The 56187-nt window shown below is 69.3% G+C and carries 53 protein-coding genes, 1 other RNA gene and 1 pseudogene (1 of these 55 only partly in view); 30 read left to right on the top strand and 25 right to left on the bottom strand.

What is annotated here, in order from left to right:
• From tnpB to CKO28_RS06805, 3 genes are all read left to right on the top strand, one after another.
• Positions 1-224, top strand: a 224-nt coding sequence (tnpB, locus tag CKO28_RS06795) for an IS66 family insertion sequence element accessory protein TnpB (protein WP_200339876.1), incomplete at its 5' end; no start/stop codon positions are given.
• 61 nt (positions 225-285) lie between these two features.
• Entirely contained in the window at positions 286-1926 is a 1641-nt protein-coding gene (gene tnpC, locus CKO28_RS06800) for an IS66 family transposase (RefSeq protein ID WP_200339877.1), read from the top strand.
• Positions 1927-1988: 62 nt separating this feature from the next.
• Positions 1989-2162: a hypothetical protein gene (locus CKO28_RS06805; RefSeq protein ID WP_200339878.1), complete on the top strand. Its 174-nt coding sequence runs from the start codon at positions 1989-1991 to the stop codon at positions 2160-2162.
• A gap of 70 nt (positions 2163-2232) precedes the next feature.
• Here CKO28_RS06805 and CKO28_RS29085 read toward each other — a convergent pair whose 3' ends face one another.
• Complete coding sequence (locus CKO28_RS29085; protein ID WP_200339879.1) at positions 2233-2709, bottom strand: hypothetical protein; 477 nt, start codon at positions 2707-2709, stop codon at positions 2233-2235.
• A 65-nt stretch (positions 2710-2774) separates the two neighbouring features.
• Here CKO28_RS29085 and CKO28_RS29090 point away from each other — a divergent pair, with 65 nt between their 5' ends.
• On the top strand, positions 2775-3191 hold the full coding sequence (locus CKO28_RS29090) for a Fic family protein (RefSeq protein ID WP_200339941.1): 417 nt from the start codon (positions 2775-2777) through the stop codon (positions 3189-3191).
• A 230-nt stretch (positions 3192-3421) separates the two neighbouring features.
• On the opposite strand, the gene CKO28_RS06820 is transcribed toward CKO28_RS29090, so the two are convergent.
• The 7 genes from CKO28_RS06820 to CKO28_RS06850 form a co-directional block, all read right to left on the bottom strand.
• Positions 3422-4273, bottom strand: a complete 852-nt coding sequence (locus CKO28_RS06820; RefSeq protein ID WP_200339880.1) for a universal stress protein — start codon at positions 4271-4273, stop codon at positions 3422-3424.
• Positions 4274-4286: 13 nt separating this feature from the next.
• Positions 4287-5771 carry a SulP family inorganic anion transporter gene (locus CKO28_RS06825; RefSeq protein ID WP_200339881.1) on the bottom strand — a complete coding sequence of 495 codons (1485 nt, stop codon included), beginning with the start codon at positions 5769-5771 and terminating at the stop codon, positions 4287-4289.
• A 254-nt stretch (positions 5772-6025) separates the two neighbouring features.
• Positions 6026-6823 (bottom strand): class I SAM-dependent methyltransferase, encoded by a 798-nt coding sequence (locus CKO28_RS06830; RefSeq protein WP_200339882.1) that lies wholly within the window; start codon positions 6821-6823, stop codon positions 6026-6028.
• 146 nt (positions 6824-6969) lie between these two features.
• Positions 6970-7938 carry a 1,4-dihydroxy-2-naphthoate polyprenyltransferase gene (locus CKO28_RS06835; RefSeq protein WP_200339883.1) on the bottom strand — a complete coding sequence of 323 codons (969 nt, stop codon included), beginning with the start codon at positions 7936-7938 and terminating at the stop codon, positions 6970-6972.
• Between the two features lie 40 nt (positions 7939-7978).
• A complete protein-coding gene (rarD, locus tag CKO28_RS06840) occupies positions 7979-8890 on the bottom strand; it encodes an EamA family transporter RarD (protein ID WP_200339884.1) in 912 nt (303 codons plus the stop codon).
• A 30-nt stretch (positions 8891-8920) separates the two neighbouring features.
• Positions 8921-10132: an MFS transporter gene (locus CKO28_RS06845; protein WP_338050065.1), complete on the bottom strand. Its 1212-nt coding sequence runs from the start codon at positions 10130-10132 to the stop codon at positions 8921-8923.
• A gap of 191 nt (positions 10133-10323) precedes the next feature.
• On the bottom strand, positions 10324-12096 hold the full coding sequence (locus CKO28_RS06850) for a chloride channel protein (protein ID WP_200339885.1): 1773 nt from the start codon (positions 12094-12096) through the stop codon (positions 10324-10326).
• 107 nt (positions 12097-12203) lie between these two features.
• Here CKO28_RS06850 and CKO28_RS06855 point away from each other — a divergent pair, with 107 nt between their 5' ends.
• Positions 12204-12752: a hypothetical protein gene (locus CKO28_RS06855; protein WP_200339886.1), complete on the top strand. Its 549-nt coding sequence runs from the start codon at positions 12204-12206 to the stop codon at positions 12750-12752.
• Positions 12753-12887: 135 nt separating this feature from the next.
• Here the strand turns inward: CKO28_RS06855 and pyk are convergent, their stop codons facing one another.
• The 4 genes from pyk to CKO28_RS06875 form a co-directional block, all read right to left on the bottom strand.
• Complete coding sequence (gene pyk / locus CKO28_RS06860; RefSeq protein ID WP_200339887.1) at positions 12888-14306, bottom strand: pyruvate kinase; 1419 nt, start codon at positions 14304-14306, stop codon at positions 12888-12890.
• A 203-nt stretch (positions 14307-14509) separates the two neighbouring features.
• On the bottom strand, positions 14510-15793 hold the full coding sequence (locus CKO28_RS06865; RefSeq protein WP_200339888.1) for a glycerate kinase type-2 family protein: 1284 nt from the start codon (positions 15791-15793) through the stop codon (positions 14510-14512).
• Between the two features lie 18 nt (positions 15794-15811).
• Complete coding sequence (locus tag CKO28_RS06870) at positions 15812-16573, bottom strand: FadR/GntR family transcriptional regulator (protein ID WP_200339889.1); 762 nt, start codon at positions 16571-16573, stop codon at positions 15812-15814.
• A 344-nt stretch (positions 16574-16917) separates the two neighbouring features.
• Positions 16918-17784 carry a tetratricopeptide repeat protein gene (locus CKO28_RS06875; RefSeq protein ID WP_200339890.1) on the bottom strand — a complete coding sequence of 289 codons (867 nt, stop codon included), beginning with the start codon at positions 17782-17784 and terminating at the stop codon, positions 16918-16920.
• Positions 17785-17925: 141 nt separating this feature from the next.
• Here CKO28_RS06875 and CKO28_RS06880 point away from each other — a divergent pair, with 141 nt between their 5' ends.
• The 5 genes from CKO28_RS06880 (at position 17926) to CKO28_RS06900 (ending at position 23081) form a co-directional block, all read left to right on the top strand.
• Positions 17926-18825 carry an SDR family oxidoreductase gene (locus CKO28_RS06880; protein ID WP_200339891.1) on the top strand — a complete coding sequence of 300 codons (900 nt, stop codon included), beginning with the start codon at positions 17926-17928 and terminating at the stop codon, positions 18823-18825.
• 396 nt (positions 18826-19221) lie between these two features.
• The gene (locus CKO28_RS06885; RefSeq protein WP_200339892.1) at positions 19222-20307 is read left to right on the top strand and encodes a TRAP transporter substrate-binding protein; all 1086 of its coding nucleotides are present in this window, start codon (positions 19222-19224) and stop codon (positions 20305-20307) included.
• Between the two features lie 13 nt (positions 20308-20320).
• Positions 20321-20884, top strand: coding sequence for a TRAP transporter small permease subunit (locus CKO28_RS06890; RefSeq protein ID WP_242480388.1), 564 nt, complete (start codon positions 20321-20323; stop codon positions 20882-20884).
• Positions 20885-20912: 28 nt separating this feature from the next.
• Entirely contained in the window at positions 20913-22238 is a 1326-nt protein-coding gene (locus CKO28_RS06895) for a TRAP transporter large permease (RefSeq protein ID WP_200339893.1), read from the top strand.
• A 24-nt stretch (positions 22239-22262) separates the two neighbouring features.
• Complete coding sequence (locus tag CKO28_RS06900; RefSeq protein WP_200339894.1) at positions 22263-23081, top strand: sulfite exporter TauE/SafE family protein; 819 nt, start codon at positions 22263-22265, stop codon at positions 23079-23081.
• 70 nt (positions 23082-23151) lie between these two features.
• On the opposite strand, the gene CKO28_RS06905 is transcribed toward CKO28_RS06900, so the two are convergent.
• The 11 genes from CKO28_RS06905 to tkt form a co-directional block, all read right to left on the bottom strand.
• Positions 23152-24726, bottom strand: coding sequence for a gamma-glutamyltransferase family protein (locus tag CKO28_RS06905; protein ID WP_200339895.1), 1575 nt, complete (start codon positions 24724-24726; stop codon positions 23152-23154).
• 118 nt (positions 24727-24844) lie between these two features.
• Positions 24845-26275 carry a peptidoglycan -binding protein gene (locus CKO28_RS06910; RefSeq protein WP_242480389.1) on the bottom strand — a complete coding sequence of 477 codons (1431 nt, stop codon included), beginning with the start codon at positions 26273-26275 and terminating at the stop codon, positions 24845-24847.
• A gap of 3 nt (positions 26276-26278) precedes the next feature.
• Complete coding sequence (locus CKO28_RS06915) at positions 26279-27532, bottom strand: flagellar motor protein MotA (protein WP_242480390.1); 1254 nt, start codon at positions 27530-27532, stop codon at positions 26279-26281.
• A gap of 189 nt (positions 27533-27721) precedes the next feature.
• Complete coding sequence (locus CKO28_RS06920) at positions 27722-29116, bottom strand: OmpA family protein (RefSeq protein ID WP_200339896.1); 1395 nt, start codon at positions 29114-29116, stop codon at positions 27722-27724.
• Positions 29117-29265: 149 nt separating this feature from the next.
• Positions 29266-30114, bottom strand: coding sequence for an inositol monophosphatase family protein (locus CKO28_RS06925; protein WP_200339897.1), 849 nt, complete (start codon positions 30112-30114; stop codon positions 29266-29268).
• Between the two features lie 244 nt (positions 30115-30358).
• On the bottom strand, positions 30359-30928 hold the full coding sequence (gene efp, locus CKO28_RS06930) for an elongation factor P (RefSeq protein ID WP_200339898.1): 570 nt from the start codon (positions 30926-30928) through the stop codon (positions 30359-30361).
• Between the two features lie 178 nt (positions 30929-31106).
• Positions 31107-31736 carry a thiamine phosphate synthase gene (locus CKO28_RS06935; RefSeq protein ID WP_200339899.1) on the bottom strand — a complete coding sequence of 210 codons (630 nt, stop codon included), beginning with the start codon at positions 31734-31736 and terminating at the stop codon, positions 31107-31109.
• A 36-nt stretch (positions 31737-31772) separates the two neighbouring features.
• Entirely contained in the window at positions 31773-32195 is a 423-nt protein-coding gene (locus tag CKO28_RS06940) for a hypothetical protein (RefSeq protein WP_200339900.1), read from the bottom strand.
• Positions 32196-32427: 232 nt separating this feature from the next.
• Positions 32428-33441 carry a type I glyceraldehyde-3-phosphate dehydrogenase gene (gene gap / locus CKO28_RS06945; protein ID WP_200339901.1) on the bottom strand — a complete coding sequence of 338 codons (1014 nt, stop codon included), beginning with the start codon at positions 33439-33441 and terminating at the stop codon, positions 32428-32430.
• Positions 33442-33621: 180 nt separating this feature from the next.
• The gene (locus CKO28_RS06950; RefSeq protein WP_200339902.1) at positions 33622-34632 is read right to left on the bottom strand and encodes a class I fructose-bisphosphate aldolase; all 1011 of its coding nucleotides are present in this window, start codon (positions 34630-34632) and stop codon (positions 33622-33624) included.
• A gap of 203 nt (positions 34633-34835) precedes the next feature.
• The gene (gene tkt, locus CKO28_RS06955) at positions 34836-36854 is read right to left on the bottom strand and encodes a transketolase (protein ID WP_200339903.1); all 2019 of its coding nucleotides are present in this window, start codon (positions 36852-36854) and stop codon (positions 34836-34838) included.
• 533 nt (positions 36855-37387) lie between these two features.
• On the opposite strand from tkt, the gene CKO28_RS06960 reads away from it, so the two are divergent.
• From CKO28_RS06960 to CKO28_RS06980, 5 genes are all read left to right on the top strand, one after another.
• Positions 37388-37618: a hypothetical protein gene (locus CKO28_RS06960; RefSeq protein ID WP_200339904.1), complete on the top strand. Its 231-nt coding sequence runs from the start codon at positions 37388-37390 to the stop codon at positions 37616-37618.
• A gap of 77 nt (positions 37619-37695) precedes the next feature.
• Complete coding sequence (locus tag CKO28_RS06965) at positions 37696-38037, top strand: cell division protein ZapA (RefSeq protein ID WP_200339905.1); 342 nt, start codon at positions 37696-37698, stop codon at positions 38035-38037.
• Positions 38038-38049: 12 nt separating this feature from the next.
• Positions 38050-38211, top strand: a non-coding RNA gene (gene ssrS / locus CKO28_RS06970) — 6S RNA.
• Between the two features lie 146 nt (positions 38212-38357).
• Positions 38358-38996, top strand: a complete 639-nt coding sequence (locus CKO28_RS06975; RefSeq protein ID WP_200339906.1) for a 5-formyltetrahydrofolate cyclo-ligase — start codon at positions 38358-38360, stop codon at positions 38994-38996.
• Between the two features lie 42 nt (positions 38997-39038).
• Positions 39039-39854 carry a TIGR00282 family metallophosphoesterase gene (locus tag CKO28_RS06980; protein WP_200339907.1) on the top strand — a complete coding sequence of 272 codons (816 nt, stop codon included), beginning with the start codon at positions 39039-39041 and terminating at the stop codon, positions 39852-39854.
• Positions 39855-39912: 58 nt separating this feature from the next.
• Here CKO28_RS06980 and CKO28_RS06985 read toward each other — a convergent pair whose 3' ends face one another.
• Positions 39913-40245, bottom strand: a complete 333-nt coding sequence (locus tag CKO28_RS06985; RefSeq protein WP_200339908.1) for a hypothetical protein — start codon at positions 40243-40245, stop codon at positions 39913-39915.
• Positions 40246-40627: 382 nt separating this feature from the next.
• Between CKO28_RS06985 and CKO28_RS06990 the strand changes: the two genes are divergently transcribed.
• The 12 genes from CKO28_RS06990 (at position 40628) to CKO28_RS07045 (ending at position 53068) form a co-directional block, all read left to right on the top strand.
• On the top strand, positions 40628-42148 hold the full coding sequence (locus tag CKO28_RS06990) for an SLC13 family permease (protein ID WP_200339909.1): 1521 nt from the start codon (positions 40628-40630) through the stop codon (positions 42146-42148).
• 63 nt (positions 42149-42211) lie between these two features.
• Positions 42212-42856 carry a hypothetical protein gene (locus CKO28_RS06995; protein WP_200339910.1) on the top strand — a complete coding sequence of 215 codons (645 nt, stop codon included), beginning with the start codon at positions 42212-42214 and terminating at the stop codon, positions 42854-42856.
• 120 nt (positions 42857-42976) lie between these two features.
• Positions 42977-43186: a hypothetical protein gene (locus tag CKO28_RS07000; protein WP_200339911.1), complete on the top strand. Its 210-nt coding sequence runs from the start codon at positions 42977-42979 to the stop codon at positions 43184-43186.
• 92 nt (positions 43187-43278) lie between these two features.
• A complete protein-coding gene (locus tag CKO28_RS07005; protein WP_200339912.1) occupies positions 43279-44577 on the top strand; it encodes an FIMAH domain-containing protein in 1299 nt (432 codons plus the stop codon).
• 145 nt (positions 44578-44722) lie between these two features.
• A complete protein-coding gene (locus CKO28_RS07010; protein WP_200339913.1) occupies positions 44723-46048 on the top strand; it encodes an FIMAH domain-containing protein in 1326 nt (441 codons plus the stop codon).
• A gap of 125 nt (positions 46049-46173) precedes the next feature.
• The gene (locus CKO28_RS07015; protein ID WP_200339914.1) at positions 46174-47715 is read left to right on the top strand and encodes an FIMAH domain-containing protein; all 1542 of its coding nucleotides are present in this window, start codon (positions 46174-46176) and stop codon (positions 47713-47715) included.
• Complete coding sequence (locus CKO28_RS07020; RefSeq protein WP_207168758.1) at positions 47712-49130, top strand: hypothetical protein; 1419 nt, start codon at positions 47712-47714, stop codon at positions 49128-49130. The genes CKO28_RS07015 and CKO28_RS07020 overlap by 4 nt, the downstream gene beginning before the upstream one ends.
• Positions 49131-49149: 19 nt before the next feature.
• Positions 49150-50508 (top strand): hypothetical protein, encoded by a 1359-nt coding sequence (locus CKO28_RS07025; protein WP_200339916.1) that lies wholly within the window; start codon positions 49150-49152, stop codon positions 50506-50508.
• 106 nt (positions 50509-50614) lie between these two features.
• Positions 50615-50827: a hypothetical protein gene (locus tag CKO28_RS07030; protein ID WP_200339917.1), complete on the top strand. Its 213-nt coding sequence runs from the start codon at positions 50615-50617 to the stop codon at positions 50825-50827.
• Positions 50828-50904: 77 nt separating this feature from the next.
• A complete protein-coding gene (locus tag CKO28_RS07035; RefSeq protein ID WP_200339918.1) occupies positions 50905-51117 on the top strand; it encodes a hypothetical protein in 213 nt (70 codons plus the stop codon).
• Positions 51118-51204: 87 nt separating this feature from the next.
• Positions 51205-52455, top strand: a complete 1251-nt coding sequence (locus CKO28_RS07040; RefSeq protein WP_200339919.1) for an SET domain-containing protein — start codon at positions 51205-51207, stop codon at positions 52453-52455.
• Positions 52456-52582: 127 nt separating this feature from the next.
• Positions 52583-53068 (top strand): RT0821/Lpp0805 family surface protein, encoded by a 486-nt coding sequence (locus CKO28_RS07045; RefSeq protein WP_200339920.1) that lies wholly within the window; start codon positions 52583-52585, stop codon positions 53066-53068.
• A gap of 104 nt (positions 53069-53172) precedes the next feature.
• On the opposite strand, the gene CKO28_RS29095 is transcribed toward CKO28_RS07045, so the two are convergent.
• A complete protein-coding gene (locus CKO28_RS29095) occupies positions 53173-53853 on the bottom strand; it encodes a LuxR C-terminal-related transcriptional regulator (RefSeq protein WP_200339921.1) in 681 nt (226 codons plus the stop codon).
• A 461-nt stretch (positions 53854-54314) separates the two neighbouring features.
• On the opposite strand from CKO28_RS29095, the gene CKO28_RS07055 reads away from it, so the two are divergent.
• The 3 genes and pseudogenes from CKO28_RS07055 to ruvA all read left to right on the top strand — a co-directional run.
• Complete coding sequence (locus tag CKO28_RS07055) at positions 54315-55088, top strand: YebC/PmpR family DNA-binding transcriptional regulator (protein WP_200339922.1); 774 nt, start codon at positions 54315-54317, stop codon at positions 55086-55088.
• Between the two features lie 34 nt (positions 55089-55122).
• Positions 55123-55626, top strand: a pseudogene (ruvC, locus tag CKO28_RS07060) (crossover junction endodeoxyribonuclease RuvC); the annotation flags it as partial.
• Between the two features lie 119 nt (positions 55627-55745).
• Positions 55746-56187: the 5' portion of a Holliday junction branch migration protein RuvA gene (gene ruvA / locus CKO28_RS07065; RefSeq protein WP_200339924.1), read on the top strand. 194 nt of this gene lie beyond the right edge of the window; the window shows 442 of its 636 coding nt (coding positions 1-442); the start codon lies at positions 55746-55748; the stop codon falls past the right edge of the window.

Genomic DNA, 56187 nt, shown 5'->3' on the forward strand with positions numbered 1-56187 from the left:
ACGTTTTCTGCTTTCGGGGCCGCAAGGGCGATTTGATCAAGCTGTTGCGATACGACGGCGACGGGTTCTGCCTGTACGCCAAGCGCCTGGAGCGGGGGCGTTTCGTCTGGCCGGGCGCGCGCGAGGGGGTCGTTCACCTCACGCCCGCCCAGCTGGCGATGCTACTGGAGGGGATCGACTGGCGGTCGCCGCAGCGCACCTGGCAGCCCCAGCGCGTCGGCTGATTTTTGGCAGTTTCCGGCGCTTTTTGATGGTGTTTCGGCGGGGTTTGCGGTACTCTAAATCATGCCGCTGACCCCCGCCGATCTGCCCACCAACGTCGCCGAGTTGCACGCGCTGATCGTCGCGAACGAGGCGGCGTTGGCGGCGAAGGACGCCGAGCTGACGGCCGCCAAGGAGGGTCTCAAGGTCAAGGTCCTGGAGCTGGAGAAGCTCAAGATCGAGCTCGCCCGGCTGAAGCGTATGAAGTTCGGCCGGTCCTCCGAGCGCCTGGAGCGCGAGATCAAGCAGATGGAACTGCTGATCGAGGACCTGGAAGCGGAGACCGCCGGCGATCAGAGCGTCGACGAGGTGGCGCCCGGCGAGACGGCCCCCAAAGCAGGAGACGACACGGAAACCGACAAGCCGCGCGACGCGAAGCCGGCCAAGCCGGCCTCACGCGGCCCCCGTCGGTTCCCCGAGCATCTGCCGCGCAAGCCCGTCGTGCACGATCCCGGCGACACCTGCGGCGAATGCGGCGGCGACCTGCGCAAGGTCGGTGAGACGGAGACCGAGGTGCTGACCTACGTGCCGGGCCGGTTCGAGGTCATCCAGAACATCCGGCCGGCGAAGTCCTGCCGCTGCTGCGAGACGATGGTGCAGGCGCCCATGCCCTCGCTGCCGATCGTGCGCGGGATGCCCTCGCCGGAACTGCTGGCCCAGATCATCGTCAGCAAGTTTTGCGACCATTTGCCCTTGTACCGGCAGGAGCAGATCTACGCCCGCGCCGGCGTCACCCTGACGCGGGCGTTGATGGCCGGCTGGCTGGGCAAGATCGCCGAACTGATCGACGCGCTGGTCGAGGCGGCGGGCAAGCACGTGATGGCGGGCGACCACATCCACGTCGACGACACGCCGGCGCCCACGCTCGATCCCGGCCGCGGCCGCACGAAGACCGGTCATCAGTGGATCTACCTGCGCGACGAGCGCCCGCACGCCGGCGAGGCCGCGCCGGCCGCCTTGTACCGCTACACCCCGGACCGGAAGGGCGAGCATCCGCGCACGGAACTCGCCGGTTTCAAGGGCGCGATGCACGCCGACGGCTACACGGGGTTCAACCAGCTCTACCAGGCCAGCGGCAGCGCGCCGCCGGCGATCGTCGAGGTCGCCTGCATGGCGCACGTCCGCCGCAAGATCCACGACGTCCACGCCACCCAGGAGACCGCGCTCACCCGGCAGGGCCTGGAGCTGATCGGACAGTTGTTCGACATCGAGCGCGCCATCGTCGGCGCGCCGCCCGACCGGCGCCGCGCCGTGCGCCAACGGGAGAGCAAGCCGGTCCTGGACGCATTCTGGACCTACATCGAAACGGGCCTGCGCAAGCTCCCGAGTAAAAGCAAGCTGGCGGACGCGCTGCGCTACGCGAAGGTCCGCTGGACGGCGCTCACCCGGTTCGTCGACGACGGGCATCTGGAGATCAGTAACAACGCCGCGGAGCGTGGCATCAAGCCCCTGGTCCTGGGCAGAAAAAACTGGTTATTCGCCGGTTCGGAGGCCGGCGGGCACCGGGCCGCGAAGTTCTACACGCTGATCGAGACGGCGAAGCTGAACGGTATCGATCCGATGGCCTATATGACGGCCGTGTTGTCCCGGATCGCCGATCACCCGATCAACCGGATCGACGAGTTGCTCCCCTGGCGCATCGAGCTCCCGCCGCGCCGCTCATAGAACCGGTCCCGCGTCAAAGCCGCTGACCGCAGTCCTCGCCGCACGCTTACGATCGAGCGACCATGAACCTGATCCAGTACCTCCACGTGACCGCGGCCGACGTCGCGACCGGAGCGCCCTGGGCGACCAGCGGGCAAATGATCGCCGACTTCCATGTTAGGGAGGCTCATCAGTCGCCGCGCCTGATGGTGATCGGCTTGAACCGTCCGATTTTAGACGTCCATTGTGTACGTTGATTTTTGCGGATACCTTCTTACGGTGACGCCACGCGGCTTTTCCCGACCGTGGTAAACGCCACATTAATTGTTAGGCCCTCAGACCGGTGAAACGGAAGGCCAGCGAACACAACTGCACTACGCGACCACGAGGGGAGCCATGACCAACCGTCTCCGTGCCTTGGTCGAAAAGGGGCGGTCGGTGCGGATGACCGATGAGGACCGCGAAGAGCAGCGCCGCACTTTCGCCTACGGGAACACACATATAGAGAACGAGCGTATCACGCGGGTAGAGAACGAGCGTATCACGCGGGCTACCGTTGATGCGCAGGCGGAAGCGCTTAACAGCGAAAAGTCCAACTAAGGGCTGATGGCCCGAGAAGACAGTGAAAACGGCGGGCGGCGCCATAGTAAGGCGCTGTCCGCCGATATCATTCAGGACCCACAAGAGCGAGCTGAAGCCGAAGCCAGAAATGGTTTGCGGCAATTTGATGCTGCCGTTGAAATAATCGATTATTATCTGGACGACGAGCGACCCTTTCGCCTTCGGCCTTCTCAAATCCTCCATCTTCAACGAATCGCGCTGGAAGGTATAAGTGCTTACGCAGGCAACTTTCGGCCTGGGGCGTCGAAATAGAGGATAGCAAGCACCAGCCGCCGCCAGCCCACATGGTCCCGGAACTCGTTGAGGACATGTGCGACTATGTGAATGACAATTGGGAAACCGCTGCTGTGGTTCATCTGGCTGCGTATGTTATGTGGCGGTTAAACTGGATCCATCCGTTTGCGGATGGCAATGGCCGAACATCACGTGCGGTTTCTTACATAGTCCTATCAGTAAAGCTGGGTTACCGAATACCCGGTAATCGAACGATCCCCCTGCAAATTTCCGAGGATCGAGGCCCATACTTCCATGCCCTCGACGCTGCCGACGAGGCCGCAGCGCAAGGGGTGGTGGACGTAAGCGCCATGGAGCAACTGATGGAACAGCTGCTCGCCGAACAGCTCTACAGCGTCCTCCACGATGCACGAGGCGTACAAGACGTTTGAGGCGGCGGACGTTACCAGTCGTTACGGCCACGCCTATAACCCCTGACCAGCGCCCGCGCCCACGCTTCGCCCCACATTGCTGTGGCTCGGCAAGCGGTCGTGGCGCCGATCGGCATCACAAAGCAACGACACAAAACCCTTTCCAGCGGTCAGCGGCTCACCGCCCACACTTTCTGTACGCCGTTAGAGCCAACCGGCGATTGGTCTCGGAGGTGTTCGGTGACGGCGGCTCATTTGACGAGCAGGATGGGGACCGGGCAGACCCGCAGCATTTCCATCGTGGTGGAGCCGGCGAAAAAGGCGCGAAACCGGGTGTGGCCGGAGGACCCCATGACCAGGTGATCGAACGCGTCCTCGGCGACCAGTCCGCCCAGGGCCTGGTCGGGTTGTCCCGCTCGGACCTCGGTGGCCGCTTCGATCCCGGCCCCGGCGAGCACCGCCTTCGCGGGGTCCAGGAGCTTGTGGTTCGCCTCCGTGTCCTCCCCGAAGGTCACGACGGTCGTCTTTAGCCCGGCGTAGACCGGGCTGCGGGCCAGATAATCCACCGCCCGCATGGCGCTCGGGCTCCCGTCGTAGGCGACCAGAACCCGCTCGATCGGATGAAAGGTCTCGGCGGCAACGAACAACGGCTTGCTGACGGATCGCATCGCCCGTTCCAGGTGCGAGCCCAGGTGAACATTCGGGGATGCAGCCGCTTCACCGCGCTTGCCGACCACGACCAGATCGCTCCCGGCTTCCTTCTCGGTGATCGCTTCGACGACGTCCCCGTGGCGCAGGTGGGGCGTCGCGTCGACGCCGGCGCTCTTGAGCAGCGCCAGCGCGTCCTCGAGGATCGCGCGGCCGTGCTGCGCGGCGAGCTTGGCGCGCTGCTCGTCGAGTTCCGTCAAGTTGCGCAGGAGCGCACTCCGGGCGCCCAGCGCAATCGATCCCGAGAGGTCAGAGCCCTTGCCGCCCTCCCGTCTGCCGAGAACGTGCATCAACTCGACGGCGAGCCCGGCACGTTGGGCGATCCAGGCCGCGGCATCGCACACGCTTCTGGAATAAGGGGAGCCGTCCACTAACGCGATCAGCTTCTGTGTCATGATGCCTGCTTCCTCAATGGCCCATCAGTCTTTCCATCGCGTCCGGCTTATCATGGATCGCTAGACGGTCGACGATCGTTTCGGAGGCTTCGTTCATACCGACGAGCTCGACCTCGGCCCCATCGCGCCGGAACTTCACAACGGCCATATCGAGGGCGGCAACCGAGGACACGTCCCAGATGTGGGCGTGGCTTACGTCGATCACGACGCGCTCGACCGCCTCCTTGAAGTCGAACGCCTGCATGAAGTCCTCGGCCGATGCGAAGAACAACTGGCCTTCCACCGCATAGGTGCGGGTCCGGCCATCCTCGGACAGGGTGGTGGTGACCCGGAAAATCTGGGCGATCTTGCTGGCGAAGAAGATGCCCGACAGGAGCACACCAACCAGCACCCCGATCGCGAGGTTATGCGTCACCACAACCACGACCACTGTCGCCAGCATGACGACCGAGGATGACAGCGGATGGGTGCGCAACTGCTTGACCGACGACCAGGAGAAGGTGCCGATCGCGACCATGATCATGATCGCCACCAGCGCGGCCATCGGGATCCGCGCGACCAGATCGCCCAACACCACGACCATGAACAGCAGATAGCCCCCGGCAGCGAAGCACGAGAGGCGGCCGCGCCCGCCCGACTTGATGTTGATGATCGACTGACCGATCATGGCGCATCCCGCCATGCCGCCGATGAAGCCGGTCGCCGTGTTGGCGAGGCCCTGGCCGAGGCACTCCCGGTTGCGATCCGATGGGGTGTCGGTCAGCTCGTCGACGATGTTCTGCGTCATCAGGCTTTCCAGCAGCCCGACCACCGCGACCGCCGCAGCGTAGGGGAGGATGATCGTCAGTGTTTCCAGGGTCAGCGGGATATCGGGCAGCAGGAACATCGGCAGGGTGTCCGGCAGCGCGCCCATGTCGCCGACGGTCCGCACGTCCCAACCGAACGCGATCACCAGGACGGTGAGGGCGATGATGGCAACCAGCGGTGCCGGAACCGCTTTGGTAACCAGGGGGAACAGGTAGACGATCGCCAGGCCGCCCAGCACCAGCGGGTAAGTCAGCCACGGGACGCCGACCAGTTCCGGCACCTGTGCGAGAAAAATCAGGATCGCCAGCGCGTTGACGAAGCCGGTCATGACCGAGCGCGAAACGAACCGCATCAGTTTGCCGAGACCTGCGGCACCCGCGGCGATTTGCATCAGCCCGGCGAGCACGGTCGTGGCCAGCAGGTACTGCAGGCCGTGATCCTTCACCAGCGTCACCATCAAGACGGCCGTGGCCGCCGTTGCAGCGGAGATCATGCCCGGCCGCCCGCCCGCGATGGCCGTCACGACGGCGATCGAGAAGGCGCCGTAGAGCCCAACTTTCGGATCGACCCCGGCGATGATTGAGAAGGCGATAGCTTCGGGTATCAGCGCCAGAGCGACGACAATTCCGGACAGCAGATCACCTCGGATATTGCCGGACCACTGATCGCGGTAGGCGTGAAAGTTAAGCATAAAAATCCCGTCTGCGTCCGGCCGTCCGGGCCCGACGTGTCATGTTTTCCAGATTCGGATGGTCAAGCGAACGCGCGGCCGCCGGCTTAAATCGGGCGGGACGGACGTGTGCGGACCCGCCTGCTTCGGTCAGACGGACGCACCAACCTCACAATACCAGCGCCCAGCCTAGTTGATCGGCGTTTAATTTCAATCCGAAATTTCCAAGCACACGCGTGGCCTGCGCCCCAGCCCAGATCGTGGCTTGCTGCCCGCTAAGCGGCGCGTATCAGCAAGGCTTTGATGTTGTCGTCCGTCGGCAGGGTGATGCGGTTCAAGAGACGGTAGCGATAGCCCGCACCTTCGGACATCGCGCGCAAATGTGCGTTGGTAAAATAGTTTAGATGATCGGGGAGGCGGATCCCGCACCAGCGCGGTCCGAGGAGCCGGGCGTTGAGTGACCCGAAGTTCGGGACGCGCACGAACAGGACGCCGCCCGGCCTCAGTTTTGTGATGGCTCGGTGAAGCACCTCGCGCGGGCGGTCTTCATGCTCCAGGTAGGAGCGCATGATGATGCCGTCGAACGCCCCGTCGTCGAACGCCGCGAGGCCCGCCAGGGCGGACGCGTTCACCGCGTGCCCACCGCGCGCCCGCATTTTTTCGTCCGCCCGTCGCCACAGGCCCTCGGAGATTTCGATGCCGTACGGCACGAACGGTTCCGGCACCCGGCCCTCGCCGCAACCGACATCGAGGACATGGCCCTCGGGCAGGACCCGCCGCAGAAGGTCGTTCTGGTCGTGGCGGGCGAATGCGAACTGTCGCTTGATCGTCTTCACCAACGCCCGGCCGCGCGGCCACCGCTTTTCCCGCCGCTTTTTCTCGGCTGTCGCCGTCTTCTCCCAGGCTAGGTTCTCCGCCAGCTCTTCGTAATCCGGGGCTTCCGGCACGTAGACGAAGGCGCAGTTCGCGCAGCGCACCATTCTCCACATGCCATGGTCGTAGCGCGGCAGCGTCTGCGGCCGGTCGGCATCGCAATTCGGGCAGGTCCTTGCATGGGTCCTGATATCGGCCAACGAAAAACTCCGGATCAACTGCACATCGTCGCCGTGGTATAGTCATTTACGCTATGGAGCAGCAAGGCCGGCGCAGGGGTCTTGGCCGCCTGCCTCGCGACCGTCCAGCGCCTTCCACTGCTCGACCCTTAGGCGGGACGCGCGGCTCAGCTGACCGCGAGGCCGGCCGCGAACAACAGGCTGTGGACGAGCATCAGTTTGCCGCAGCGGGCCAGGGTGCGGTTCAGGGTTGGACCGTCCGTCGTGGTGTAGAGCGTGCGCACGACGGCCGCGGCGAGCGGCAGGGTCGCGAGCGGCAGCAGCCTTGGCCAGGCGCCGTCGGCCACGGCCATGACCGCCGGCACGCCGTAGGCCAGCGCCAGCAGGCCCAGGAACTCGACCCGTGCCGCGGGGCGGCCGAAGCGCACCACAAGCGTGCGCTTGCCCGCGTCGCGGTCGCCGTCGGCGTCGCGGATGTTGTTGATCACCAGCATGCAGGTGGTAAGCCCGGCCGCCGGCAGGCTGGCGACCAGGGCGTGCCAGGACAGCGTGCCGGCCGGCAAGCCGGCCGGCAGCGGGGACAGCGGCGCGGCGGCCTGGACGTAGACCGTGCCGTTGACCGCGACCAGGCCGAAGAACACGAACACGAACGGGTCGCCCAGGCCCTTGTAGCCGTAGGCCGGCCCGCCGGTATAGGCGATTCCGGCGGCGATCGAGCCCAGCCCGACCGCCACGACCGGCAGGCCGCCCAGCCAGACCAGGTAGCAGCCGACCGCGACCGCGCCGGCGAAGGTCGCCCACATCGCGCGGTAGACGGTTCGCCCGTCGATCAGGCCGCCCGAGGTCACCCGCCGGAAGCCGACGCGGCTGTCGGTGTCGGCGCCCTTGATCGCATCGTAGTAGTCGTTGGCGAAATTGGTGCCGATCTGGATCAGCAGCGCCCCCAGCAGGGCGGCCACGGCGGCGCCGGCATGGAATACCCCGGTCCCGAGCGCGGCCCCGGTGCCGACGATCACCGGCGAGGCGCCGGCCGGCAGGGTCTGCGGGCGCGCGGCCATCAGCCAGGCGCGCAGGCGGGAGACGGTCTGGGCGCGTCCCGCGTCGGCGGCTTGATGGGGTGAGGCCGGGTCGCTCATGGCCGCGCTACACCATACCCGCAATGCCGATGCAATGCGGCTAGTGCGCAGCGGCCGCCCGTCGGGCCCGGCGGTCGCGCGTCGCCTGACGCCAGCGGTCGGCGGAGAAGACCGCGAGCGCGGTCCAGATGAACGCGAAGGTGATCGCGTGATCGACCGAGAACGGCTCGCCGAAGGCGAACACCGCCAGCAGGAAATGCCCGGTCGGGGCTAGGTACTGGAAGAAGCCGACGGCGATGTAGCTGATCCGCCGGGCCCCGCAGGTGAACCAGATCAGCGGCAGCGAGGTGATCACGCCGGCCGCCATCAGCAAGACTGCCTGGCCCGGGCCGGCGGCGGTGAAGCTGCCGGTCCCGGCCGCGCCCAGCCAGAGCAGAAACACCAGCGCGAACGGCCCCATGATCAGGGTTTCCAGGAACAGCCCCTCGATCGATTCCACGTTGGTGGTCTTGCGGATCAGGCCGTAGAACCCGAACGACAGCGCGACCACCAGCGACGGCCAGGGCAGGCCGGCCGTCTGGAACGCCAGGTTGGCGACGCCGATCGCCGCAAGCCCGACCGCCACGCCCTGCGCCGGGCTCAACCGCTCGCGCAGCACCAGCACGCCCAGCACCACGTTGACCAGCGGATTGATGTAGTAGCCGAGCGAGATCTCCATCACCCGCTCGGCGGACACGGCCCAGATGAAGGTCAGCCAGTTGGCGCAGATGAACAGCGTCGAGCCCGCCAGCATCAGCCGCGTGCGCGGGTCCGCCAGCGCCGCCTTGACCGCCCGCCAGCGGCCCAAGACCGTCAGCAGGCCGGCTAGCAGCACCACCGACCAGACGATCCGGTGGGACAGCACTTCCAGCGGCGGCACGTGGCTCAGCACGTGGAAGTACACCGGCAGCACGCCCCAGCTGCCGAACGCCGCGGCGGCATAGGCGCCGCCGACCAGTTTCTCGTCGCGCATGAAAGCCTTCTTGCTTTTTGTTGTCCGCGCTCAGCTCGCGGCGGGTTGGGCGCGCGCGATCGGCCGGTCCGGGATCGGCGCGTGCAGCGCCGCCGCGATTAGGCCAAGCGCGATCGCCAGCCCCCAGACGATGTCGTAGGACCCGGTCAGGTCGTACAGCAGGCCGCCCAGCCAGGCGCCGAAGAAGGCGCCCACCTGGTGGCTCAGCATGACCAGTCCGAACAGCGTGGCGAGGTAGCGGGCGCCGAAGATCTGGCCGACCAGTCCGCTAGTCAGCGGCACGGTGCCCAGCCACATCAGCCCGAAGGCGGCGGCGAACAGGTAGACCGTGACCTCCGTCTTGGGTGCCGCCAGCATCGCCGCGATCGCGATCGCGCGGGCGATGTAGAGACCGGACAGCAGGTGCTTCTTGCGCACCCGCCCGCCGGCCCAGCCGCAGGCGAACGAGCCGACGACGTTGAACAGCCCGACCAGCGACAGCGCGGTCGCGCCGACCAGCGCCGGCAGCCCGGTGCCGGCGACGTAGGCCGGCAAGTGGGTGGCGACGAAGGCGACGTGGAAGCCGCAGACGAAAAACCCGGCGGTCAGCAGCAGGAAGCCCTTGTGCCGGATCGCCTCGTCGAACGCCTCGCGCAGCGACTGCTCGTGCGCCTGCCGGGCCGCCGGCTTGCCGCGCAGCAGGAACGCCAGCGGCACCACCAGCGCGCTTACCGCCGCCAGCGCCAGCAGGCCGCCGTGCCAGTCGGTCAGGCCCATCACCGCCTGGGTGCCCGGCAGCAGCACGAACTGGCCGAGCGAGCCGCCGGCCGTGGCCACGCCCAGCCAGGTCGACCGCCGGTCTTCCGGCGCGGCCCGCGAGACGGCCGAAAGGACCAGCGGGAAGCCGCAGGCCGCGACCGCCATGCCGACCAGGATGCCGCCGCCCAGATGCAGGCCGAGTGGGGTGGGCACACCCGCCATCACCAGGATGCCGCCGGCGTAGAGCACGCCGCCCAGCGCGAGCAGCCGGCCAGTGCCATAGCGGTCGGCCAGCCCGCCGCAGACCGGCTGCAGCAAGCCCCACAGCAGGTTCTGCACGGCGATCGCGAAGGCGAAGCCGCCGCGCGGGATCTCCAGCGCCGCCGTCATCGGCTCCAGGAACAGGCCGAACGTCTGCCGCACGCCCATGTTCACGCCCATCACGACCATCGCGGCGGCAAGCACGAGCCACGCCGCCGGCTGCCAACGCGCGGCTGTCGACACGGGGGATCCTCCGGCAAAACAAACTGTCAGGGGCGCAGGCTAAAGCGCCCGGCCGCCCGCGGCTAACCGTCGCGCGCATGGGTGGCATGCATTGACGAAGCCGGGCCGCCGCGTTCGATCGTCGACCCGACCGTCAGCGTGAATGCATCCCTCGCGCGCTGAAAGGTGAGCCCACCTTTCAGCATCTTGGCCTAGGTGTGGAAGTGCTGCATCACGCTGTCGGCGATCCGGTCCTTGCCGACGATGCCGATGACGTGGCGCGACTCCGGCTTGGTGCGGCCGTTCGGCATCACGACGGCGTAGTGGCCGTCGCGCTCGCTCATCCGCTGCAGGACGTCGTGCAGGATGTCGTCGCGCTCGGCGAGCACCCAGGCGCGGCTGGCGAGCTCGCCCAGGGTGGCGCCGGTCTGCACGCCCTCGCTGGAGCGCAGTATGCGACTGACCCGGATCACGCCGACCGTCGCGTCGCCGTCGGTCACCAGGATGAAGTGCTTGCCGGTGTCGAAGCCGAGCGTCTCCAGCGCGGTTTCCAGCGTCATCTCGGCAGGCAGCACGGCGAATGCGTCGTCCATCACCTCGGCGGCGTGGCGGACCAGGAACATGTTGGTGTGCCGGCCCTTGGGAATGTGCTTGCCCCGCCAGGCGAGCTTGATCGTGTAGATGTTCTCCGCCGACAGCGCCCGGCGCACGCCGATCGACAGGGCGACCGCGATCACCATCGGCACGATGATGTTGTAGTCGCGGGTCATCTCGAAAACCATGACGATCGCGGTCATGGCCGCGCCGCTGGCGCCGCCGACAACACCCGCCATGCCGACCATGGCGAACTCCGGCGGGGAGGCGTCGAAGCCGGGCAGCCAATTGAGCGCGATCGCCAGCGCCGCGCCCAGCGTCGTGCCCATGAACAGCGATGGCGAGAAGATCCCGCCCGAGGCGCCGGAGCCGAGCGACAGCGTGGTCGCCGCCAGCTTGGCCGCGAACAGGATCGACATCAGCTGGAAGGTCGCCAGTTCGTTGTGCAGCACCGCGCTGATCGTGCCGTAGCCGGTGCCCTGGATGAAGTAGTGGCCGTAGTTCTGCGCCAGCAGGTACATCATCGTGCCGACGATCAGCATGCCGGTGGCGTGGCGCAGGTAGTGGTTCTTGAAGAAGCGGTCGAAAAAGTCCTCCAGCAGCGACAGCACGCGGATGAAGGCGAACGACGCCAGACCGCACAGCAGGCCCAGCAGGGTAAAGCCGGTGAGATCGCTCAGATCGATCGCCTGGAACGCGGTTTCCTGCGCGATCGGGACGATAAAGGCTGGGTCGATGCCGAAGAAGATCCGGCCGATGTAGGTCGCCGCCGCGGTCGCGATCACCACCGGCAGGAAGGTGCGGCTGGACACTTCCGGCAGCATCAGCTCGATCGCGAACATCACCCCGCCAAGCGGGGTGTTGAAGGTGGCCGCGATGCCGGCCCCGCCGCCGGCCGCGAGCAGGGTGATCCGCTGCCAGGTCGGCAGTCGGGTCAGCTGGCCCATGGTGGAGCCGAACGACGAGCCGATCTGGATGATCGGGCCCTCGCGCCCGACGGCCGCGCCCGAACCGATCGAGAGCGCGGAGGCGAGCGACTTCGCGATCGCCACCACCGGCCGGATCTGGCCTTCCCGGTGATAGATTGCGTCCATCACTTCGGGCACGCCGTGTCCGCGCGCCTCCGGGGCGAACGTCTGGGTCAGCCAGACCACGCCCATGCCGCCGATGACCGGGACCAGGATGACGAACGGCCCCCACGGGCCGAGCGGGATCAGCGCCTCGGCGTCGTAGGTGATGTCCAGCGTGCCGGCGAAGAAGATGTTGTGCAGGACCGCGATCAGCACCCGAAAGGCGAGGGCCCCGAGCCCCGTCACCACGCCGACGAGGAGGGCGAGCCCGGTCAGCGTGACCAGGCCGACTTGGCGTGTCCCATCGTTTTGATCGACCATATTGGCGCTCTGCCTAACGGTTAACCGACGCGCTTGTCACCCGTTCGAAAGGTGGCCTGTGCGCACCGCATAGCTGTCGGGACCATATGCCCGGCAGGAGACGACCTATGACCTTGCAGCGCCTACGCAATCTGGCCGGCCGGTACCGGATCACGCTGCGCGTCGCGCTTTTGGTTGCGCTGGCGCTCACGGTGTACGTGCCGCTGATGCTGTCGGCGGAACGGCAGGCGGCGCAGCGGCTGGAAGAGTTGCGCGCCGAGGACCCGCAGGCGTATCTGGAGGTATTGAAGCGGGAGGAGGGCTTCGACGCCTATCTTGCGGCGTTCGCCCGACTGCGCGGCTTCGACGACTGGCGCGCCGCGCCGCCGGTGTTCCTGCACGGGCGCTGGCGGCTGTACGAAACCCGCCAGTACGTCGACGACAGCTTCGCGCCCGAGCCCTGCACGCCCGCCGTACGCTTTCTCGAAGGCAGCGTACGTCTGCCGTCGGCACCGGCGCGCGACGCCCTCTACACCATCCAGAATGCCCACATCGCCGTCCAGCGCCCGGGCGCCAGCACGCTCAGCATCGACCCGGTCGCCCCGCGCCAGTCGGTGCACTACCTGCGGATCGAGGGGCTCCCCCAAGGCCTGCGCTTCGCCTACCGCTGCAGTTGAGTCCGTCCGTTACCGGACCTGATCTGCTTGGCACTGAATGCAGCGCTCATCATCCCGAACCGGCGGACGCAGCCAGCCGAGCCGACGGGTCCGGGCACGGCGTCTCGGCTCGCGGATCCGGCGCGGCGGCGCGCCTTACCCCTCGACCCAGGCGATGCGCAGCACGTTGGTGGCGCCGGGGGTGCCGAACGGAACGCCGGCGGTGACCACCAGTTTCTCGCCCTTGCGGGCGAACTGCTCGTCGAACGCGATCGTGCAGGCTTTCTCCACCATCTCCTGGAAGTTCCCCACGTCCGCGGTGTTCACCGTGTGCGCGCCCCACAGCAGGGTCAGGCGGCGGGCGGTGTCGAGCCGGGCGGTCAGCACCAGGATCGGCACCAATGGCCGCTCCCGGGCCGCGCGCAGGGCGGTCGAGCCGGAGGTGGTGTAGCTGACGATCGCCGCCGCGCCGATGGTGGCCGCGACCTGCGCGGCCGCCGCCGAGATCGCGTCCGGGGCGGTCGGTTCGGGCTGGGGATGCAGCGCTTCCACGATCGGCCGGTAGAAGGTGTCCTTCTCCGTGCGCGCGATAATCCGGTTCATGAAGTGCACCGATTCGCGCGGGTAGTGGCCGGCCGCCGTCTCCGCCGACAGCATCACGGCATCCGCGCCGTCGTAGACGGCCGTGGCGACGTCGGACGCTTCCGCGCGGGTCGGCGCGGGCGACTGCACCATCGAGTCCAGCATCTGGGTCGCCACGATCACCGGCTTGCCGGCCAAGCGGCAGGCGCGGATGATGTCCTTCTGGTGGCCGGGCACTTCCTCCGCCGGGACCTCGACGCCAAGGTCGCCGCGCGCGACCATGATCGCATCGGCAAGCTCGACCAGCTGGTCGAGGCACTCCAGCGCCGCCGGCTTTTCCACCTTGACCACGATCGCGGCCTTGCCGCCGATCAGCTTGCGCGCCTCGGCGACGTCTTCCGGGCGCTGCACGAACGATAGCGCGACCCAGTCGACGCCCAGCTCCAGGCCGAACCGCAGGTCCTCGCGGTCCTTCTTGGTCAGGGGCGAGATCGGCATCACCACGCCGGGGACGTTGACGCCCTTGCGGTCGGACAGCGGGCCGCCGGTCTCGACCTCGCAGTCGGCGAAGTCCTTGCCGCACTCCTTGACGATCAGGCGCAGCTTGCCGTCGTCCAGCAGGATCGGCGTCTCGGGTTCCAGCACCTCGAACACTTCCGGGTGCGGCAGCGGCGCGCGGGTACCGTCGCCCTCGGTCTCGTCGAGGTCGAGGCGAAAACGCGCGCCGCGGGTCAGGTGGATGGCGCCGTCCTTGAGCCGGCCGACCCGCAGCTTCGGCCCCTGCAGGTCCTGCAGAATGCCGATCGGCCGGCCGTGCTCGCCTTCCAGCTCGCGGATGGTGTTGTAGGTCCGGCGGTGGTCGTCGTGACTGCCGTGGGAGAAGTTCAGACGGAACACGTCCGCGCCCGCCTCGAACAGGTCGTTCAGCACCGCCCGGTCCCGGCTGGCCGGACCCAGCGTGGCGACGATCTTTGCGTTTCTATTGCGTCGCATGACACTCCACTATTCCAAATGCCTGCGACACCTTAAGGACTGCGTGCCTCAGGTCCAGGGCAAACCGGCCGATAAACGGTTGCGATCTTGTGAATGATGCGCCGCGACTGGGACCCGCGGGGCGGGCATTTTCCCGCCGCGGCAGGCCGTCTCAATAGCGTGCGGCCGGCGACATCGCAACGCCGGTGATCACGCGTCGGCAATCAGGCGCCGGTTATCAGGATCGCGCGCAGATCGTTGACGTTGGTGAGGGTCGGTCCGGTGATCACCAGATCGTCCAGCGCCTGGAAGAAGCCGTAGCCGTCGTTGTCCGCCAGCAGCGCCAGCGGGTCCAGCCCGGCCGCGCGGGCTCGGGTCAGGCTGTCCGGGGTGACCCGCGCGCCGGCATTGTCCTCGCTGCCGTCGATGCCGTCGCTGTCGCCGGCCAGCGCCCAGATGCCCGGCGCCCCGTTCAGCGCGACCGCGAGCGCCAGCAGGAATTCCAGGTTGCGCCCGCCGCGGCCCTGGCCGCGCACGGTCACGGTCGTCTCGCCCCCGGACAGCAGCACCGCGGGCGCGGCGGCCGGCTGGTCGTGTCGGGCGACCTGCTGGGCGATCCCGGCCATCACCTGCGCGACCTCGCGCGCCTCGCCCTCGATCGAATCGCCCAGGATCACCGGCGTCACGCCGGCCTCCCGCGCGGCCTCGGCCATCGCTTCGAGCGAGGCCTGTGGGCGGGCGATCAGGCGGTTTTCCACCCGGGCCAGCCGGGTGTCGCCCGGCTTCGGCGTCTCCTCCGCCGCGGTCTCCAGGTGTTGGCGGACCGCCGCCGGCGGGTCGATGCCGTATTTCGCCAGGATCGCGCGCGCATCGGCGAATGTGGTCGGATCGGCGACCGTGGGGCCGGAGGCGATGGTCGCCGGATCGTCGCCCGGCACATCGGAGATCAGCAGCGACACCACCCGGGCCGGCGCGGCCGCGGCGGCGAGCCGACCGCCCTTCAACGCGGACAGGTGCTTGCGCACGCAGTTCATCTCCGCGATGTCGGCGCCGCTCTTCAGCAGGGCCTTGGCGACCGTCTGCTTGTCGTCGAGCTCCAGGCCCTGCGCCGGCAGGGCGAGCAGGGCCGAGCCGCCGCCCGAGATCAGGCAGATCAGCAGATCGTCCGCGCCCAGACCGCTGGCGAGGTCGAGGATCCGTTGTGCGGCCGCCCGCCCGGCGGCATCAGGCACCGGATGGGCCGCTTCGACGCATTCGATGTGGTCCAGCTGGACGGCGTGGTCGTAGCGGGTGACCACCAGACCTTCCGGTGCCGGGCGGTCGACCGGCCAGGCCTGCTCCAGCGCGCGCGCCATCGAGGCGGCCGCCTTGCCGGCTCCGACCACGACCGTGCGCCCGCCGGCGGGCAGATCGGGCAGATGCGGCGGAACCGCCTTCGCCGGATCGGCCGCGGCCAGGCCGGCGTCGAACAGCCGGCGCAGGACGCCCGTGGGATCGTCCGGTTGCAAGCCCGCCCCGCCCAGCCGTCAGGCGCTCGAGCTGACCGCCCGCGGCGCGTCCGGCTGGTTCGCCGGCGTGCCGACGGCGGCGTAGCTGCGCACGACCGCGTCCAGGTGGGTCTGCATCGCCTGGCCGGCCGCCTCCGGATCGCGGGCGCGGATCGCGTCGTAAATCTTGCGGTGATGGCCGAGCAGCATGCGGTCGTCCTCCGGACGGGCGATCAGGGTGTGGCGGTGGTAGTCGAACATCTTCTCCAGGATGTCCTGAAGCGTGCTCATCAGGTGCATGTAGACGGCGCTGCCGGTCGCCTTGGCGATCGCCATGTGGAAGGCGTAGTCGTCTTCCGCCTTGTGGTGGCCGCCGCGGCTCGGGTCCTCCATCGCCTTGAGCGCCGCGGCGATCTGCGCGATCTGCTCGGCGCTCGCGTCGCGGGCGGCGCGGCGGGCCGCCCAGACCTCGATATTGGCGCGGATCTCGGCCAGCTCGTGCAGGTTCTTGGCGTCGGCGCGGACCAGCTGCAGCAGCCCTGAATCGGGGTTCGACGGCGCGGTGGTGATGCGCGTGCCGCCGCCCTGAACCGCGGACACGAAGCCCTGCGCCTTCAGCTCCTGCAGGGCCGCGCGCACGGAGACGCGGGAGACGTTCATCATCTCCGCGAGCTGGCGTTCGCCGGGCAGGCGCTCGCCCGGGGCCAGCGTCCCGGCTGCGATCATTTTCATGATTTCGTGTGCGACGCGGTCCGAGACGCGTTCGCGCTCGATTTCGCGGAACCGTGGATCCTGTTTCATGCCGTCTGGGTATCCTCTCGCTCAGCGCCGATTGCGTGCGCGGGCCCGCCAGTTTGAAGCCACGACACAATGCGCTTGTATACAAACCTTGGAATACTGGTAGCACCAGCCAAACGGATCGTCACGCCCGAAGCGGTACAATCCCGTTAAGATCGCCGCGTTTTGAGCCGATTTGCAGCCGCATTGCACCTCTGGCGCGACGACTGCGGCGTCCGTTCGCCGCGGCGTCGCGATCGGCCGCGCCGTTGGGCGGGACATCGCGTTTGGGGGCCGCGGGTGCGGATGGGCTGCGCGTTCCCCGGCGCGAATCAGCGCCAGGCGGGCGAGTGAGGGGACCGTCGAGGTCAGCCGGAACCGCCGTCGACCTGCACGTCCATCTGCTGCAGGTTCTCGCGCGCCGTCTGCGCCAGGCCGGAGTCGGGCGCCTGGCGGATCACCGCCATCCAGCGTTTGCGCGCGCTCTCCTTGTCGCCTTGGATGCGGGCCAGCGCGCCCAGTTCGAACAGCGCCTCGACGTTGCCGGGATCGATCTCCAGCGCGCGTTCGAGGTTCTCGCGCGCCATCGTGGGCGAGTCGACGTAGCGGTAGGCGCTGCCGCGGTAGACGTACAGATCGGCCCGGTCGGGCGCGAGTTCGATCGCGCGGTTCAGGTCGTCGATGGTCTCCCAGTAGCGTCCGGCCTGGAAGCGGGCGTGGGCGCGATCGAGCAGCAGTTCGACGTTGTCCGGCTGCATCTCCAGGGCCTGGGTCGCCGCCGCTGCCGCGCGCGCCGGCCGGTTCCCCAACAGCCACGCCCGGCTTGCCTGCGACAGGGCGTTCACCCGTGGGGATTCGCCGATGTCCTTGGGCATGGTGCGCGCCAGGTCCTCCAGCATCCGCCCGGCGCGGTGGTAGTCGCCGCGGGTCATGTGGGCGATCGCCTCGCAGTGCCGCGCCGGGTCGCCGCCGCCGGTGTCCTGCCACGTGCGCGCGCGCTCGATTGCCTTGTCGGGATCGCGGCGCGCCATCTCCAGGCAGTCGGCGTAGCGTGCCGCGGCCTCGACGCTTGGGTCCTGGCGGGGCGCGCTGTCGGGCGCCTGGACCGCGTCGTCCGGGGGGCCAAAAGTGTAGCCGTTCTCCTCGGTCTGCGCGGAGGTCTGGGCCGGCGCGGAGGTCGCCGCCAGCAGCAGCGCCAGCACGGCGGGCAGGGGGGTTAGACGGTATCGGACCATCGCGTCGATCTGCTGCTTGTCTGCCTTGGGTGCGGGCCCTAACGTCGCCGGCGGCGCCGCCGGGTTCAAGAGGCCAGGATGGCGCCCCGCCGACGGCGTCGAAGCGCCGGATTCCCGCCCGAGCCGGAGAGCCTGTCACCGATGGCCGACACGACCGCGCCGCGCCTGTTCTGTTTCGGGTTGGGCTACAGCGCCAGCCACCTGGCCCACCGTTTAGCTGCGCGCGGCTGGCAGGTCGCCGGCACGGTGCGCACGGAAGACAAAGCGGAGCGGCTGCGCCAGGCCGGCATCGACGCCCGGGTGTTCGACCGCGACCAGCCGCTGCCCGATCCGGCGGCCGCGCTGGCGGGGACGACGCATCTGCTGGTCTCCGTGCCGCCGGATGGGCAAGGCGCGGGCGACGCGGCGCTGGACCACCATTCGGACGATGTTGCCCGGCTGGCCGGACATCTACAGTGGGCCGGCTACCTGTCGACCACCGGGGTCTACGGCAACCGCGACGGCGGCTGGGTCGACGAGACGTCGGAGCTGCGGCCGACGAGCGACCGCAGCGCGCGCCGCGTCAAGGCGGAGAGCGCGTGGCGCCGGCTGCGCGACGATCACGGCGTGCCCCTGCACACCTTCCGCCTGGCCGGGATCTACGGTCCCGGACGGGGCCCGTTCCGGGCGATCCGCGAGGGCAAGGCCAAACGGATCGACCTGCCCGAACAGAAGTTCGGCCGGATCCACGTCGACGACATCTGCCAGGTGCTGGAGGCGTCGATCGCCCGTCCGAACCCGGGGGCGATCTACAACGTCAGCGACGACGAGCCCGCCGCGCCCGCCGAGGTCACCAAGTACGCCTGCGACCTGCTGGGCGTCGAGCCGCCGCCGCTGGTTCCCTGGGCGGAAGCGGAGATGAGCGCGATGGCGATCACCTTCTGGCAGGACAACAAGCGCGTCGACAACACCCGCGTGCACGACGAGTTGGGCGTCCGGTTCCACCACCCGAGCTACCGCGAGGGCCTGCGCGCCGTACTCGAAGCCGAGGGCACAGGCTAGAGCAAGATGCTGAACGGTGGGGCCACCTTGCAGCATCGTGCCCTTCTCGCGGCTCGTTGGCAGGCCGCCCCAAAGGCGGCGTGGGCGCGCGGTTTTACCAGTATTCGCTGTGCGGCGGCTCAGTCAATACCCGGTATCCGCAAGCGCTCGGCGCGTGGAACCATATCGAAGCCCGATCCGGACAGTAGACCTGTCGCGGCAAGACTGGCCTCTTTTGGAAGCCACCTGCCTCAATGGCGGGCAGCGCCGCCCTGTGACGATCAGGGTGCCCAGTTTTTTGGCATCGCAAATGCGTTTTCAAGGCGCGTTAACGCAAAATCAAAGCTTTAGGAGCCTGGCACGCTGCTTGCGAGGGCCCGGTGGGTATCAAAACCACCCACCGGGAGGCTTGCTCAGATGAAACGTCGGGACTTTCTCAAGAGCTCGATCGCGGGCGGCGCCGCTGCCACGGTCGCGGCACCGGCCGTTGTGCGTGCGCAGGACAGCTTCACCTGGCGGATGACCAACGCCTATCCGCCGAATTCGCCGTTCTACGTCACGGGCCCCGGCAGCCCGGAGGACTTCTGCGCCAAGGTCGACGCGATGTCGGACGGGCGGCTGAAGATCCAGCACTACGCCGCCGGCGAGCTGATTCCGGCGATGGAGGGCTTCGACGCGGTCTCGCAGGGCACGGTGGAGGCGAACGCCGCCAACGCCTACTTCTGGGCGGGCAAGAAGTTCGCCGCGCAGTACTTTACCACCGTCCCGTTCGGTCTGAACTTCCAGGGCGTCAACGCCTGGATGTACCACGGCGGCGGCCTGGAACTGTGGCACGAAATCTATCAGCCGTTCGGCGTGGTCCCGTTCCCGATGGGCAACACCGGCGTGCAGATGACCGGCTGGTTCCGCGAGCCGATCGAGACCGTCGACGACTTCGACGGCCTGAAGATGCGCATCCCGGGCCTGGCGGGCCAGGTCTACAGGGAGCTGGGCGTCGACGTCCGGCTGCTGCCGGGCGGCGAGATCTTTCCGGCGGTGGAGCGCGGCGTGATCGACGCCGCGGAGTTCGTCGGCCCCTATCAGGACCGCCGGATCGGCCTGCAGAACGCCGCCCAGTACTACTACACGACCGGCTGGCACGAACCGTCCAACGTCACCGAGCTGCTGATCAACCAGCAGGCCTGGGACGCGCTGCCGGACGACCTGAAGGCGATCGTGCGCACCGCGGCGATGGCCTGCAATTTGGAAAGCCACGCCTGGTGCGAGGCGAACAACGCCGACGCGCTCCGCGACCTGGTGGAAAACCACGGCACGATCGCCCAGACGCTGCCGGACGAGGTCGTGCTGCGGCTGAAGGAGATCACGGCCGACGTGCTGGAGACCAAGGCGAACGAGGATCCGGAGACCCGGAAGGTGCACGACGCCTTCATGGCGTTCCGCGACAAGCACCGTTCGTGGGCCGCGATCAGCGAGAAGCCGTATCATAACTTGATCTCCAGCTGAGCGGCGGGGCTTGATGGGGACCGCGGCCGGCAATACCGCCGCCCAGCTCGCCGCCCGGACCGCGCGGGGGCTGGGCCGCGCGATCGACCGCATCGGCCAGGTCACGGCCTGGCTGATGCTGGCGCTCGTGCTGCTGGTCGCGGGTAACGTGCTGGGCCGCTATCTGCTGGGCTTCTCCAGCGTGGCGGCGCAGGAGCTGGAGTGGCACCTGCTGGTCCCCATCGCTCTGCTGGGCCTGGCTTACGGCATCCGCCGGGGCGGGCACGTGCGGGTCGACGTGTTCTACGAGCACTTCGGCACGCGCCTACAGGCCGCGGTCGATCTGCTGACCGCCCTGCTGACGCTGCTGTTCGCGCTGGTCGCGATCCAGCTGTCGATCCCGTACGTCGAGCAGGCCTACTGGATCGGCGAGGGATCGCCCGACCCGGGCGGCCTGCCGCACCGCTTCATCATCAAGGGCTGCCTGCCGATCGGCTTTCTGCTGCTCGCCCTGCAGGGGCTGCAGATGGCGCTGGAGAGCGCGCTGCGCCTGGCTGGCCGCGACCGCGAGGCCGCGACCGCGGCCGGGCACCGGTAGACCTTCCACGAACAACGGCGTGTAACTCATGGTCACCGGCGAAATCCTGTCGCTGCTGATGATCGGTGGCTTCTTCGGGCTCCTGCTTTTGGGCGTGCCGGTCGGCATCGACATCGCCATCTCGGGCCTCGTTTTCGGCTACATCGGCTTTGGTTCGACGCTGTTCGGGCTGGTGCCTGCGCGCGTCTACGGCGTGGTGACCAACTATACGCTGATGGCCCTGCCGCTGTTCGTGTTCATGGGCGTGATGCTGGAAAAGTCGCGCATGGCGGAGGAGTTGCTCGACGTGATCGGGCACGCCATGGGCGGCCTGCGCGGCGGCATGGGCCTGGCGATCGTGGTGGTCGGCGTGCTGATGGGCGCGTCCTCCGGCATCGTCGGGGCAACCGTGGTGACCACCGGTCTGCTGGCACTCGCCCCGCTGGTCCGGCGCGGCTACGACAAGGGGATGGCCTGCGGGACGATCTGCGCCTCCGGCACGCTGGGCCAGATCATCCCGCCCAGCCTGGTGTTGATCCTGCTCGCCGACATCCTGGGCGAAAGCGTGGGCACGCTGTTCGCCGCCGCGATGATCCCGGGGCTGACGCTCGCGGTGATCTTCTGCGCGTTCATCCTGGTGGTCGGCCTGCTGCGCCCCGACAGCGTGCCGCCAATCCCCAAGGAGGAGCGTAGCCAGTACAGCAACGCGCAATTGACCGCCAAGCTGTTCAAGGTGGTACTGCCGCCGATGGCGCTGGTGATCGCGGTCCTGGGCTCGATCATCGCCGGCATCGCGGCGCCGACCGAGGCGGCCTCGATGGGGGCGTTCGGCAGCCTCCTGCTGGCGCTGCTGACCGGCCGGCTCAACTGGACGGTGATGCGCGAGGTCGTGCGCGCCTCGCTGACCACCTCGGCGATGGTCTACTTTATTCTGATTTGTGCCCAGCCGTTCGGCCTGGCGTTCCGCGGCCTGGGCGGCGAGGGGCTGGTCGAAGGGCTGTTCGGCGCCATCCCCGGCGGCATCGAGGGGCAGCTGGTGTTCATGATGCTGCTGCTGTTCGTGCTCGGGTTCTTCCTGGAATGGATCGAGATCACCTACATCGCGCTGCCGCTGTTCCTGCCGATCTTCCAGAGCGCGGGCGTTGACATGGTCTGGCTGGGGGTGTTGGTGGCGATGAACCTGCAAACCTCCTTCCTGACCCCGCCGTTCGGCTGGGCGCTGTTCTTCCTGAAGGGCGTCGCGCCGCCGGGGGTCACCACCGGCGACATCTACCGCGGCGTGCTGCCCTTCATCGGCCTGCAGATCCTGGGGCTGGCCTGTCTGTTCTTCTTCCCCGGCCTGGCGACCTGGCTGCCCGAGGCGATCGGCTGGTAGCCGCCCAACTGGACCGCTTAACGCATGGACATCGGCTTTCTCGCCGCGTTTGCCGGCTGCCTGCTGGTCACCGGGGCGCTGGCCGGCGTGCTCGCCGGCCTGCTGGGGGTGGGCGGCGGCATCGTGATCGTCCCGGTGCTGTTTCAGGGCCTGACCTGGCTCGGCGTCGACGCCGACGTGCGCATGCACCTGACGGTGGGCACCTCGCTGATGACCATCGTGGCGACCTCGCTCGCCTCCGCCCGGGCGCACCACCGGCGCGGCGCGCTCGACACCGACCTCATGAAGACGCTGGCGGGCGGCGTGCTGCTGGGCGCCGGCGCGGGCGTGCTGGTGGGCACGCGGGTGACCGGCGAGGTGCTGACGGCCGTGTTCGCGGTCGTCGCGCTCTTGGTCGCCATCAACATGGCGCTCCGGCCCGGCAACACGACAGTCGCCGCGGAACTGCCGCGTGGCTGGCCGCGCTGGGCCGTGGGAGGGGTGATCGGTGGGTTCTCGGTGATCATGGGGATCGGCGGCGGCACGCTGTCCGTGCCGTTGTTGACCGCGTTCGCCGTGCCGATCCGCCGGGCGGTCGCGACCGCCTCGGCGATCGGGTTCCTGATCGCGGTGCCCGGGGCAATCGGGTTCGCGCTGTCGGGCTGGGGCCGACCGGACCTGCCGCCGCTCAGCCTCGGCTACGTCAACCTGATCGGGTTCGCGCTGATCACGCCGTTGTCGGTCGCCTGCGCGCCGCTGGGCGCCAGGCTGGCGCACAGTCTGCCGCCGACCGGCGTGCGCTTGGCGTTCGCCGGCTTCCTGCTGGCCACGGCGGTGCGAATGGGCTGGGACGTCCTGGGGTGAACGACGCGAGCTATCCTCTCTATGAGCGGGTGGAATCGCGAAAAGTGAATAAACCTGCCGCGATTCCGCCCTACCAGGCCGCGACGCCGCCGTCGCTGCGCGGGTCGCTGGCGCCGTCCAGCGAGCCGTCGGGATGGCGCACCACCGCGCCGGCGTGGCCCATGGTGTTGCTGAACGGCTCCAGCACCTCGACCGCGTGCCCGGCGGCGCGTAGCTGGTCGATCAGCGCGCGATCGAACCGGCTTTCCAGCTTCAGCGTCGTGCTCTCCGCCCCCCAGGTCCGGCCCAGCAGCCAGCGCGGTGCCGTGATCGCCTCCTGCAGCCCCTGGCCGCAGCGGGCGTAGCGGGCGAATACCGCGCCCATGGTCTGCGGCTGCCCTTCGCCGCCCATGGTGCCGTAGACCAGCCGGCGGCCGTCATCGAACTCGGCATAGCCGGGGACCAGCGTGTGGAACGGTTTGCGGCCCGGGGCCAGGCGGTTGTTGTTCGCCGGATCGAGCGAGAAGCTGGCGCCACGGTTTTGCAGCAGCACCCCGGTTTCGGGCGAGACCACGCCGCTGCCGAATTCCCAGTACAGCGACTGGATGAAGCTGACGGCCGTGCCGTCCTGGTCGATCGCGCCCATCCAGATGGTGTCGCCGACCTGGCCCGGCCGCTCCCAGGCGAGCGCGCGGGCGGGATCGATCCGCCCGGCCAGCGCGTCCAGATAGCCGGATTCCAGGAACGCGTCCGCCGGCTGCGCCATCGCCGCCGGATCGCGCACCTCGGCGTTGCGCACCAGGAAGGCCTGCTTGGTCGCCTCCACCAGGCGATGGACGAACGCGAAGTCGTCGGCCGCTTTCGGCTGAATCCGGTCGAACAGACCGAGGATCATCAACTGCGCCAGTCCCTGGGTTGGCGGCGGCATGTTGTAGGCGCGCGCCCCGTCGAGCCGGACGCTGAGCGGTGTCCGCTGCTGGGCGGTGTAGGCAGCCAGATCGTCGGCCGTGAGCGGGCTGCCGGCCGCGGCCAGATCCGCGGCGAGCGCGCGCGCGATCTGGCCGCGGTAGAAGTCGTCCAGGCCGGTCTCGGCCAGCCGTGCCAGGGTTTCGGCCAGCGCCGGCTGGCGGAATCTGTCGCCCGGTGCCGGCACGCGGCTGTCGGCCAGGAACACCGGCGCAAAGCCCGGAACGTCGCGCAGTTCCGCCAGCTTCGCCCGGCCCAGTTCCGCCTGTCCGGCCGTCACCGGGACGCCGTGCCCAGCATAGCCGATGGCGTCCGCCAGCAGCCGGGCGAGCGGCGTCTGGCCGCCCGACAGCTGGAGCGCGGTCTGCCAGCCGCCGATCGTCCCCGGCACGGTCAGCGCGGCCCCAGGCCCGCGCGATGGGATCGCGGAGCGATCCGCGTAGGCCTCCGGCGTCGCCGCCGCCGCGGCCGGGCCGCAGGCGTCGATCGCCACCGGCGCCTGCCCGGGCCGCGAGACGATCCAGAAGCCGTCGCCGCCGATGCCGTTCATGTGCGGGTAGACCACGGCGATCGTGGCAGCCGCGGCGACCATGGCTTCGATCGCATCGCCGCCGTCCCGCAGCACGGCAAGACCGCTCTGCGCGGCCAGATGGTGCGGCGCGGTGACCATCCCACGGGTGGCGGACGGGGTGTTGATCATCGGCTGGCATCTCCGGTCGGTTCGAAACGGCGCGTGAGGTATTCGAGCACTTTCGCACCGCGGAATCGAGCCCGGGCCTATGGCGCGCGAGTGGCCCCGACCGGGTGGCGCCGGCCGGCTACTTGGTGGTCAGCTTGAACTCGATCCGGCGGTTCTTGCGCAGCGCCTCGGGGCTGTCGCCCTCGGCGATCGGCTGGTACTCGCCGAACCCGGTGGCGGCGAGGCGGTCGGGCGGGATGCCCTGGCCGATCAGGAACTTCACGACCTCGACAGCGCGCGCGGTCGACAGTTCCCAGTTGGACGGGAAGCGACTGGTCTCGATCGGGCGGTCGTCGGTGTGGCCGTCGACCCGCAGGATCCAATCGATGTTGTCCGGGATCTCGGCGATGATGCCCTTCAGGGTGTCGGCCAGCTGGCGGATCTGCTGGCGCCCGTCCTGGCCGAGGGTGGCGGAGCCGCTGTCGAACAGGACTTCCGACTGGAACACGAAGCGGTCGCCGACCACCCGGATGTTCTCGTTGTCGCCGAGCACTTCGCGCAGCCGGCCGAAGAACTCGGAGCGGTAGCGCGCCAGTTCCTGCACCTTGTTCGCCAGCGCTTCGTTCAGGCGCTCCGACAGGTTGGCGATCCGGACTTCCTTTTGCTTGTTCCGCGCCTCTTCGGCTTCCAAGGCCGCGTTCAGGCGCGCGACCTGCCGGCGCAGCGAAGCGAGCTGGCTGTTCAGCATGTCCAGCCGGGCCTGCTGGTCCTGGCTCAGCGCTTGCGCCTGCTGCAACTGCTCCTGGGTCTGCGCCAACTGACTCTGCAGCTTCTGCGCGGTGCTGCGCTGCTGGGCGAGCTGGTCTTCCAACTGGGAAATCTCGGTCTGCTTGGTTTGCGCGCTGCGGCGCTCGGCGGCGAGACGGGCCAGCAGCTGCTCGAGGCGCTGCTGGCGTTGTTCGGCCGTCAGCTGCTGCTGCTCCAGGTTTTGCTGCAGGCTTTCGATCTTCTGCTGGCGCTTCTTCGCCGCTTCCTCGAGCGCGGCCAGGGTGTTTTCCAGCGTGGTCACCTCGTTGCGCAACTCGTCGCGCAGGCTGCGCAACGTGGCCAGTTGGTTCAACTGGGCCTGGATCGTGTCCTTGTCGGCCTCGATCGTCTGGTAGGCCTGTTCAAGCTCCTGCTTGCGCTGCTTCGCCAGCTGTTCGGTCTGTTGCAACTGCTGTTTCAGCTGCTCGTTGCGGTCCGACAGGCTGGCGAGCTGCTGCTGCAGATCCTCGCGCTTGGAGACCGAGCTCTGCAGTTGGCTGGACAGCTGGGCGACGTTGAGCCGCAAGTCGGCGTTGGCGTCGCGCTCCAGGCTCAACAGCTCGGACAGCTCGTCGACCCGCTCCTGAAGCTGCTGCAGCGCCTCGTCCCGGCCGGACAGGGCGGCGGATAGGAAGAACTGCGCGATCACGAAGACCATCAGGACGAACACCACGACCAGCAACAGGCTGGCCAGCCCGTCGACGAAGCCGGGCCAGATGTTGACCGACCGCTGACTGCCGCCCCCGCGGTCCATCCGGTACATGGTCTAGCGCTCGCTGCCGTAGCCGCCGGAGCCGTAGCCGCCCGACCCGTAACCGCCCTGGGGCCCGCCCTGCGGCTGGTCGCTCTCCTCCGCGATCGCGGCGATCGTGCGGGCGAGCAGGCGGATCTCGTTGCGGATTTCCTTCACCACCTGGTCGCGGCCCTGCTGCTGGTCACTGACCAGGCGCTCCAGCCGGACGTCCAGGTTGCGGATGTGGTCCTTGGTGGCGTCGTCCATGCCGCCGGCTTGCTGCTGGCTTTCGCCCGCATCGGCGATCCGGCCCAGGATCGGCTTCAGCTGCGACTGCGTCTCCGCCACCCGCATCAGCACCGACTGCTCGGTGCGCATCTGATCGGTTAGGGTGGTCAGGCGCTCGGTCAGCTGCATCAGGTTGCGGTTGATCTGGGCCCGGTCTTCCTCGCCGCCCGAGATCGTCCGCTGCAGCGTGTCCAGGCTGTCGGCGGTCTGCTCGAGCAGCGCCTGGATGTAGGCCGGCACGCTCTCGCCCGCGCCCGCGCCTTCGCCCATGCCGCCGCCGGTCAGCTTGGTGATCGAGGACAGCCACTCCTCCAGTTCGTTCATGAACCGGTTGTGCGCCTGGCCCGCCTGCAGCTCCAGGAAGCCGAGCACGAGCGAGCCGGCAAGCCCGAACAGCGAGGACGAGAAGGCCGTGCCCATGCCCTGCAGCGGCTCCTGCAGCGCCCCCTTCAACTGGCCGAACAGCGCCGCTGGGTTCTGGCCGGAGGCGCTCAGGTCGCCGATCGCGCTGGCGACCGAGTTCACCGTCTCCAGCAGGCCCCAGAAGGTACCCAGCAGGCCCAGGAAGATCAGCAGGCCGATCAGGTAGCGGCTGATCTCGTGGCTTTCGTTGATCCGGCTGCCAATGCCATCCAAAACCGAACGCATCGACAGCGTCGACAGCGACATCCGGCCGCCACGCCGCTGCTGCTGCTCGCCCATCATGTTGGCGAGCGGGCTCAGCAGCCGAGGCGGGCGTTCGTTCTGCATCGAGCTGGGCAGGCCCTGGCCGCCGCTCTCCTGGCGGAACCGCTCGATCCACTCGACTTCCGGGCGCAGCAGCAGCACTTGCCGGAAGATGTAGACGATGCCGAGCAGCAGCACGCCCAGGATCAGGCCGTTGAACAGCGGGTTGCCCATGAACGCCGCACGCAGCTGCGGCAGCAGCATCACCGCGGCCCCCGCGACGATCGCGAGGAAGATCAGCATCCGGATCAGGAAACGGCGGGGTTGGCTCATCGTGGGCGCTTGGCTCCCTTGGCCCTGGTCAGCCGGACGGCGGCGTCGATGGCGGGCGGTCGTGGTGTCGCGGCGGAACGGGCGGCGCCGGCTGGCGCGTGCGATCGCGTCCGGCGGCGGTTCAGCACGGCCGCGCGGCCGGGGTAACCGCCAGCCGCGCCGGATCGCGCGGGCCCGCGGGCCGGCCGATCACCGGTTGGCGGGCACGATGTCGACCCGGTCGAGCGGCCCCTGATCGGCCGTCGCGCCGAGCGCGCGGACGTCCATCCGGGTGGAGCGGATGCCCTGGTCGATCAGGTAGGTCCGCACGGCAAGCGCCCGCGACAGCGATAGCCGGCGCGCCTGGCTCGCCGTATCCTCGGTGCCTTGCGCGAACGCCATCAGCTGCACGCGCTGACGCGGGTTGTCTTCCAGCGTCTGCGCCAGCTGGTCCAGCCGCCGCTTGGCGTCGTCGCTCAGCGTCGCCGCGCCGTCGTCGAACATCAGCCGCATCCGGTCCGGCAGCGCCTCGGCCGGCAGGGCGGCGGTCTGCGTGTCGCCCGTGTCGTCCGCGCTCCCGGTTGCGGCGCCGTCATCGTCGGCGCTGGCTGGTTCGGACGCGGTCGTCGCGGCGGTCTGCGTTGCCGTGGGCTCCGCCGGCGCGCCCCGGTTCGCCGAGCCGTCGCCTTGGCCATCGGCCATGCCGCCGGACCCCGCGGTGTCACTCGGCGCGGTCGGGCTGGCTGAGGCGTCGCCGGCCGCCGTCTGCGGGCTCGCCGGTGCGCCCGCTGGCGATCTGTCGGACGAAGACGTGGCCGAGGTACCGGATGCAGCCGCCGTCTGCATGGCGGGCGCGTCCGGCTGTCCGCCGGCTTGCATACCCTGCGGCGGCTGCGGCTTGCGGCTTGGGCGGGCGACCAACCGGGTCGGCGCGCTCTGGCCGCCGGCCGCGCTCTCGGCCGGCTGCCGCCCGGTCGTTGCCGGCTCGGACGGCTGGGCCGCCACGTCCGCGCCCGCGCCGCCCTGCTCGAAGCTGGGCGCTTCCGGCACCTCGACCGCCTGGCGCGAGTCGCGCTGCTGGCTCTGGCTCGGTGTCTCCGGCTGGGAGGCGGTCGCGGCCGTGCGCGGCGCCTGTGGCTGCCGGCGCTCCGGCTTGCGGGCGGGCGGCTGGCCGGTCGTCTGACCGGGCGTCTGGGTGTCGCGGTTGGCCTGGCGACGGTCCGGGATCTGGTCCGGGTCGACCACCAGCTGGCTCTCCGGCGGGCGCTGCGGCGGGAAGCGCAGTATCGCGCCGGCCGGGCCGCGGTACGGCTCGCCGAACTGCACCGAGGACCGGTCGCTGCCACCGCCGCGCATGCCGCCGCCGTCGGCGGTGCCAGCGCCGGCCCGGCCGCGGCCGCCGTCGATCGCGTCCATGTTGACGATCACGTTGTCGCGGCCCTGGACGCCGCGGCCGCCGTCCTGCGAATTGCTGCCGCCGCCGATGTAGACGGTGTCGAACTGCGCCCCCGCGGGCGACGGCGCGATCAGCGCCATGGCGAAGACGAGCGTACTGACGCCGAGCCAGCGGGCACGGGTCGATCGCGGCGCGAAGTCCAGGAGCATGCGGAATTCCCTCACAGAATCGCCGGTGCGAGCCTACGTCGCCCGGCCACACGGGACAACCGCTTTACGCCCTCCAGGGTTGCCAGGACGTTCGGACAAGATTGTCGGGGTCCGGCGGCGGCCCGAACGGCCGCGGCCCGCGCCGCGCGCTAGGCGCCCGCCGCATTGCCGGGGCTGGCGTTCGGCCCGGTCTGGGCGTTCTTCGCCGCCTTTTGCAGCAGGCGCTGGAAGGTCACCTCGAGCTCGGCGTTGGCGGCGATAATCGACGGGCTGTCGATCCGGACCGCCTTGCCCTCGATCTCGCCGACAAAGCCGCCGGCCTCGCGCACCAGGATCATGCCCGCCGCGATGTCCCAGGGCGACAGTTCGCGCTCCCAGAAGCCCTCGTAGCGCCCGGCGGCGACGTAGGCGAGGTCGAGCGCGGCCGAGCCGAACCGGCGGATGCCCGCGGTGTTCGCCATCACCGCGTCGAGCTCCGCCTGGAACTGCGGACGGTTGCCCTTGCCCTTGAACGGCGCGCCGGTGGCGATCAGCGCACGATCCAGCCGGTCGCGCGAGGACACGCGGATCCGCCGGTCGTTCAGGTAGGCGCCCACCCCCTTCTCGGCCCAGAACATCTCTTCCTTGATCGGGTCGTAGACCACGCCCGCCACGATCTCGCCGCGCTGCTCCAGCGCGATCGAGATGGCGAAGTGGGGCAGGCCGTGCAGGAAGTTCGTGGTGCCGTCCAGCGGATCGACGATGAACCGGCGATGCTGGTCGTCGCGGCTCTCCTGCTCGGCCGACTCTTCCATCAGCAGGCCGAACTCCGGCCGGGCCTTGGACAGCTCCTGGCGCAGCGTCTTCTCCGCCCGCCGGTCGGCGGCGGAGACGAAATCGGCCGGTCCCTTCTTGGAAACCTGCAGGTTCTCGACCTCGCCGAAGTCGCGCTTCAGCGACTTCGCCGCCTTGTCGGCGGCGCGGATCATCATGTTTAGGACAGGCGAACGGGTGGCCATGCGGTTTCCGGCGGGCTGGTCGGGACCGGGCGCGCCCAGCCGATTGGCTGGCGTGCGCGCTCGGGACGAGGTCGTGGGGTCGGGCGGCGGGCGGGTGAGCGCTGGCGAGGCGCGTGCGCGGCGGCGGCGCGCTCGAGCAGGATGCTGAAAGGTGAAGCCACTTTTCAGCTGAATCTTGCTCTCTCTTCAAGCAGTTAGAGCAAAGTTCACGATGAAGGTCGGCTCGACCTCAATCGATTTTGCTCTAGTCCTTGACCTTCTCGACGTACGTGCCGTCGGCGGTCTTCACGACCACCTTCTGGCCTTCCTCGATGTGCGGCGGCACCGAGACGCGCACGCCGTTCTCCAGGTCGGCCGACTTGTAGGAGGCGCTGGCGGTCTGACCCTTTACCACCGGCTCGGCGTAGGTGACCGTCAGGGTGACCGATTCCGGCAGCCGCACTTCCAATGGCGTCTCGCCGTAGAATTCGATCTCGACCTGCATGCCCTCGGTCAGAAAAGCCGCCGGATCGCCGATCACATCGCGCGTGACGGTCAGCTGCTCGAAGGTGTCCTGATCCATGAAGGTGTATTCGTCGCCGTCGGCGAACAGGAACTGATATGGCCGCTGCTCCAGGCGCACCCGCTCCAGCGTCTCGGCCGAGCGGACGCGGTCGTTGGTCTTGTTGCCGTCGAACAGATCGCGCAGTTCGAGCTGCATGTAGGCGCCGCCCTTGCCCGGCTTGACGTGCTCGGTCTTGAGCACGCGCCAGACGCGGCCCTTGTGCTCGATCACGTGGCCGACGCGGATTTCGTTGCCTTCGATCTTGGGCATCGGTCGTTCGTCTCGATCGCTTGTTGGACTGTTGGCGCGAAGTCGCCCGATCGGCCGACGCGCGTCGTCGCCCGCTGACCCGCGGCGGCGCGCCCCGTCGGGCCGGGCGAGCGGGCCGGAACCTAGCAAGGCACCCGGGGCAAGTAAACGCCGACCGGGGGCAGAGGGCAGCCGCCGCTCAGCGTTCGGCGCCGGCGATCCGCGCGTTGGCCGCCGCGACGCCCGCGGCGGGACCTTCGGCGTGGTCCCAGACAGCCGTCTCCAGCGCGACGAAATCCGCCCCGGCGGCGACCAGCGGGGTCACGTCGTCGAGCGAGACCGGCGCGGCGCCGGCCGCTGCCATGGCGACGCACGGGATCTCCATGACCGCCTGCCACCAGGTGAAGTTGCTGCTGTGCTCGGCGTCGTGGGCGGTTTCGGGCGGGCCCCGGTCGGGCTCCGGAGCGGTGAAGGCGACGTAGTCGGCCCCGGCTTCGCCTGCCATCATCGCCGCGTGCCGGGACTGGGCGCAGTGCATGCCGACGATCCGGTCGTCGCCCACCGCCTTGCGCGCGGCCTTGACCTTGCCGCCGGGGTTCAGATGCACGCCGTCCGCGCCCAGGCGCTTGGCCGCGGCCGCGTCGTCGGCCAGGAGGGCCGCGACGTCGCGCTCCTGCGTCGCGGCGATCAGTTCGGGCCCAGCATCGGCCGGCAGCAGCACGGCCGCGACGTCGCCGCCGTCGAGCGCGGCGGCGAGCGCGTCCGCGCCGATCCCGGCAGGCACGGTCAGATACAGGCGGGCGAGCGGGTCTTGCGGTTGGTCGGCCATGACTGCGGCGGGTGATAGCCAAGCCGGCGCCCGGGATCAACGCCCGTGGCCGGGTATCGTGCGCAGATAGTTCGCCAGCGCGCGGTCGGGCGCCGGCAGGTCCAGAAGGTCGAGGGCGTCCGGCCGGTCGGTCCGGAACGCGGTGCCGTGCGCTTGGGCCAGCGCGCGCAGCTTTTCGGCGACGTCGCTCCGGCCGGTGAAGATCACCCCCGACACGCCCGCCCGGTAGGCCGCCAGCGCGTCGCCCGGCCGCGGCCCGCAGTCGAGATAGGTCCCGGCGAGCGCGGCGCGCTCATCGGCGCTCAGCTGGTTCAGCAATTGAACGAACCAGCCCGGCCCGACGTAGGCCGCCGCCCCGGGGGCGGAGAGCAGCGTGACGCTCACCCCCGCCCGCCGCGCCGCGTCCAGCGCCGCCCGCGCGTGATCCAGGCTGTGCACGGTGATGGCGGGGCTGGGCATGGGTGAGGGCGCTCTAAACTGATTCCGCTTCTCCACTGGGAGGAGGGATCACGGGCATCGGCGTTGCGGGCAACCTCCTCTCCCTGACCCTCTCCTCCCAGTGGAGGAGAGGGACCAACTCAGTGGCGGACAGGAGACGTCGAGAGGGGGCGCGGCGACAAGATCACGGCGGGATGCCGTATTGGCACCCCGCCGCTTGCAAGCGCTCGTCCAGGGGGCGGCCGGTCGCAGGTTACGCGACCTGGCCGATCTTCACGGCGGCGTCGGCCATCCGGTTGGAGAAGCCCCATTCGTTGTCGTACCAGCTCATCACCCGCACGAAGGTCTTGTCGATCACGTGCGTCTCGGCGATGTCGACCACGCTGGAGTGGCTGTCGTGGTTGAAGTCGGTCGACACCAGCGGCTCGTGCGAGATGCCCAGGATGCCCTTCATCCGGTTGGACTTGGAGGCGTCGATCAGGGCCTGCTTGACGGTGTCGGCATCGGTTGCCTTGCTCGCGTCGAACTTGAAGTCGACCAGCGAGACGTTGATCGTCGGCACCCGCACCGCGGCGCCGTCGAGCTTGCCGGCCAGCTCCGGCATCACCAGGCCGACCGCGCGGGCGGCTCCGGTCGACGTCGGGATCATGTTGTTGGCGGCCGCGCGCGAGCGGCGCGGGTCCTTGTGCATGGTGTCCACGATGCGCTGGTCGCCGGTGAAGGAGTGCACGGTGGTCATGTAGCCGCGCTCGATCCCGAGCGTGTCCTGCATTACCTTGGCGACCGGGGCCAGGCAGTTGGTGGTGCAGGACGCGCAGGAGATCACCTCGTAGCTGGGATCGATCTGGTCCTCGTTGACGCCGACCACCACGGTCATGTCCGCGCCATTCGACGGCGCCGACACCAGCACCTTCTTGGCGCCGGCGGTCAGGTGATGCGCCGCCTTGTCGCGGTCGGTGAACACGCCCGAGCACTCCAGCGCGACGTCGACGTTCAGATCGCCCCAGGGCAGCTTGGTCGGGTCCTTCTCCTGGATCACGTCGATCGCCGGCCAGTCGCCGATCTTCAGCTTGCCGCCCTCGACCTTGACCTCGGCCGGGAAGGCGCCGTGGGTGGTGTCGTGGCGCAGCAGGAAGGCGTTGGTCTCCAGATCGGCCAGATCGTTCAGAGCGACGATCTCGATGTCCTTGCGCCCGGACTCGTAGGCGGCGCGGAGCACCATGCGCCCGATCCGCCCGAAGCCGTTGATGGCGACGCGTACTGCCATTGGTTTACCGTCCCTATCGATTGGTGAGGAGCTTGTAGGTGTTCCATGGGGCTGGTCCCGCGGCCGGGCGCCCGCCCAAAAGCGGCGCCGCCGGCCGCGCGATCGACCGACGGCGCCGTATCTAGACGGTTCCGGCCGGTTGGCAACCGGCCGCGGCCGGCCGTCCGCGCCGACCCTGGCCTAGGCGGCGTACTTGCCCTGCGCCGCCTTGGAGGTGGCGACGGCCCGGTCGAAGAACGCCCTGCGCGCGGTCTCGGCGTTGTCGTTGTCGCCGCTCCAGGCGCGCAGCGCGGCGTCCTGCAAGGCACGGCCGTAGGAGAAGCTGAGCGCCCACGGCGCGCCGATCTTGGCGCCCAGCTTGTTGATGGCGTCCAGGTTCTCGGTCGCCTGCTGGTCGGTCTGGCCGCCGGACAGGAAGGCGACGCCGGGCACCGCGGCCGGCACGGTGCGCATGAAGCAGTCCAGGGTCTTCCGCGCGACCTCCTGCGGGCCGGCCTGGGTCGACGCTTCCTTGCCGCTGAGCACCATGTTCGGCTTCAGCACCATGCCTTCCAGCAGGACATGCTGCTCGGCCAGCTGGGCGAACACCTCGCGCAGCGCCATCTCGGTGGCGCGATAGTGCGCGTCGATGTCGTGGGTCCCGTCCATCAGGACCTCGGGCTCGACGATCGGGACGATGTCGTTCTCCTGCGCCAGCGCCGCGTAGCGCGCGAGCGCGTGGGCGTTCGCCTTCAGGCACTGCGTGCTCGGCCGGCCCGCGCCGACGTCGATCACCGCGCGCCACTTCGCGAAGCGCGCGCCCAGCTTGTAGTATTCCTGGAACCGCTCGCGCAGGCCGTCCAGGCCCTCGGTCACCTTCTCCGCGCCGGTCGGGGCAAGCGGCTTGGCGCCGGTGTCGACCTTGATGCCCGGGATCATGCCGCCGTCCTGGATCTTCTTGACCAGCGGCTGGCCGTCGGACGCGTCCTGACGGATCGTCTCGTCGTACAGGATCACGCCGGAGATGTGCTTGCCCGCGTCGGGCGTTGAGAACAGGATCTCCCGGTAGTCCCGGCGCGTGCGCTCGGTCGACTCGATGTCGTAGTTGCCGAAGCGTTTGGTGATCGTGCGCGTGCTCTCGTCGGCCGCCAGCAGGCCCTTGCCGTCGGCGACCATCTGCTTGGCGATGGTGGTCAGCTGATTCGCGTCCATGTCTCCCCTCCGTGCTCCGTTTGCCGTGCCGATCCTGCCATCGCCCCGAACGTCGGGGGCTCTCGGTCGGGGGCGGTTCGCCGCCCGCGGCGTGCCGCGGGCGATCCGGCGCGCCGCGGGCGTTCACGCCAGATGTCGTGGCGCCGGCCGGCCGATAAAAGATGTCGGTCCGGCCGGGCCGGGCGCTGTGTCGTGCACGGGTGTTATAGCCAGTCCTTGACCGTGGACACCACGGCTTCCGGCGTGATGCCGAAGTGCTTGTAAAGGTCGCCCGTCGGGGCGGACGCGCCGAAGCCCTTCATGCCGACGAACGCGCCGTCGAGCGTGGTCCAGCGCTCCCAGCCGAACCCGCTCGCGGCCTCGATCGCCACGCGCAGGGCGCTCGTACCGAGCACCTCGTCGCGGTAGTGCGCCGGCTGGTCCAGAAAGATGTCCCAGCTCGGCATCGAGACCACGGCGGCGGAGATGCCTTCCTCCGCCAGCATCGCGCGCGCTTCCACCGCGACGTGCACCTCCGAGCCGGACGCGAGCAGGGTGACCTGCCGGTGGTCCTGCGCGGGCACCAGGATGTAGGCGCCGTAGCGGCAGTAGTTCTCCTCCGCGCCCTCGGCGCGCAGGGCGGGCAGGCCCTGCCGGCTGAGCGCGAGGACGCTCGGTGCGTCGGCACTCTCCAGGGCGACCTGCCAGCACTCCGCCGTCTCGACCGCGTCCGCCGGGCGCAGCACCCGCAGTCGCGGCATCGCGCGCAGGCTCGCCAGATGCTCGATCGGCTGGTGGGTCGGGCCGTCCTCGCCCAGGCCGATCGAATCGTGCGTCATCACATGGATGGTGCGCAGCTTGTTCATCGCCGCCAAGCGGATCGACGGCCGGGCGTAGTCGGAGAAGATCAGGAAGGTGCCGCTGTAGGGGATCACGCCGCCGTGCAGCGCCAGCCCGTTCATCGCCGCGGCCATGCCGTGCTCGCGCACGCCCCAGTGGACGTAGTTGCCGGCGTAATCGCCGCGCGTCACCACTTGGTGGCCGCTGGTCTTGGTGTTGTTGGACCCGCTGAGGTCGGCGGAGCCGCCGATCATCTCGGGGATCCGCTCGACCAGCGCCTCCAGCACGGTTTGGGAGGCCTTGCGCGTGGCGACCTTGGGCTTTTCCTCCAGCAGCGTGCGCTTGACCGCGCTGATCGCATCGCCGAGGCCCTCGGGCAGGCGGCCTTCCTGGCGGCGCAGGAATTCCGTGCGGATGTCGTCGCCGGCGCCCCGCAGCCGTCCGTCCCAGGCGGCCGACAGCTCGCCGCCGGCCGCGCCGACTTGGCGCCAGGCGTGCAGGATCGGCTCCGGGATCTCGAACGGCCCGTGCGGCCAGCCGAGCTTCTCGCGCGCGCCCGCGATCTCGTCTTCGCCCAGCGGCGCGCCGTGGCTCTTCTCGCTCCCGGCCAGCTTGGGCGCGCCGTAGCCGATCGTGGTCTTGCACGCGATCAGCGATGGCTTGTCGCTCGCGCGGGCCGCTTCTATCGCCTCGGCGACCGCCGCTGGATCGTGGCCGTCGACCCGCAGGGCGTGCCAGCCATAGGCCTCGAAGCGTTTCACCTGGTCGACGCTGTCGGCGAGGTCGGTCGAGCCGTCGATCGAGATGCCGTTGTCGTCGAACAGCACGACCAGGCGGCCGAGACCCAGGTGGCCCGCGATCGAGGCCGCCTCGTGGCTGATGCCCTCCATCAGGTCGCCGTCGCTGGCGATCACGTAGGTCCAGTGGTCGACCAGATGGTCGCCGAACCGGGCGTTCAGGATGCGCTCGGCGAGCGCCATGCCGACCGCGTTGCCGAAACCCTGGCCGAGCGGGCCGGTGGTGGTCTCGATCCCGCCGGCCTCGCCGTACTCGGGGTGGCCGGCGGTCTTGCTGCCGAGTTGGCGGAAGTTCTTCAGCTCTTCCAGCGTCATGTCCTCGTAGCCGGTCAGGTACAACAGGCTGTACAGCAGCATCGAGCCATGACCGGCGGACAGCACGAAGCGATCGCGGTCGGGCCAGTCCGGGCGCTTGGGATCGAACTTCAGGAAACGGTTGAACAGCACCGTCGCCACGTCGGCCATGCCCATCGGCATGCCGGGGTGGCCGGATTGCGCCTTTTGCACGGCGTCCATCGCCAGCGCGCGGATCGCGTTGGCCATGTCGTTGTGCGTGACCTGGTCTGCCGAGCCAAGCGTGGAGGCGGTCGTCTGCGCAGTATCCATGAAATTAAGCCTGATTTTTCTGTGTTCCAAAGGGGTCGCGGTACGCCGCCTGCCGCCCCGGCCACACGCGGGCGGGGTCCTCTCCGCTACCCAAGTCGGAAGATGCCGATGGGGGGCATGGGGGTCAACACACAGCCGCGGCGACGGCGGCGCAAAAATATTTAAGTGATCTTAAGTCTCATCATGCACCCGACCAGCCTGGAATTCCCCGTTGAGACGCGGGGTGCGGCACGCAGTCGCAAGTCGTATGTGCATTTCAATGGCGGGATTGGTGTCGCGCTGCCGATACCGTCATCCCGACCGGGGCTGTGCGCGCGTCGGGACGCGGCGCAGGACCAGCAAGACTTGTTGGCGATTGAACGTTGAGGTCGCAGGTTTTTGCGCGGCGCGGGTATTAGTTGCGCTGGTGTCCGGGTGCGGACGGCCGCGGACCGGCGCAGAGTCGGAGTTGACCGCGCGTGCGGGCGCCGCCTATCGTCAACCAGAGCGTCGGTTTCGGCGTGTCGATTTGCGAAACGGCGACCGTGGTCCGCATGTCCCGCCTGGATGAAGCGCAACAGCGGCTGAACGCCGCGCTGACGCGGCTTGAGCGCGCGGTCGAGGGGAAGCTCAAGGCCGCCCAGCAGAACGGCGCCTCGGCGGTCGACGACGGTGCGTTGGACGCGCTGAAGGCGGAGAACGAGCAGTTGCGCCAGGCCAGTGCGGAGGCGGGCGAGCGGCTCGATACCGCGATCCGCCGGCTGGAAGGCGTGCTGGACAGCTAGCTGGCCGCCGGCATGGAGGCGGCCGACCGCGTGGTACGGCCGCTTTTTTCTTGAAGAGACGAGCGAGGTGATCGGCCATGGGCCAGGTTGCGGTCGATATCAACGGACGCCGGTTCCAGGTCGCCTGCGACGACGGGCAGGAAGATCACGTCCGCGAGCTCGGCGCCTACATCGACGGCAAGGTCAAGCAGGTCGCCGATCAAATCGGGCAGGTGGGCGATCCGCGGCTGCTGCTGATGGCCAGCCTGCTGATCACCGACGAACTGTACGAACTGCGCCAGGGCGGCTCCGGGGTGGGCCAAAGCGGCGGCGCCGGCATGGCCGGCGGCGCCAGCGCGATCGAGGAACGCGCAGCCCAGATGATCGAGAGCACCGCCGACCGTCTTCAAGATATTGCCGCACGCCTCGAAGCCTCCTAGGTTGCGCGCCAGGGTGTGCTGCCCGGTGCGTTAGGTCACCAAGTCCCGGGGGCGATACTCTGCGAAAAGGGAGCTGTCCCTGCCGGTGCCCCTCGGGCATCGGTAAAACGGCACCCACCTGGTCTATTCGGCCCGCAGGGAATGGAAACAACCGACGGCCGGCGCGGCACACCCCCCTGATCGCGGCTTCCACCTTCGCGCCTTCCACCTTCGCGCCTTCCACCTTGGCGCGCGCGGACCGCCGGCCACCGGCGCCGGCGACCGGTGCGCGCCGGCAATCCGCCCAACCCGCTTTCCGGCTTTAGCGAGCGTTTTCGACGATGACCGTGGCATGGGCGCCCTCCGAGCAGTCCGGCGGCGGGGCCGGGCCCGGCGACCCCGAGCGCGCCAAGAAGCAGTTGCGCCGAACGGCCCAGGCGCGCCGCGCCGCGGCCGCGGCCGACAATCCGCACGCCCATGAGGCGCTTGCCCGGGCGGTCTTCGCCGCGGTCGCGTTCGCCGACGGCGATGCCGTGTCCGGCTACTGGCCGATGGGCGACGAAATCGACCCCGTGCCGGTTCTGGAGGCGCTGCACCAGCGCGGCCATCCGATCGGCCTGCCGGCGATGGCGGGGAAGGCGCAGCCGCTGATCTTCCGCGCCTGGCAGCCCGGGGCGGAGCTGCAGGACGGCGGCTTCGGCACGCGGGTTCCGCCAGAAAGCGCGCCGGTCATCGTGCCCCGGATCGTGCTGGTGCCGCTGTTGGCGTTCGACCGGGCGGGCTATCGGCTGGGCTACGGCGGCGGCTTCTACGACCGCACCCTGCAGCAGCTGCGCGCCGATCAGCCGGACACACTGGCCGTCGGCGTCGCCTATCAGGGTCAGGAGGTCGACCGCGTACCGCGGGACCGCTACGACCAGCGCCTCGACATGATCCTGACCGAGCAGGGGTCCGTCGCCCTGTCCTTGGACGCAGCTTAGACAGCACCGGCGGGACAGCACCAGCGGGGAGGAAGCGAGCGCATGCGCCTGTTGTTCGTGGGCGACGTTTTTGGCCGGGCGGGGCGTAACGCGATCGCCGAGCACCTGCCGCGCCTGAAGCGCGATCTCAAGCCCGACTTCGTCGCGGTCAACGGCGAGAACGCCGCCCACGGCGCCGGGATCACCGAGAAGATCTGCCAGGAGTTGATCGACTGCGGCGCCGACGTGGTGACCGGCGGCAACCACTCCTGGGATCAGAAGGAAGCGCTCAGCTACATCGAGCGCGAGCCGCGCCTGCTGCGCCCGGCGAACTTCCCGCCCGGCACGCCGGGGCGCGGGGTCGGCGTGTTCGAGGGGCGGCGCGGCACCAAGGTTCTGGTGATGAACCTAATGGGCCGGCTGTTCATGGACCCGCTGGACGACCCGTTCGCGCTCGCCGACCGCGAACTCGCCAAGCATCGCCTGGGCCAGACCGTGCACGCCGCGATCGTCGACTTCCACGCCGAGGCGACCAGCGAGAAGCAGGCGCTGGGCCATTACCTGGACGGCCGCGTGTCGATGTGCGTGGGCACCCATACCCACGTGCCGACCAGTGACGTGATGATCCTGGACGGCGGCACCGCCTACCAGTCCGACGCCGGCATGACCGGTGACTACAACTCGGTGATTGGGATGGTGAAGGAGGCGCCGATCGCGCGCTTCACCAAGAAGCTGCCGACTGAGCGCCTGGGCCCCGCGACCGGCGAGGCGACCTTGTGCGGGCTGTACGTGGAGACCGACGGCCGCACCGGCCTGGCGATCCGGGTGGAGCCGGTGCGTCTCGGCGGTCGCCTGGCCGAGCAGATTCCGGCCGTCTAGGCCGCGGCCGCGCCCACGCGGCCGGGTCCTCTATCTATACCTTGAGACGCGTGACGGCTCAGGCGGTCTGATCCGCAAGCGCGCGGAAGCGGGCGACCTCGGCGTCGAGCAACTCGGCGTGCGCGGTCGCGCGGTCGGCGGCGGCGCGGGCGGCCGTCGGGCCTTCCGGGTCGAGCAGGCCGTCGAGGGCGTCGAGCGCGCTGGCCTGAACGAACCCGCCGACACTGCGCGCGGCGCGCGCCCGCGTCGCCGCCCGGGCGTGCGGGTCGGCCGGCAGCTCCTGGGCGAGTTCCAGGTGGGTCATTTCGGCGGCGAGCGGGGCCAGGGACATCGTCGCGTCCTTGCGGAAGGTGGCAGGGTGGAAAGTGGCCGGGTGGAAGGTGGCCGGCATCAGAGACGGTCGCTCGGGCATGGCCGTCCCGGTCGCGGCTCGACCAGGCCGGCTGGGCAGCAGTCGTTCAGATCCCACGCTAGCGCGGCGGTCTTAAGGCGCGGTTAACCGCCGGGCGTCCGAGCCGCCCCCTCGCCGGCAGACGCCGTCGGTCCTTTCCTGGGCTGTCTGCCGTGGCGTTTTGCCCGAATGCCGTTTCGTCGACATTCGGGCGGCATGCGGCGGCATTTCCTCCGGCCGGGTTTCATTAAAATCCAACTTCAATTCCGACTGTCTCGATGGAGACAAAAGTTTAGCCATTTGGTTCATGCGACGAGCCCGATCGTAGTAATACTTTGGATGCTGCGAATTTCGACGGAGTAGGGCCGCGAATATGGGTTACATGCGAAAATTCCTCGATAAGCTGGCGCACTCCAGCATTCGTGGCGATAAGTTGATCGGTATTGTTCTTGGGCCGACGGTCCTTTTGATCGTCATCCATTTGCCGCTCGATATGACGCCCGACCAGCAGAACCTGCTCGGTCTGGTGGCGATGACCCTGGTCTTCTGGGTCCTGAGGGTTTTCCCGATCGCGCTGACACCGGTGATCACGCTGGGGCTGGCGGTGATCCTGAACGTCGCCTCCGACCGCGAGGCGTTCAGCGCCTTTTCCTCGCCGACCCTGTTCCTGCTGATCGGCAGTTTCATTCTGACCCACGCGATGACGCGGCACGGCCTGGGCCGGCGGATCTCGCTTATGGTGCTGTCGTTGCCCACGGTGGCGAGCTCGACCTACCGGATCGTGATCGCGTTCGGCGCGCTCGCTGCGCTGATGTCGACCGTGCTCGACAACGGGGCGGTGGCGGCGATCCTGCTGCCGATCGCGATCAGCCTGTCCCGAACCTTTTCCGACGACATCGAGGCGCAGAGCGGGGTCAGCGACGACACCCATCCGCTCGCCTTTACGGTCGCGTTGATGTTGATGACCGCCTACGGCTCGACCGTCGGCGCGCTGCTGACCCCGTTGGGCGATGCGTCCAACCTGGTCGGCTGGGCGCACATGCGGCGCTACAACGACATCGACGTCACGATCGGCCTCTGGGTCGCCGTCGCCGCGCCGATCGTGATCGTCCTGTTCGGCGCGCTGTGCGCCATCGTGCTCGCCCTAAACCGGCCGGAAGTTGGCAGCATCCGCGGTGCCCGGGCGACCGTCGCCGCCCATCGCGCCAAGCTGGGCCGGATGACCCGGGCGGAGAAGAACACCGCGGTCGTGTTTGTCATGGCGGTGGTGCTGTGGCTGCTGCCCTCGCTCGCCGGCCTGATCTACGGCTCCGGCTCGGCGGCGCACACCCTGGTGACCGAACGCCTGCCGCCGTCGGTGGTGGCGATCCTGGCCGCGGCCGCGCTGTTCCTGCTGCCGGTCGGCTGGCAGAAGGGCTTCACCCTGAAGTGGGACGACGCGCGCAACACCAACTGGGAGCCGATCCTGCTGGTCGGCGCCACCCTCGCGCTCGGCTCGCTGATGGGGTCGACCGGCCTGGCGCAGGAAGTCGGCGGGCGGCTGGCCGCCTACGCGGAGAACTTCAGCGCGATCGGGGTGTATGCCTTCGCCGCCGCGCTCGCCACCGCCTTCTCCGAACTCACCACCAACCTCGTATCCGTGACCGTGCTGGTGCCGATCATCCCGGCAGTGGCCGAGGCGGCTGGCGGCGACAGCCTGCAGGCTACCTGGACCGCCACCTTCGCCGCGATCTACGGCTTCATGCTGCCGATCTCCACCAGCGCGAACGCGATCGTCTACGGCTCCGGTCAGATCCCCTTCTGGAAGATGGTGAAGACCGGGCTGTTCGTGGACGTCTCCGGCGTAATCCTCGTCGCCGTCGGCGTGCACATCATGCTGCGCGTCCTGGGCATTGCCGGCTGATCCGCGCCGGTCGCTCCCGGACCCGCGTCATCCGATCCCTCTACAACCTGAAAGGACAACGTCATGAGCAGTGCAGCCGCCGGTGGCGCCAACAAGACCACCAAGATGGATAACGAAGCCAACATCGACGCCGGCATGCTGGACGGCGGCGCGCAGGGCGAATTCGCCGCCACCTCCGCCGTCTCCGCCGAAGCGCAGCAGGGCGACGGTCCCGCGGCCGCCAGCGCCAGCGGTTCCGGATCGACCGGAGTCACCGTCGAGACGGTCGCCGTCGCGGTGTCCTGCGGCAAGGACTACGCGGTCGCCGCGTGCCCGGTCGCGGTCGTCGCGGTCGGGGTGAACTCCGCCTCCGCCGGCTCGGAGAACGGCGTCGTCGCGGTCGGCCTGGAAGGCGCGGCGGCCTCCAGCAACTCCGCCAACTCCAGCGAGACGGCGATGCGCGACCACCAGGGCTTCAGCTTCGGCGACGATCCGGCGGTGGTGCGCCTGCTGGGCGCGATCCGGGGCGAACTGAATCGCCTGTCCGCCGACAACGAGGCGATCAAGGCCGAGCTTGGCTGGGTCGATCCCGAGGTCGACGACGACGCCCCGATCGCCAAGGCGGAAGCCGCGACCAGCGACAAGCACGCCGCCGCCGACAGCACCGCCAAGTCGGACTCCGCCGGCAAGCGCGACGGCGACAAGAAACCCGGCGGCTCCAAGGCCTGATACCGAGCCGCGCCGTGATTCCGTCCTGGCTCGGCCGGCCGTGGCCGGGTTGAGGGCGGAGTGCCTCCGACGGACGAGGTGCGTCGGAACCTGCAACCCAGACGAGAAGGAGTGACTTCAATGCCCCAAAGCAGCCAGCTCGACCAGATCAGTAGCACCCTGCAGAGCATCCAGGTGACGCTGGATTCCGGGCGCCTGTTCGACGTGCTCGAGGCGGTCCGCGATCAGGTCCGCGACGTGAAGAGCCAGAACCAGCAGATCCGCAACGACATCATGGATGTCCAACGGGTCGTGTACGAGGCCAATGCCAACAACAAGAAGGCCGACTAACGCGACCCGCGGCCGGCCCCGGCCTGTCCCTCCCCCGGGCCGGGGCCGTGCCGATCCATGGCGGACGTCGTGCGAACCAAGGAATCTGAGAGATGGCCGAGACCGAACGCCTGCGCACCAGCGCGGAAATCTACTTCATCAACGGCACCTCGCTGGAGATCGACATCTACGTCAACGGCGAACCGTCGCCGTCCTTTTCGGACCCGAGCTCGCTCGCGGTCGGCCCGACCTTCGTGGTCAAGGGCGACCAGAAGACCCCGTTCCAGGTCTACAGCTTCGTGGTGCGCCTGAAGGGCGAGCCGGACAGCGAAATCCTGGCGAGCGCGTCGGCCAACATGGAGCTTGGGCGCAGCTTCACCGGCGTCTTCCACTGGCGCCCGGACGCGACCTTCCAGTTCTCGGTCTACGAGAACGACCTGTCGCGCGGCACCGAGGGCCGGCTGACGGTGCGCAACACCTCCAGCCTGGAGCAGCTGACCTGGACGCTGACGCCGAACGGCGAGAACCCCGAGGTTCCGGTCGACGAGCGCAGCGGCACGCTGGGTCACGCGCAGTGGCAGATTGCCCGCGGCGTGACCACCAACGACTACCTGTTCCGCGCCTTCGCCGACGGCGGTTTGGTCACGCAAGATGAAGACCTCGACATCGGGCTGGAGCAGAACCTGATCGTCCACATCGTGGGGGCACCGTACCCGACCGACGACAACAGCTTCTGGGAACAATGGATGGTCGTCCAGGAGCTGGAATACGACCCCGGCATCAAGGCCGAGGACAGCATCTCAGAGCCCGCCCCGCCAGTGTGGGAGAGCGACCAGAACCAGCCGGTCCAGCTGGATTGCCCGCCGGTCACGCTGCAGGAGACGGTCGGCGGCGCAATCCAGATCGGCGCGGTCGACCCGGACGGCTGGATCCTGAACTTCGAAGTGATGCGCGTGGATCCCAACGCCGACGGGTTCGTGATCGGGGACAACGGGAGCATCCCGTCCGCCGCGCTGGGTGCGCCGGCAACCGCGACGGTGTGGGTCGATCCGGATCTGCCGGAAGGGCAGTACGACGTCACGATCGAGGTCAACACCGCAACGCTCGCCCAGCGCGCGACCTGCGTGCTGCAGGTCACGGTGGAAGGCGTGTCGATCGACCGGCTGAACGCGCTGGTCGGCCAGTACAGCGGCCAGCCGGCGATCGATCCCAGCTATGCCGACGAACTGACCGATCAGTTGAACGCCGCCGCCCAGGCCCAGAGCGCCGGCAACACGTCGAAGGCCTGCCGGCTGCTCAAGCAGCTGCTGACCAATATCGACAACGCCGAATGCGGCCAGATCACCGAGTCCGCGATCGTCAACCTAACGCGCGAGGCGAAGGAACTGCGGAAGGACCTCAACTGCGGCTAGCCCGTCCGTCGGATCCCGTCGCGCGTAGCTAACGCCCGCATCCCGGCTTTCTCGAACCCGCAGCCTCATCCGGCGCGCCGCGCAAACGCACGCGGACGCGCAGCGCCCCCGGTGTGTCCGGCGGCCCCCTGAAAGGACCAAGCGCATGTCTTCCCAGCAGCCCCAGAACACCGCCGAGGTCTGGTTCCTCAACGCGGTCGACGACGTCATCGTCGAGATCTTCGTCAACCGTGACGACACGCTGACCTTGTCCGAGGTCAAGCCGCTGGAACTGGGCCCGGTGTTCGTCGTCGACGGGACCCAGCAGCGCCCCTACCAGACGCACTGCTTCCAGATCCGCCAGAAGGAGGACCCCGAGGCCCGGGTGCTGGCCGAGGTGTCGCTGGAGCTGACTCGCGGGCGCAGCTTTACCGCGAGCTTCCACGTGGGCGAGTTCCCGGACACCTACACCCTGTCGGTGTTCGAGAACGACTTCGCCCCCTCCGGCAACAGCCGCCTGACGGTCCGTCATCTCGGCCGGCCGCGCGTGCTGGAATGGTCGCTAAGCCCGAACGAGGGCGCCGACCCGCGGATCCCGGCGGACCACCGCGACGGCACGCTGCGCCGGCCGCAGCAGCAGCACGCGCTCGAGATCGTGCCCAACAGCTACCGGCTGGAGGCGCGCGCGGACGGCCAGGTGATGGCCTACGTCCCCAGCCTCGACCTGCAGACCGAGAAGCTGTTCACGGCCTACTTCGTGGGCGCGCCGCAGCCGAGCAAGCAGCGCCCGCAGGAGCTGCGCCGCCACTGGGTGGTTCAGGAGTTCAAGGTCCCGGTGGGCGCCCCGCTCGAGCCAGTGGTGACGTTCCCCGAGCCGCCGGTCGCCGACACCAACCAGGACCAGCCGGTGCGCTTCGATACCGCCCCGATCGAGGTCTGGGAGACCAATCAGGGCGCGGCCCGCTTTTCCATCGTCGATCCGGACGGCTGGGTCAGCGGCGTCGAGGTAACGCAGTTCGAGCCCGAGGGCGGCGATGTCCGGGTCCCCGACAACGCCGTCCAGTCCTCGCCCGGCCTGGGCGAGCCGGCGATCGCCACCCTGTTCATCGGCGACGACCTGTCCGACGGCGACTACCTGGTCACGCTGCGCAGCAACCCGGGATCGGTGACCGAAAGCGCGGTGCACGAGATCCCGGTCAAGGTGAAGCCGATCACGCTCGCCCGGCTGCGCGACGAACTCGCGCGGATGGAAGGCGAGGGCGCGGTGACCGCCAGCTTCGCCGGCCAGCTGCGTGGCCTGCTCGACGACACCGCCGCCGCGCAGGCCGCGAACGAGCCGCAGGAGGCATGTGCCGCGCTCGATCGGTTCGACGAGCTGGCCGAGGACAACCGCGGCGGCGCGATCACCAATCCCGCGGCGCAGGCGCTGCGCCGGCAGAGCCAGGCGCTGCAGCGCGACCTCGGCTGCCCGCGCTGGCGGGCCTGGTTCTAGCCGGCCCGCCCGGGCGCCGCCCCGATGCCGCGCGGGGCGCCCTCGGCATTCCCCTCTCAGCTCCTAGACCCCCTCTATCAGACCCCAAGACCCCTCTATCAGACCCCAAGACGAGGACGAGCCCGATGACCGTCGAGAAGCAGGACAACACCGCGCACGTCTGGTTCCTGAACGGGACCGACAGTTTCGCCATCGAGATCTACGCCAACGGCGCGACCGAACCGTCGATGTCCGACATCAACCCGCTTGAGGTCGGGCCGCTGTTCGAGGTCGACGACAGCGACAACCGGCTGTTCGGCACCTACCGCTTCGAGGTCCGCGAGAAGGACGACAGCAGCGGTCCGGTCCTGGCGGAGGCGTCGGTCGAGCTGGTCGCGGGCACCAGCTACGCCGCCAATTTCCATGCCGGCGACGGCGGCGGCTACCAGCTGTCGGTCTACGAGAACGACTTCGCCCCCTCGGCGGCGACCCGCTTGGAACTGCGCCACGCCGGCGCCGCCCCGCGGATCGACTGGCGTATCCAGCCCAAGGACGGGGCGGCCACGTCGGATAGCACGGCGGTGCGCGCGGGCGCGCTGAAGCGCGGGCAGTGGCAGCAGTGCACCGAAATGCCAGGCGACTCCTACCTGCTGGAGGCGGTGGTCGACGGGGTCGTCGTGGCGTTCCTGCCGGACCTCCAACTGGAGCCGGAAAAGAAGCTGGTGGCGACCTTCGTCGGCACGCCCCAGCCGGCAACCATGCAGTCCAACGAGCTGCGCAGCTATTGGCTGACCCAGGACTTCAGCGTGGCGACGGGGCCGGCCGGGAAGGTGACCGTCACGCCCGCGAAGCCGCCGCTGAACGCCGCCGGCAAGACCGCGAAGGCGGCCGTCCGCACCCCACCGGAGCAGCTCGCCGCGGCGAAAGCCGCGGATAGCCGCGCCGACCCGGCTGCCGGTGCCGTCGATCCGGCGACCGGCCTGGCGACCGCCTCCGCGACGGAGCCTGCGGCCGCCGAGGCGTCACCGGCCGTGTGCCCGCTGCCGGATCAGCCGGCCCCGGGTGGCAGCGCCGCATCTTCCGGCGGCGTCACCGCCGAAGCCGGCCCGCCCGACGACGCCGAGCCGGGCGACGGGCCGTCGATCGTCACCGTCGAGGCGAGCCCGGCGATGCGCGACATCCGGGTGTGCGATCCCAAGGGACGTCTCTCCGATATCGTGATCGAGCGGATCGAGCCGGCAACGAAGGGAATCCGGATCGCCAAGGGCAGCGTGCGCGGCGCGCCGGCCGCCGGTGAGCCGGCGGTGGTGACCCTGGCGATCTCCGGCGAGCTCGCGCCCGGCACCTACCGGGTGCAGCTGAAGGGCCGTAAGCGCCACGGCCGGCGTGGGGTCGCGCACACCGTTCCGGTCACCGTCCTGCCGGTCACGGTACAGCGGCTGTCTCGACGGGTCGCCGGCCTGCGCGCGACCGGTGGCCTCAGCACCGCCGCGGCGGAGCGCCTGACCGCGCTTCTGAGCGAGGGCGGCGCGCACCTGAGTGGGGGCGACCTGGCGGAAGGGCAGGCCGCGATCGACCGCTTCCTGGCGCAAATCGAGAACGACCGGGACGGCGCCATGACGCCGGAGGCGCGGGCTGCGCTGACCCGCGAAACCCGGGCGCTCAAGGCCTCCCTGAACGGCGCTTGAACGCCCGCATCCCAGGTCCGTCGATCTTCCAGGTACCGGAGATGACCGCGATGACCCTGCTCGAGCACCCTGGCAAATCGGCCGAATGCTGGTTCGTGAATGCGCTGCTGGACGGCGCGGTGGACGTCTACGTCAATTACGCCCGGACGCCCGCCGCCTTGGAGGTCGGGTCCCAGGAGATGGTCCGCCTGCTGCGGCTCGACGGCAGCGAACGCCAGCCGTTTCAGACCCACAGCGTCCTCGTGCGCTGGCAGGACCATGCCCGCGGGCGGGTGCTCGCCTCGGCGTCGATCGAGCTGCACGCCGGGCGCAGCTTCACCGCCGTGCTGCATCCGTCCGACGTGCCGGGCAGTTACCGGCTGTCGATCTACCGCAACGACTTTTCGCCGGCCGGGCGGGCCTGCCTGGAGGTCCGCCACGTCGGCTTCGGGCCGGCGATCGACTGGTCGTTGGCGCCGCGTCGCGGCACCGACATCACGATTCCGCCGGATCCGCGCCATGGTCGCCTGATCCGCGGGCAGTGGCAGCAGGCCCGGGAGGTGATCGAGAACGATTACCGGCTGGAAGCGCGGGTCCAGGGCCGCGCCACCTCGGTGCTGCCGCAGCTGCAACTTGTGCACGAACGCCTGACGGTGGCGCACTACGTCGGCCGGTCGCCGTCGGAACGCCGGGCCCGCGGCGAAACCGCCGCCTGGCTGGTCCAGCAGCTGCGCATCCCAACCGGCGTCCCGGACCAGGCGGGCGTGACCGTTCCCGACAAGCCCGCCAGCGACACCAACAGCGACCACCGGATCATCTTCTGCGCGCCGCCCCTACCGATCGTCCGCACCGACGCCGCGAGTGCGGCGGTGGAGGCGCGCGATCCCGACGGCCGGGTCGCCGACCTGTCGATCGACCGGGTCGACCCGGATCCGGGCGGGATCACCCTGCCGCCGGAGACGGTCGTGCCGTCGCCCGGGATCGGCGTGCCCGCGCTGGGCACGCTGCGGATCGCCGCGGACGTGCCGGACGGCCACTACCAGGTGCGGGTGCGCGCCAACCCGGCCGACGCGCTGGCCGAAAGCGCGACCTTCACCGTGCCGCTGACGGTGCGGCCGGTCACGCTGCGCCGGCTGCTCCGGCAGGTCGACCGGCTGTGCGCGGACGGCGCGATGAGCCACGCGGCGGCGCACGGGCTCCGGCAGGCGCTGCACGCGGCGGTGGACGCACGCGCCGCCGGCAATCCCGACGCGCTGGCGCGACCGCTGGCCCGCGCGGCCGCGCTGATCGAGGCCGAGCGCGGCCGCGGTATCGCTCCCGGCTCGGCGAACGATCTGGCGTGCCAGCTGGCCGCGTTCCGCCGCGGGCTGCCCCGCCGCGGCGCACGCGACACCGCTCCCGCGCCACGCCCCCGAAACGCACACCAGGACGTCTGAACCGGAAAGGACCTCCGCCATGACCGTCGAGCAGCCGATCAACACCGCCCAAGTGTGGTTCGTCAACGCCGTCGATTATTTCCCGATCGACGTTTTCATCAACGGTTCCGACCAGCCGACCCTGACCGACGTCTCGTCGCTCGAGATCGGATCCGTGTTCGAGGCCGACGGCACGGCCGGCCGGCCGTTCCAGACCTATGCCTTCAAGATCCGGCGGAAGGACGATCCCTCGCGCGGCCAGCCGGACATCGGGGTGCTCGCCGAGGCATCGGTCGACCTGCGGCGCGGCCTGAGCTTCACCGCCGTGTTCCACGCCGGCGACGCGCCCTACACCTACCAGCTTTCGGTCTTCGCCAACGACTTCCGGGCCTCCGGCAACGGCCGGCTGGAGGTCCGTCACACGGCGTTCCCGAAAAACATGACCTGGACGATCGAGCCGAAGCCGGGCGCCGATCCGCAGATCCCGTTCGACCAGCGCTCCGGTGCCCTCGAGCGCGGTCAATGGCAGCAGGCGACCGAGCTGGTGGAGAACGACTACCGGCTGGAGGTCCGGGTCGATGGCCAGTTGTACGCGTTCAACAAGGACCTGGAAATCGAGGCGGAGAAGATGCTGGCGACCTACTTCGTCGGCAATCCGGAACCGGCAACGACCGAGCTGAACGACCTGGAAAATTACCTGCTGGTGCAGGAGTTCAAGCTGCCGCCGGGGCCGACCCTGCAGAAGGTCGTGACCGCGCCCGCGCCCGCGTTCACGCAAACCAACACCAACCAGCCGGTGAGCTTCGACTTGCCGGAGCTGATCGGCTTCGAAAGCAACATCATCTCCGGCGAGATCACCGCGACCGATCCCGACGGCTACGTCACCAATCTGGCGATCGTCGGCATCCGCCCGGACTTCGGCTCGATCCGCATCCCGGACAATGGCGTCACCCCGTCCGAGACGATCGGCGATCCGGCGACCGCGATCGTCTGTGTCGGCGGCGATACCCCGGCCGGCTGCTACGACATCCATGTGCGCAGCAACCCGCAGTCGCTGGCCGATACGGCGGACGTGACGCTGAAGCTGGAAGTCAAGCCGGTGACCGCGCAGCGCCTGTCCCTGCTGGTCGAGAACTTCCGCGTCCAGGCGCGCATCGAGGCGGGCTTTGCCCAGGAACTCCAGAGCCTGACCGACGAGATCGCGACCGCGGTCGCCAACGACGCGCTGGCGCTCGCCCAGGAACGGCTGACGACGTTCGCCGGCCGGGTCGAGAGCGAGGCCGGCGCGGCCGTCGAGGAACAGGCATCGAAGAACCTTTCGCGCGAGGCGAAGGCGATGAGCGCCTGGCTGGAACGCCGGCAGAAGGCCGCCGAGAACACCGCGATCTGCGCCACCTGAGGGCCGCGCGACGCGACACCTTTTCCGGGCCGTGCGGCCCGGAAAAGCTCCGGTGGGCCCCGCTGGTCCGCCGGATCCCGCAACCTTGAAGGAAGGAGACCCACCCATGCCGACGCAAAGCTCGCAGGTCGATCAGATCCTGACCGACCTGGCCCAGATCGAAGCCAAGCTCAACTCCGGCCGTCTGTTCGACGTGCTCGAGGTGGTGCGCGATCAGATGCGTGACCTGAAGAACCAGAACCAGCAGATCCGCAACGATCTGATGGACCTGCAGCGGACCATCTTCGAGGTCAACGCGAACGCCAAGAAGGCCGACTAACCAGGCGAACGCCGTGCGCCCGGTCGCGGATCGGGCGCACGGACTGCCTGCCCGCCGCAACACGACAGGAGACCACGATGGAACCCCAAAGCTCCCAGATCGACCAGATCGTCGCGACCTTGTCGAAGATCCAGGCCACGGTGAACTCCGGCCGGCTGTTCGACACGCTGGAAGTGGTGCGCGACCAGATCCGCGACCTGAAGCACCAGAACCACGAGATTCGCAACGACCTGATGGACCTCCAGCGGGTGGTGTTCGAGGTCAACGCGAACGCCAAGAAGGCCGACTAGGCCGGTTCGGCTGCGTGACCGGGAGGGCGGCTCGCCGCCCCTGAGCCGCCCTCCCATTCTACCGATCCCTTGTCACAAGGTGCCGCCATGTCGCCGCGCGACGTCCGCTCGGGACCCATCGCCATTGACGCCGACCGGCCGGACGCCGCCGAACCGCTGCACCGGCTGGGCAACCTGGTCGTGCAGGCCGGCGGACGGGTCCGGCCCGGCACCAGCTTCCGCGTGCGCGGCGGCGCGTTGACGGTGCACCGGCGTGAGCCGGATCCACAAGGGGCCCCGCTGATCACGGTCCCGGTCGCCTGTCTGCCGCCGACCGGGGCCTTTTGCTTCACCGTCGCGCGCGGCCGGTTCGACGTGCGGGCGCGCGCCGATGGGCCCGCGGCTACCCCGGTGCAAACCCGGGCGGTCAGGGCGCTGGTCGATCTGTACAATGCGCTCGATAAACCGCGGTGGTGGGCGCGGCAGTCGCCGTGGCTGACCCTGTGGAACGACCCGGAGCTGCTGAGCCATCTCGTCCATGGCGACCGGCCGTTCGGCCGGCCGGCCGAGGTCGGCCTGTACCGTGCGGGGGCCTGGGAGCGCCTGCTGGTCAAGAGCTTCCTGAGCGCGCGCGTGTTCGCGCTGCGCGCCGCGGTGCGGGGCCCGTGCGTCGAGGTGTTGCTGCCGCTGCTGGACGCGCTGGACCACCATGCCGACGCCCATCGGTTCCAGCGGACCGACCGGGCGGGCCGGCCCGAGCAATCGGCGGCCATGCTGACCGCCCGGCAGGCCCAGCCAGTTCCCGATAGCGACGCCTGCCGGGTGACCTACAACCTACTCGACGGGCAGCAGGCGCTGCTGCACTACGGCTTCCTCGACACCAGCGCGACGTTCGCCCTGTCGGTGCCCGCGCGGCTGCCGCTCGCCTGCGGCCTGACGCTGGTCGTTGTGGGATCGGTCGGGCGCTACCGGGACCCGCTGCCGGCGGAGCGGGAGCCGCTGCGCCCCCATTTGCCGCGGGTCCTCAACGCGCCGCCGGAGATCCTGGCGGTCACCCGGCCGCCGTTGCCGCCGGGCAGGGCGGGCGCGACCCTTCACGCCGTCACGGAGGTGCTGATCGAAGCCAAGCGGCCCGACTGGTCCGTGGATCGCCGCAGCGAGGCCGCCGGGCAGGCGGCGCGCGCGCTGCTGGACGCCAACCGGCGGTACTATGCCCGGCTGGCCGATCTGCTCGCCGCCGCGCACAGTCGGTCCGGCCGCGGCGATGTGCCCGGCCGGTGCGCGACGCTGGCGGCGCTGGATAGCTGGATGGCCCGCATGGACAGACATGTCTTCGACCCGCGCCCAAATCCGCTGTGACGTTTTGGCGGCGCTTCTACGTGCAGAATTGCATTTAGTTCTGCGGGTGCTAAGCTCTTCCTCTCCGAACCGCCGCGGGGCCGTAGAGACGGCGGCCGCGCGCCTGCTGGAAAAGGACGATGCCACCATGATCTTTGTGCAGAAATCGAAGCTGGTGCCGGTTCTGCTGGCCACCCTCCTGCTGGGCGCCTGTGCGAACGGGCCCGGACCGAAACAGACCGTCGGCACGCTCGGCGGGGCGGTGCTGGGCGGCTGGGGCGGCTCGCAGATCGGCAAGGGCGAGGGCAAGCTCTGGGCGACCGGCGCAGGCGCGGTGCTGGGCGCGCTGGTCGGCTCCGAGGTCGGCCGCTCGCTGGACCGCGCGGACCGTCAGCAGGTCGCGGCGACCACTCAGGATACGCTGGAATACGCGCCCAGCGGCCAGACCTCGCAGTGGCGCAACCCGGACAGCGGCAACCGCGGCACCGTGACCCCGACGCGCACCTACCGCGCTGGCGACGGCCGGTATTGCCGAGAGTTCCAGCAGACCGTGATCATCGGCCGGGAAGCGGAGCGCGTCTACGGCACCGCCTGCCGACAACCCGACGGCAGCTGGCAGATCGTCCAGGGCTAGACCGCGCCTCTCGGTCCGAGAGAGCCTTTCGCAAGGCCGCGTCTCGCAGCATCCTATGCGGGTAGCGGCGTCTTGCGTGCAATAGGCTCATCCAAGATCCCGGCCTAAGGAATGTAGCCGTAGGACCAGGCCCGGCTGACGGCCGCGGCCGCGTTCGCCACGCCGAGCTTGGAGTAGATGCTGTGCCGGTGGTTCTTCACCGTCGGGACGCTCATGCGCAGGTGTCGTGAGGTCTCGCGGATCGAATAGCCGCGCGCCGCGTAGCGCAGCACCTCGATCTCCCGCATCGTCAACAGCGGGCGAGTCAGGGTCTGCCGGTCGTGCTTGCCGTACAGCCCCACGGTGTGGTGGCGCAGGTAGTCCTGTAGCACGGCGTGCGGGTCCTGGTAGCGACTGGCGCCCGGGTTCGCCGCGCGTTCGACCGCGGCCACGATCGCCGCCACGGGGTCGCGGTAGGTCAGGAACCCGGCGGCGCCCTCCCGGAACGCGCGGTACAGCGTTTCCCCCTCCCAGCCCTCCGCGATCAGGATCACGCGCGCCGCCAGCCCGTGCCGGTCGATCGCCTTGATCAGCCGCGCGCCGTCGAGCAGGGCGCCGTCGTACTGCGCGATCACGATGTCCGGACGCACCCGGCGAAGCAGGGCGATCGGATCCTCGCTCTCCCCGCCGTCGGTGACGGCAATGTCCGGGCGCGTCTCCAGAGCCGCGATCAGGCCATGGCGGACGATCGCGTGTGCGTGCGTGACCACCACGCGGATGGTCGGGATCGGTTTGCGGTTTGCCACAGCATCATGCCCGTCTGTTGCCTCGCCTGCTTGGCGGCACCGGTCGTCGGATTTGTCCGACCGCCGGCGCGGCGGTTGTGTCCCCGGCCCGTGGGTGTTTGCCCGTCTTGATCGCCGGCTTTTGACGCGATATGCGCGTTTCGGGCTATCTTATTTAGATAAAATACAACTCACGAGACATACAACTATGCCGGCAACCGGAAGACTTTTGCAATGCCTCAAAGCGGCCTGTCGGACCAAAAGTTTAAACTTTCGATCCCCCACCCGCGCGCCCGGCGGGATGTCCAGCCGGCGAGGCCTTCAGACGTTCAACCAAAGCTGCTAGAAGCGCAGGCGCCGGCGGCTGCGGCGGGGCTGAGGCCCGCCCGCCCGGGTGAGCCCCGGCCGGCGTGGATAGCGATTTTACCCTAGATATAGCTATGCTATAAGCTTCAACCGCAGTATTTGGGAGCGCGGACGCGATGGCCGGCCATTCGCAGTTCAAAAACATCATGTACCGGAAGGGCGCGCAAGATAAGAAGCGCGCCCGGCTGTTCACCAAGCTCGCCCGCGAGATCACGGTGGCCGCCAAGGAAGGCGGCGAGGATCCCGAGGCGAACCCGCGCCTGCGCTCGGCGATCGCCCAGGCGCGCGCCAACAACATGCCCAACACCAACATCGAGCGGGCGCTCAAGAAGGCGACCGGCGATGGGGCGAGCCAGAATTACGAGGAGGTCCGCTACGAGGGCTACGGTCCGGGCGGCGTGGCGATCGTGGTCGACACCCTGACCGACAACCGAAACCGGACCGCCTCCGAGGTGCGCTCGACCTTCTCCAAACTGGGCGGCAACCTGGGCGAGACGAACTCCGCCTCGATCATGTTCGAGCGGGTCGGCCGGGTGATCTTTCCGGAAACGATCGGCGACTTCGACACCGTGTTCGAGGCCGCCGCCGAGGCCGGCGCGGAGGACGTCGAGCACCAGCCGGCGAACGAGGACGACGACGAGCCGGGCCGCTACGAGGTGATCTGCCAGGCGAACGACTTCTCGGTCGTGCGCGACACGCTGAGCGACCGGTTCGGCGACCCGACGGAGGCGCGCCTGGGCTGGAAGCCGCTTTCGACCCAGCCGGTCAGCGAGGAGCAGGCACAGACCCTGCTGAAACTGATCGACACGCTGGAGGACTACGACGATGTCCAGCAGGTGACCTCCAACCTGGAGCTGGACGACGACGTCATGCAGCGGCTGTCGGCGTGAGCGTCGGCGCCGCGCTGGCTGGGATGGCCCGCGGATGCGCGTGATCGGCCTGGACCCCGGACTCCGGCGCACCGGCTGGGGCGTGATCGATGCCGACGGCGCGCGTCTGAGTCACGTCGCCAACGGCATCGTGCAGTCCGACGGCGAGCGTTCCACCGCCGAGCGGCTGGTGCAGCTGCACGCGGGGATCGACGCCGTGCTCGCCGAATACCGGCCGGATCAGGCGGCGGTCGAGGAGACGCTGGTCAACAAGAACGCGCAGTCAACGCTCAAGCTGGGGGTGGCGCGCGGCGTCGCGTTGCTGGTGCCGGCCCTGGCCGGGCTTCCGGTGGTCGAGTACTTGCCGATGATCGTGAAAAAGGCCGTGGTCGGCACCGGGCACGCGGAGAAGGAGCAAGTGACCATGATGGTCGGCCGGTTGCTGCCGGGGGTCGAGATCCGCAACGCCGACAGCGCCGACGCGCTGGCGGTGGCGATCTGCCACGCCCACCATGCCGGCAGTACAAGCCGCTGGGGCGGCGTCGCGTCCGGCGGCGGCGACACGCCCGCGCTCGCGGTGTCCGCCTCCGGCAACGGGCAGGTGCCGGGGCAGGCGGCCCCGGCGGCGGACACGGCCACCGGGCGCGGCCGCTCGGCGGGCCGGAAAGGACGCCGGCGGTGATCGGCAAGCTGCGCGGCTTGGTCGACGAGGTCGACGACGATCACGTCGTGCTGGACGTCGGTGGTGTCGGCTATCTGGTCAACGCCTCCGCCCGCACGCTGGGCCGGCTGCCCGGCCGCGGCGAGGCGGTGCAGCTGATGATCGAGACGGTGGTACGCGAGGACGCGATCCTGCTCTACGGCTTTCACGAGACGGCGGAGCGCGACTGGTTCCGCCTGCTCAACACCGTGCAGGGCGTGGGCGCGCGCCATGCTCTCGCCATTCTTTCCGTGCTCCCTCCCGACCAGTTGGCCCAGGCGGTCGCCGCGCAGGACAAGCAGTCGGTCGCGCGCGCCAACGGCGTCGGTCCCAAGCTGGCCGGCCGGATCACCGCGGAGCTGAAGGACAAGGCCGGCACGATTCAGCTCGGCCCGGCCGCGGGCGGCGGGCCAGCCGGCA

The sequence above is a fragment of the Rhodovibrio sodomensis genome (assembly GCF_016583645.1).
GTDB lineage: Bacteria > Pseudomonadota > Alphaproteobacteria > Kiloniellales > Rhodovibrionaceae > Rhodovibrio > Rhodovibrio sodomensis.

Excerpts from the sequence above, each read along its gene's own strand:
- tnpC (WP_200339877.1), top strand. The coding sequence starts at position 286 with ATGCCGCTGACCCCCGCCGATCTGCCCACCAACGTCGCCGAGTTGCAC.
- CKO28_RS06805 (WP_200339878.1), top strand. The coding sequence starts at position 1,989 with ATGAACCTGATCCAGTACCTCCACGTGACCGCGGCCGACGTCGCGACC.
- CKO28_RS29085 (WP_200339879.1), bottom strand. The coding sequence starts at position 2,709 with ATGGAGGATTTGAGAAGGCCGAAGGCGAAAGGGTCGCTCGTCGTCCAG.
- CKO28_RS06820 (WP_200339880.1), bottom strand. The coding sequence starts at position 4,273 with ATGACACAGAAGCTGATCGCGTTAGTGGACGGCTCCCCTTATTCCAGA.
- CKO28_RS06825 (WP_200339881.1), bottom strand. The coding sequence starts at position 5,771 with ATGCTTAACTTTCACGCCTACCGCGATCAGTGGTCCGGCAATATCCGA.
- CKO28_RS06835 (WP_200339883.1), bottom strand. The coding sequence starts at position 7,938 with ATGAGCGACCCGGCCTCACCCCATCAAGCCGCCGACGCGGGACGCGCC.
- rarD (WP_200339884.1), bottom strand. The coding sequence starts at position 8,890 with ATGCGCGACGAGAAACTGGTCGGCGGCGCCTATGCCGCCGCGGCGTTC.
- CKO28_RS06850 (WP_200339885.1), bottom strand. The coding sequence starts at position 12,096 with ATGGTCGATCAAAACGATGGGACACGCCAAGTCGGCCTGGTCACGCTG.
- CKO28_RS06855 (WP_200339886.1), top strand. The coding sequence starts at position 12,204 with ATGACCTTGCAGCGCCTACGCAATCTGGCCGGCCGGTACCGGATCACG.
- pyk (WP_200339887.1), bottom strand. The coding sequence starts at position 14,306 with ATGCGACGCAATAGAAACGCAAAGATCGTCGCCACGCTGGGTCCGGCC.
- CKO28_RS06870 (WP_200339889.1), bottom strand. The coding sequence starts at position 16,573 with ATGAAACAGGATCCACGGTTCCGCGAAATCGAGCGCGAACGCGTCTCG.
- CKO28_RS06875 (WP_200339890.1), bottom strand. The coding sequence starts at position 17,784 with ATGGTCCGATACCGTCTAACCCCCCTGCCCGCCGTGCTGGCGCTGCTG.
- CKO28_RS06880 (WP_200339891.1), top strand. The coding sequence starts at position 17,926 with ATGGCCGACACGACCGCGCCGCGCCTGTTCTGTTTCGGGTTGGGCTAC.
- CKO28_RS06885 (WP_200339892.1), top strand. The coding sequence starts at position 19,222 with ATGAAACGTCGGGACTTTCTCAAGAGCTCGATCGCGGGCGGCGCCGCT.
- CKO28_RS06890 (WP_242480388.1), top strand. The coding sequence starts at position 20,321 with ATGGGGACCGCGGCCGGCAATACCGCCGCCCAGCTCGCCGCCCGGACC.
- CKO28_RS06895 (WP_200339893.1), top strand. The coding sequence starts at position 20,913 with ATGGTCACCGGCGAAATCCTGTCGCTGCTGATGATCGGTGGCTTCTTC.
- CKO28_RS06900 (WP_200339894.1), top strand. The coding sequence starts at position 22,263 with ATGGACATCGGCTTTCTCGCCGCGTTTGCCGGCTGCCTGCTGGTCACC.
- CKO28_RS06905 (WP_200339895.1), bottom strand. The coding sequence starts at position 24,726 with ATGATCAACACCCCGTCCGCCACCCGTGGGATGGTCACCGCGCCGCAC.
- CKO28_RS06910 (WP_242480389.1), bottom strand. The coding sequence starts at position 26,275 with ATGTACCGGATGGACCGCGGGGGCGGCAGTCAGCGGTCGGTCAACATC.
- CKO28_RS06915 (WP_242480390.1), bottom strand. The coding sequence starts at position 27,532 with ATGAGCCAACCCCGCCGTTTCCTGATCCGGATGCTGATCTTCCTCGCG.
- CKO28_RS06920 (WP_200339896.1), bottom strand. The coding sequence starts at position 29,116 with ATGCTCCTGGACTTCGCGCCGCGATCGACCCGTGCCCGCTGGCTCGGC.
- CKO28_RS06925 (WP_200339897.1), bottom strand. The coding sequence starts at position 30,114 with ATGGCCACCCGTTCGCCTGTCCTAAACATGATGATCCGCGCCGCCGAC.
- efp (WP_200339898.1), bottom strand. The coding sequence starts at position 30,928 with ATGCCCAAGATCGAAGGCAACGAAATCCGCGTCGGCCACGTGATCGAG.
- CKO28_RS06935 (WP_200339899.1), bottom strand. The coding sequence starts at position 31,736 with ATGGCCGACCAACCGCAAGACCCGCTCGCCCGCCTGTATCTGACCGTG.
- CKO28_RS06940 (WP_200339900.1), bottom strand. The coding sequence starts at position 32,195 with ATGCCCAGCCCCGCCATCACCGTGCACAGCCTGGATCACGCGCGGGCG.
- gap (WP_200339901.1), bottom strand. The coding sequence starts at position 33,441 with ATGGCAGTACGCGTCGCCATCAACGGCTTCGGGCGGATCGGGCGCATG.
- CKO28_RS06950 (WP_200339902.1), bottom strand. The coding sequence starts at position 34,632 with ATGGACGCGAATCAGCTGACCACCATCGCCAAGCAGATGGTCGCCGAC.
- tkt (WP_200339903.1), bottom strand. The coding sequence starts at position 36,854 with ATGGATACTGCGCAGACGACCGCCTCCACGCTTGGCTCGGCAGACCAG.
- CKO28_RS06960 (WP_200339904.1), top strand. The coding sequence starts at position 37,388 with ATGTCCCGCCTGGATGAAGCGCAACAGCGGCTGAACGCCGCGCTGACG.
- CKO28_RS06965 (WP_200339905.1), top strand. The coding sequence starts at position 37,696 with ATGGGCCAGGTTGCGGTCGATATCAACGGACGCCGGTTCCAGGTCGCC.
- CKO28_RS06975 (WP_200339906.1), top strand. The coding sequence starts at position 38,358 with ATGACCGTGGCATGGGCGCCCTCCGAGCAGTCCGGCGGCGGGGCCGGG.
- CKO28_RS06980 (WP_200339907.1), top strand. The coding sequence starts at position 39,039 with ATGCGCCTGTTGTTCGTGGGCGACGTTTTTGGCCGGGCGGGGCGTAAC.
- CKO28_RS06985 (WP_200339908.1), bottom strand. The coding sequence starts at position 40,245 with ATGCCGGCCACCTTCCACCCGGCCACTTTCCACCCTGCCACCTTCCGC.
- CKO28_RS06990 (WP_200339909.1), top strand. The coding sequence starts at position 40,628 with ATGCGAAAATTCCTCGATAAGCTGGCGCACTCCAGCATTCGTGGCGAT.
- CKO28_RS06995 (WP_200339910.1), top strand. The coding sequence starts at position 42,212 with ATGAGCAGTGCAGCCGCCGGTGGCGCCAACAAGACCACCAAGATGGAT.
- CKO28_RS07000 (WP_200339911.1), top strand. The coding sequence starts at position 42,977 with ATGCCCCAAAGCAGCCAGCTCGACCAGATCAGTAGCACCCTGCAGAGC.
- CKO28_RS07005 (WP_200339912.1), top strand. The coding sequence starts at position 43,279 with ATGGCCGAGACCGAACGCCTGCGCACCAGCGCGGAAATCTACTTCATC.
- CKO28_RS07010 (WP_200339913.1), top strand. The coding sequence starts at position 44,723 with ATGTCTTCCCAGCAGCCCCAGAACACCGCCGAGGTCTGGTTCCTCAAC.
- CKO28_RS07015 (WP_200339914.1), top strand. The coding sequence starts at position 46,174 with ATGACCGTCGAGAAGCAGGACAACACCGCGCACGTCTGGTTCCTGAAC.
- CKO28_RS07025 (WP_200339916.1), top strand. The coding sequence starts at position 49,150 with ATGACCGTCGAGCAGCCGATCAACACCGCCCAAGTGTGGTTCGTCAAC.
- CKO28_RS07030 (WP_200339917.1), top strand. The coding sequence starts at position 50,615 with ATGCCGACGCAAAGCTCGCAGGTCGATCAGATCCTGACCGACCTGGCC.
- CKO28_RS07035 (WP_200339918.1), top strand. The coding sequence starts at position 50,905 with ATGGAACCCCAAAGCTCCCAGATCGACCAGATCGTCGCGACCTTGTCG.
- CKO28_RS07040 (WP_200339919.1), top strand. The coding sequence starts at position 51,205 with ATGTCGCCGCGCGACGTCCGCTCGGGACCCATCGCCATTGACGCCGAC.
- CKO28_RS07045 (WP_200339920.1), top strand. The coding sequence starts at position 52,583 with ATGATCTTTGTGCAGAAATCGAAGCTGGTGCCGGTTCTGCTGGCCACC.
- CKO28_RS07055 (WP_200339922.1), top strand. The coding sequence starts at position 54,315 with ATGGCCGGCCATTCGCAGTTCAAAAACATCATGTACCGGAAGGGCGCG.